Annotated in this window: 50 protein-coding genes, 3 tRNA genes and 3 pseudogenes (1 of these 56 only partly in view); 23 read left to right on the top strand and 33 right to left on the bottom strand. The window is 70.8% G+C overall.

What is annotated here, in order from left to right; all coding sequences use genetic code 11:
* The first annotated feature begins 433 nt into the window (after positions 1-433).
* Positions 434-1,219: a sulfite exporter TauE/SafE family protein gene (locus IE198_RS04855; protein WP_189883022.1), complete on the top strand. Its 786-nt coding sequence runs from the start codon at positions 434-436 to the stop codon at positions 1,217-1,219.
* A 54-nt stretch (positions 1,220-1,273) separates the two neighbouring features.
* Here the strand turns inward: IE198_RS04855 and IE198_RS04850 are convergent, their stop codons facing one another.
* From IE198_RS04850 to IE198_RS04840, 3 genes are all read right to left on the bottom strand, one after another.
* The gene (locus IE198_RS04850; RefSeq protein ID WP_189883020.1) at positions 1,274-1,753 is read right to left on the bottom strand and encodes a hypothetical protein; all 480 of its coding nucleotides are present in this window, start codon (positions 1,751-1,753) and stop codon (positions 1,274-1,276) included.
* 2 nt (positions 1,754-1,755) lie between these two features.
* Complete coding sequence (locus tag IE198_RS04845; protein ID WP_189883018.1) at positions 1,756-2,253, bottom strand: MarR family winged helix-turn-helix transcriptional regulator; 498 nt, start codon at positions 2,251-2,253, stop codon at positions 1,756-1,758.
* Between the two features lie 226 nt (positions 2,254-2,479).
* Complete coding sequence (locus tag IE198_RS04840; RefSeq protein ID WP_189883016.1) at positions 2,480-2,767, bottom strand: hypothetical protein; 288 nt, start codon at positions 2,765-2,767, stop codon at positions 2,480-2,482.
* 279 nt (positions 2,768-3,046) lie between these two features.
* On the opposite strand from IE198_RS04840, the gene IE198_RS04835 reads away from it, so the two are divergent.
* The 3 genes from IE198_RS04835 to IE198_RS04825 all read left to right on the top strand — a co-directional run bounded on the left by IE198_RS04835 (position 3,047) and on the right by IE198_RS04825 (position 4,642).
* Positions 3,047-3,649 (top strand): NADPH-dependent FMN reductase, encoded by a 603-nt coding sequence (locus IE198_RS04835; RefSeq protein ID WP_189883014.1) that lies wholly within the window; start codon positions 3,047-3,049, stop codon positions 3,647-3,649.
* 211 nt (positions 3,650-3,860) lie between these two features.
* Positions 3,861-4,163 (top strand): divalent-cation tolerance protein CutA, encoded by a 303-nt coding sequence (gene cutA / locus IE198_RS04830; protein WP_100111100.1) that lies wholly within the window; start codon positions 3,861-3,863, stop codon positions 4,161-4,163.
* Positions 4,160-4,642, top strand: a complete 483-nt coding sequence (locus IE198_RS04825) for a gamma-glutamylcyclotransferase family protein (RefSeq protein WP_189883012.1) — start codon at positions 4,160-4,162, stop codon at positions 4,640-4,642. Before cutA ends, IE198_RS04825 begins: the two co-directional genes overlap by 4 nt.
* Here the strand turns inward: IE198_RS04825 and IE198_RS04820 are convergent.
* From IE198_RS04820 to IE198_RS04810, 3 genes are all read right to left on the bottom strand, one after another.
* Positions 4,590-6,704: a molybdopterin oxidoreductase family protein gene (locus tag IE198_RS04820; protein WP_189883010.1), complete on the bottom strand. Its 2,115-nt coding sequence runs from the start codon at positions 6,702-6,704 to the stop codon at positions 4,590-4,592. The genes IE198_RS04825 and IE198_RS04820 overlap by 53 nt on opposite strands.
* A gap of 124 nt (positions 6,705-6,828) precedes the next feature.
* Complete coding sequence (locus tag IE198_RS04815; RefSeq protein ID WP_189883009.1) at positions 6,829-7,410, bottom strand: TIGR03086 family metal-binding protein; 582 nt, start codon at positions 7,408-7,410, stop codon at positions 6,829-6,831.
* Between the two features lie 61 nt (positions 7,411-7,471).
* Positions 7,472-8,086: a SanA/YdcF family protein gene (locus IE198_RS04810; protein WP_229833776.1), complete on the bottom strand. Its 615-nt coding sequence runs from the start codon at positions 8,084-8,086 to the stop codon at positions 7,472-7,474.
* Between the two features lie 110 nt (positions 8,087-8,196).
* On the opposite strand from IE198_RS04810, the gene IE198_RS04805 reads away from it, so the two are divergent.
* The 5 genes from IE198_RS04805 (at position 8,197) to dnaG (ending at position 14,599) form a co-directional block, all read left to right on the top strand.
* Positions 8,197-8,520, top strand: coding sequence for a hypothetical protein (locus IE198_RS04805; protein ID WP_229833747.1), 324 nt, complete (start codon positions 8,197-8,199; stop codon positions 8,518-8,520).
* Between the two features lie 553 nt (positions 8,521-9,073).
* On the top strand, positions 9,074-9,856 hold the full coding sequence (locus tag IE198_RS04800) for a sirohydrochlorin chelatase (RefSeq protein ID WP_189883005.1): 783 nt from the start codon (positions 9,074-9,076) through the stop codon (positions 9,854-9,856).
* 47 nt (positions 9,857-9,903) lie between these two features.
* Entirely contained in the window at positions 9,904-11,229 is a 1,326-nt protein-coding gene (locus IE198_RS04795; RefSeq protein WP_189883003.1) for a deoxyguanosinetriphosphate triphosphohydrolase, read from the top strand.
* Positions 11,230-11,364: 135 nt separating this feature from the next.
* Positions 11,365-12,654 carry an NAD(P)/FAD-dependent oxidoreductase gene (locus IE198_RS04790; protein ID WP_189883001.1) on the top strand — a complete coding sequence of 430 codons (1,290 nt, stop codon included), beginning with the start codon at positions 11,365-11,367 and terminating at the stop codon, positions 12,652-12,654.
* Positions 12,655-12,688: 34 nt separating this feature from the next.
* Complete coding sequence (gene dnaG, locus IE198_RS04785) at positions 12,689-14,599, top strand: DNA primase (protein WP_189882999.1); 1,911 nt, start codon at positions 12,689-12,691, stop codon at positions 14,597-14,599.
* A 6-nt stretch (positions 14,600-14,605) separates the two neighbouring features.
* Here the strand turns inward: dnaG and IE198_RS04780 are convergent, their stop codons facing one another.
* Both IE198_RS04780 and IE198_RS04775 read right to left on the bottom strand, forming a co-directional pair.
* The gene (locus IE198_RS04780) at positions 14,606-15,511 is read right to left on the bottom strand and encodes a nucleotidyl transferase AbiEii/AbiGii toxin family protein (RefSeq protein WP_189883655.1); all 906 of its coding nucleotides are present in this window, start codon (positions 15,509-15,511) and stop codon (positions 14,606-14,608) included.
* Between the two features lie 62 nt (positions 15,512-15,573).
* Positions 15,574-16,188, bottom strand: coding sequence for a hypothetical protein (locus tag IE198_RS04775; RefSeq protein ID WP_189882997.1), 615 nt, complete (start codon positions 16,186-16,188; stop codon positions 15,574-15,576).
* A 136-nt stretch (positions 16,189-16,324) separates the two neighbouring features.
* Here IE198_RS04775 and IE198_RS04770 point away from each other — a divergent pair.
* Positions 16,325-17,466: pseudogene (locus IE198_RS04770) on the top strand (RNA polymerase sigma factor); the annotation flags it as partial.
* Positions 17,467-17,559: 93 nt separating this feature from the next.
* Here the strand turns inward: IE198_RS04770 and IE198_RS04765 are convergent.
* The 4 genes from IE198_RS04765 to IE198_RS04750 all read right to left on the bottom strand — a co-directional run bounded on the left by IE198_RS04765 (position 17,560) and on the right by IE198_RS04750 (position 23,141).
* Positions 17,560-19,482: an ABC transporter ATP-binding protein gene (locus IE198_RS04765; protein WP_189882993.1), complete on the bottom strand. Its 1,923-nt coding sequence runs from the start codon at positions 19,480-19,482 to the stop codon at positions 17,560-17,562.
* A complete protein-coding gene (locus tag IE198_RS04760) occupies positions 19,479-21,212 on the bottom strand; it encodes an ABC transporter ATP-binding protein (RefSeq protein ID WP_189883653.1) in 1,734 nt (577 codons plus the stop codon). The genes IE198_RS04765 and IE198_RS04760 overlap by 4 nt, the downstream gene beginning before the upstream one ends.
* Positions 21,213-21,331: 119 nt before the next feature.
* Complete coding sequence (locus IE198_RS04755; protein ID WP_189882991.1) at positions 21,332-22,777, bottom strand: FGGY family carbohydrate kinase; 1,446 nt, start codon at positions 22,775-22,777, stop codon at positions 21,332-21,334.
* Between the two features lie 64 nt (positions 22,778-22,841).
* Positions 22,842-23,141 carry a YtxH domain-containing protein gene (locus IE198_RS04750; RefSeq protein ID WP_189882989.1) on the bottom strand — a complete coding sequence of 100 codons (300 nt, stop codon included), beginning with the start codon at positions 23,139-23,141 and terminating at the stop codon, positions 22,842-22,844.
* Positions 23,142-23,314: 173 nt separating this feature from the next.
* Between IE198_RS04750 and IE198_RS04745 the strand changes: the two genes are divergently transcribed.
* The 3 genes from IE198_RS04745 to IE198_RS04735 all read left to right on the top strand — a co-directional run bounded on the left by IE198_RS04745 (position 23,315) and on the right by IE198_RS04735 (position 23,741).
* Positions 23,315-23,387: transfer RNA gene (locus IE198_RS04745), tRNA-Asn, on the top strand.
* Positions 23,388-23,392: 5 nt separating this feature from the next.
* Positions 23,393-23,465: transfer RNA gene (locus tag IE198_RS04740), tRNA-Asn, on the top strand.
* 199 nt (positions 23,466-23,664) lie between these two features.
* Positions 23,665-23,741 (top strand) — tRNA-Ile (locus IE198_RS04735).
* 815 nt (positions 23,742-24,556) lie between these two features.
* Here IE198_RS04735 and IE198_RS04730 read toward each other — a convergent pair.
* The 7 genes and pseudogenes from IE198_RS04730 to IE198_RS36545 form a co-directional block, all read right to left on the bottom strand.
* A complete protein-coding gene (locus IE198_RS04730; protein WP_229833774.1) occupies positions 24,557-25,453 on the bottom strand; it encodes a hypothetical protein in 897 nt (298 codons plus the stop codon).
* 14 nt (positions 25,454-25,467) lie between these two features.
* Positions 25,468-25,854 (bottom strand): hypothetical protein, encoded by a 387-nt coding sequence (locus tag IE198_RS04725; protein WP_189882985.1) that lies wholly within the window; start codon positions 25,852-25,854, stop codon positions 25,468-25,470.
* 26 nt (positions 25,855-25,880) lie between these two features.
* Positions 25,881-28,889, bottom strand: coding sequence for a CHAT domain-containing protein (locus IE198_RS04720; RefSeq protein ID WP_229833745.1), 3,009 nt, complete (start codon positions 28,887-28,889; stop codon positions 25,881-25,883).
* A 1,022-nt stretch (positions 28,890-29,911) separates the two neighbouring features.
* Complete coding sequence (locus IE198_RS04715; RefSeq protein ID WP_189882981.1) at positions 29,912-30,277, bottom strand: hypothetical protein; 366 nt, start codon at positions 30,275-30,277, stop codon at positions 29,912-29,914.
* Positions 30,253-30,594: a hypothetical protein gene (locus IE198_RS04710; RefSeq protein ID WP_189883651.1), complete on the bottom strand. Its 342-nt coding sequence runs from the start codon at positions 30,592-30,594 to the stop codon at positions 30,253-30,255. The genes IE198_RS04715 and IE198_RS04710 overlap by 25 nt, the downstream gene beginning before the upstream one ends.
* Before the next feature lie 26 nt (positions 30,595-30,620).
* Complete coding sequence (locus tag IE198_RS36550) at positions 30,621-30,944, bottom strand: hypothetical protein (protein WP_373299772.1); 324 nt, start codon at positions 30,942-30,944, stop codon at positions 30,621-30,623.
* A pseudogene (locus tag IE198_RS36545) lies at positions 30,944-31,033 on the bottom strand (IS3 family transposase); the annotation flags it as partial. The pseudogene IE198_RS36545 and the gene IE198_RS36550, both read right to left, overlap by 1 nt.
* A 375-nt stretch (positions 31,034-31,408) precedes the next feature.
* On the opposite strand from IE198_RS36545, the gene IE198_RS04695 reads away from it, so the two are divergent.
* Positions 31,409-31,810, top strand: coding sequence for a hypothetical protein (locus IE198_RS04695; protein ID WP_229833744.1), 402 nt, complete (start codon positions 31,409-31,411; stop codon positions 31,808-31,810).
* A 32-nt stretch (positions 31,811-31,842) separates the two neighbouring features.
* A complete protein-coding gene (locus IE198_RS04690; RefSeq protein WP_189882977.1) occupies positions 31,843-34,431 on the top strand; it encodes an ATP-binding protein in 2,589 nt (862 codons plus the stop codon).
* A gap of 146 nt (positions 34,432-34,577) precedes the next feature.
* Here the strand turns inward: IE198_RS04690 and IE198_RS36540 are convergent, their stop codons facing one another.
* Positions 34,578-38,015, bottom strand: a complete 3,438-nt coding sequence (locus IE198_RS36540; RefSeq protein WP_373299771.1) for an acyl carrier protein — start codon at positions 38,013-38,015, stop codon at positions 34,578-34,580.
* 127 nt (positions 38,016-38,142) lie between these two features.
* The gene (locus IE198_RS04680; RefSeq protein ID WP_189882974.1) at positions 38,143-38,472 is read right to left on the bottom strand and encodes a trypco2 family protein; all 330 of its coding nucleotides are present in this window, start codon (positions 38,470-38,472) and stop codon (positions 38,143-38,145) included.
* A 341-nt stretch (positions 38,473-38,813) separates the two neighbouring features.
* Here IE198_RS04680 and IE198_RS04675 point away from each other — a divergent pair, with 341 nt between their 5' ends.
* Both IE198_RS04675 and IE198_RS04670 read left to right on the top strand, forming a co-directional pair.
* On the top strand, positions 38,814-39,524 hold the full coding sequence (locus IE198_RS04675) for an MFS transporter (protein ID WP_189882972.1): 711 nt from the start codon (positions 38,814-38,816) through the stop codon (positions 39,522-39,524).
* Entirely contained in the window at positions 39,494-39,736 is a 243-nt protein-coding gene (locus IE198_RS04670; RefSeq protein ID WP_189882971.1) for a hypothetical protein, read from the top strand. The genes IE198_RS04675 and IE198_RS04670 overlap by 31 nt, the downstream gene beginning before the upstream one ends.
* A gap of 234 nt (positions 39,737-39,970) precedes the next feature.
* Here the strand turns inward: IE198_RS04670 and IE198_RS04665 are convergent, their stop codons facing one another.
* Together IE198_RS04665 and IE198_RS04660 are read right to left on the bottom strand one after the other, a co-directional pair.
* On the bottom strand, positions 39,971-40,663 hold the full coding sequence (locus tag IE198_RS04665; protein ID WP_189882969.1) for a histone deacetylase: 693 nt from the start codon (positions 40,661-40,663) through the stop codon (positions 39,971-39,973).
* Positions 40,664-41,113: 450 nt separating this feature from the next.
* A complete protein-coding gene (locus IE198_RS04660) occupies positions 41,114-41,527 on the bottom strand; it encodes a VOC family protein (protein ID WP_189882967.1) in 414 nt (137 codons plus the stop codon).
* A 443-nt stretch (positions 41,528-41,970) separates the two neighbouring features.
* Here IE198_RS04660 and IE198_RS04655 point away from each other — a divergent pair, with 443 nt between their 5' ends.
* Positions 41,971-43,905, top strand: coding sequence for an RICIN domain-containing protein (locus tag IE198_RS04655; protein ID WP_189882965.1), 1,935 nt, complete (start codon positions 41,971-41,973; stop codon positions 43,903-43,905).
* Here the strand turns inward: IE198_RS04655 and IE198_RS04650 are convergent.
* The 7 genes and pseudogenes from IE198_RS04650 to IE198_RS04620 all read right to left on the bottom strand — a co-directional run bounded on the left by IE198_RS04650 (position 43,898) and on the right by IE198_RS04620 (position 51,354).
* Complete coding sequence (locus tag IE198_RS04650) at positions 43,898-44,686, bottom strand: VOC family protein (protein ID WP_189882963.1); 789 nt, start codon at positions 44,684-44,686, stop codon at positions 43,898-43,900. The two genes, IE198_RS04655 and IE198_RS04650, sit on opposite strands and share 8 nt — an antisense overlap.
* Before the next feature lie 425 nt (positions 44,687-45,111).
* Positions 45,112-46,704 carry a carboxyl transferase domain-containing protein gene (locus IE198_RS04645; protein ID WP_189882961.1) on the bottom strand — a complete coding sequence of 531 codons (1,593 nt, stop codon included), beginning with the start codon at positions 46,702-46,704 and terminating at the stop codon, positions 45,112-45,114.
* Positions 46,697-48,142, bottom strand: a complete 1,446-nt coding sequence (locus IE198_RS04640) for an acyl-CoA synthetase (RefSeq protein WP_189882959.1) — start codon at positions 48,140-48,142, stop codon at positions 46,697-46,699. The genes IE198_RS04645 and IE198_RS04640 overlap by 8 nt, the downstream gene beginning before the upstream one ends.
* Before the next feature lie 274 nt (positions 48,143-48,416).
* Positions 48,417-48,587 (bottom strand): annotated as a pseudogene (locus tag IE198_RS04635) (MFS transporter); the annotation flags it as partial.
* Between the two features lie 207 nt (positions 48,588-48,794).
* On the bottom strand, positions 48,795-49,424 hold the full coding sequence (locus tag IE198_RS04630; RefSeq protein WP_189882956.1) for a LysE family transporter: 630 nt from the start codon (positions 49,422-49,424) through the stop codon (positions 48,795-48,797).
* Between the two features lie 219 nt (positions 49,425-49,643).
* Positions 49,644-50,687, bottom strand: a complete 1,044-nt coding sequence (locus IE198_RS04625) for a rod shape-determining protein (RefSeq protein ID WP_189882954.1) — start codon at positions 50,685-50,687, stop codon at positions 49,644-49,646.
* Between the two features lie 106 nt (positions 50,688-50,793).
* A complete protein-coding gene (locus IE198_RS04620) occupies positions 50,794-51,354 on the bottom strand; it encodes a hypothetical protein (protein ID WP_189882952.1) in 561 nt (186 codons plus the stop codon).
* Positions 51,355-51,485: 131 nt separating this feature from the next.
* On the opposite strand from IE198_RS04620, the gene IE198_RS04615 reads away from it, so the two are divergent.
* The gene (locus IE198_RS04615; protein WP_189882950.1) at positions 51,486-52,226 is read left to right on the top strand and encodes an SCO2400 family protein; all 741 of its coding nucleotides are present in this window, start codon (positions 51,486-51,488) and stop codon (positions 52,224-52,226) included.
* Positions 52,227-52,321: 95 nt separating this feature from the next.
* Here the strand turns inward: IE198_RS04615 and IE198_RS04610 are convergent, their stop codons facing one another.
* Together IE198_RS04610 and IE198_RS04605 are read right to left on the bottom strand one after the other, a co-directional pair.
* Positions 52,322-52,816, bottom strand: coding sequence for a DUF3237 domain-containing protein (locus IE198_RS04610; RefSeq protein ID WP_189882948.1), 495 nt, complete (start codon positions 52,814-52,816; stop codon positions 52,322-52,324).
* 6 nt (positions 52,817-52,822) lie between these two features.
* On the bottom strand, positions 52,823-53,296 hold the full coding sequence (locus tag IE198_RS04605; protein ID WP_189882946.1) for an ester cyclase: 474 nt from the start codon (positions 53,294-53,296) through the stop codon (positions 52,823-52,825).
* 104 nt (positions 53,297-53,400) lie between these two features.
* Here IE198_RS04605 and IE198_RS04600 point away from each other — a divergent pair, with 104 nt between their 5' ends.
* Positions 53,401-54,072 (top strand): TetR/AcrR family transcriptional regulator, encoded by a 672-nt coding sequence (locus IE198_RS04600; protein ID WP_229833743.1) that lies wholly within the window; start codon positions 53,401-53,403, stop codon positions 54,070-54,072.
* A 123-nt stretch (positions 54,073-54,195) separates the two neighbouring features.
* On the opposite strand, the gene IE198_RS04595 is transcribed toward IE198_RS04600, so the two are convergent.
* Positions 54,196-54,654, bottom strand: coding sequence for a MarR family winged helix-turn-helix transcriptional regulator (locus IE198_RS04595; protein WP_189882944.1), 459 nt, complete (start codon positions 54,652-54,654; stop codon positions 54,196-54,198).
* Between the two features lie 89 nt (positions 54,655-54,743).
* Between IE198_RS04595 and IE198_RS04590 the strand changes: the two genes are divergently transcribed.
* The 3 genes from IE198_RS04590 to IE198_RS04580 all read left to right on the top strand — a co-directional run.
* On the top strand, positions 54,744-55,775 hold the full coding sequence (locus tag IE198_RS04590; RefSeq protein WP_189882942.1) for an NADP-dependent oxidoreductase: 1,032 nt from the start codon (positions 54,744-54,746) through the stop codon (positions 55,773-55,775).
* A 63-nt stretch (positions 55,776-55,838) separates the two neighbouring features.
* On the top strand, positions 55,839-56,261 hold the full coding sequence (locus IE198_RS04585; RefSeq protein WP_189882940.1) for an organic hydroperoxide resistance protein: 423 nt from the start codon (positions 55,839-55,841) through the stop codon (positions 56,259-56,261).
* A 159-nt stretch (positions 56,262-56,420) separates the two neighbouring features.
* Positions 56,421-56,649: the 5' portion of an EI24 domain-containing protein gene (locus IE198_RS04580; RefSeq protein ID WP_189882938.1), read on the top strand. It continues 560 nt past the right edge of the window; only the first 229 of its 789 coding nucleotides appear in the window; the start codon lies at positions 56,421-56,423; the stop codon falls past the right edge of the window.

Raw genomic sequence — 56,649 nt, 5'->3', positions numbered from 1 at the left:
GAGTCCCTACGCCTCAATCGCCGACGGGGCTTGGATGGCCTCCGGCCCCTGCGCCGCAGTACGCCGGCGGGGCCGGCGTGGACCCTTTGGGGCTCTGCCCCGCACCCATGCGCCTCAATCGCCGGCCGGGCCGGAGCTGTCCCCGGGCCCCTGCGCCGCGGCCGCCGGCAGGGCACCCGCCCCGGGGGGCCGGTGTCCTGCCGCGCAGCCGCAGAGCGAGCCCGTTCGAGGGTGCCTCCACGGCCGCAAACCGGGAGATCGAGGACTCCGCGCGAAGCGCGGCACCGCGGAGCCCGGTTTCGGGAAGGGGCCGGGTGGGGTGGGGAAGCAAGGCCCCCATGCGGTAGGCGCAACCGGCCCGTAACCTCAGGCGACGCTCAAGACTTCGACGATCGTTGGACGGCACACGTATCCCCTCCATAGGCTCGCGACCGTGCCCGACATATCCCTCACCACCCTCGTCTTCCTCTGTCTCGCCGCCGCCGCGGCCGGCTGGATCGATGCCGTTGTCGGCGGCGGCGGGCTGTTGCTGCTGCCCGCGCTGCTGCTCGGGCTGCCGCAGGTACCGGCCGCCCATGTCCTCGGTACGAACAAGGCGGTCGCCATCGTCGGCACGTCGGGCGCGGCGGTCACCTATGTGCGCAAGGCCCCCGTGCAGGTGAAGACGGCCGTACGCATCGGGCTCGCCGCGCTCGCCGGCTCGATGGGCGGCGCGTTCTTCGCGGCGGGCATCAGCAGTGATGTACTGCGACCGGTGATCATGGTGGTACTGCTCGGCGTCGCCGCGTTCGTGATGCTTCGCCCGTCGTTCGGCACGGCGACCGCCGACGACAAGCGTCGTGTCACGCGGACCCGTACCGTCCTCGCCATCGTGCTCGTCGGCGGCGGCATCGGTTTCTACGACGGTCTCTTCGGGCCGGGCACCGGCACGTTCCTGGTGCTTGCGCTCACCGCTGTTCTGCATCTGGATCTGGTGACCGCGTCCGCCACCGCCAAGATCGTGAACGTGTGCACCAACGCCGGCGCGCTCGCGATGTTCGCCTACCAGGGAACGGTGCTGTGGCAGCTGGCGGCGCTGATGGCCGTATTCAATCTGGCCGGTGGCATGTTCGGGGCCCGTATGGCACTGCGGAAGGGCAGCGAGTTCGTCCGCGGCGTGCTGCTCGTCGTCGTCTTCTCCCTGGTCGCGAAGCTCGGCTTCGATCAGTGGACGGCCTGACGGCGGTCGGACCTGACGGTGGCCGGTGCAGGTCGGTGTGTGTACCTGTCGGACTCAGTACCTGTCGGCGGTCTCCGCGTACACGGCGTTCGCCCGTGCGATGACCTCGGTCAGCACCCGGCCCGCGACGGCCAGATCCTCGGCCGGGATCTCGCCGTACACCCGCGGGGCGAACTCCACGGCGACCGCCGCCAGCCGGCTCTGCTCGGTGCGGCCGGCCTCGGTCAGGGCGACACGCGGCCCCTGGTCCGGCTGCGCCCCCAGCGCCTCCAGCGGCTCGAGCAACTCGGCGGCCAGCAGTTCGGACACGGTGTCCCGGGCCGTGGCTTCGTCGATCCTCAGCGTGGATGTCATCAGCTCCACGATCCGGCCGGTGTCGGCGGTGCCGCCCTCGCCGGCGGTCGCGTTCAGCGCCATCGACTGGTGGAAGGTGGTGCCGGAACGGCGCAGCTCACGGTCGAGCAGCGCGCGTGCCGCGTAGTGGGCCCGGCCGATGATCTGGCTGTTGAGCAGAATCGGGGCGGTGGACGACATGGTTACTCCTCCGGTGGCGTGGACGTGTTCTCAAGAGCGTCAAGAGGTGCGTCGAGAGGTGTTTCGAGCAGCAGTCGCAGCTCACGCGTGAGCGCCTGCGTGCGTGGTGCGTCGAGGCCGCCGAGCGGGGCCAGCAGTCGGTCGAGGAGCGTGTGGACCTCCGCGATGGCGCGGCGGGCCGTTTTCTGTCCCTCGAGGGTGAGCGAGAGCCGCACGGCCCTGGTGTCGGTGGGGTCGGGCGTGCGCCGTACGAGCCCCGACGATTCGAGGGCGCGGGCGAGCTTCGAGACGTAGAGCGGTTCCAGGCCCGTGTGGTCGGCGAGTTGCCGCTGGCTCGGGCTGTGCCCGGACCGCCATATGCCGTGCAGCGAGGCGATCAGGGTGTACTGCGCGTGCGTCAGTCCCAGGGGAGCGAGCGCGCGATCGACCGCGACGCGCCATTTCGTCGACAGACGCCAGACCAGATAGCCGGGCGTGGAGCCTTTGGATGCCGTGCTCATGCCGATAAGGTACATGGATATTATGTCCATGGCTAGTAATTTCGGCCCTGCCGCCGACCCGCGGGGATGCGTCGAGGGGTGAGTCGAGCTCTCGTCGACGGCCGGGACGAGGAGCGCGTCGTCCGCGGGCGTGCGGCGACGCGAGGCGTCGCCCCGCCCCCGTCGGCTCGAGGCCTGACGGGAGCGGGGGATCCGGCGGTACGGGAACGGGCTGGGTACCGGTCCGTCAGCCTCTCTGCGCGCCGCTCGCCCGGCGGTGCAGGAGGAGCGTCCCGCCCACGGCGGCCGCGGTCAGTACTGCCGCACCCGCCGCGATCTGTGTGGTGTCGGGGCCCATGCTGCCGCCGACTCCGGTTCCGACGAGCCCGCGCGGCACCTTGTGGCCCAACTCGACCTCGCCGTCGGCCTCCTTGCCGTTCTCGCGGCGCACGCCGGCGTACGCCCCGTGGGTGCCGAGCATCGTGGTCGCCATCACCAACGCGGTGCCGGTCAAGAGGCGGGCGGTGGTGCGCATGGGTCCTCCGGGGGCACGCAGTGCGGTGTCTCGTTCTCCTTCGAGGTAAGAGGCCCACTGCCCACCATGCCTGCTGATGCCCAATCAGATTCGCTCGACCGGAGTGGTGTGTCACCCTGGACGGAACGGATTCTCGCAGGTCAACAGTGCTGCCGCCGCGCCGGGAGGGCCGGCGGGGTGCGGACGTGCCGAACGGGTGACGGTCCATGCGACCTGCTGTCACGCAATCCGTGGACACGACTTGACCTCAACCAAACTTGAGGTAGCACGCTCCTCCGCATGGACATCAACACGCCTGAACACACGTCCCCTCTGAAGCTCGCCGTCGTCATCGGCAGCAACCGCGACGGCCGGTTCGGCCCCACCGTCGCCGACTGGTTCCTTTCCCGGGCCGCGCTGCGTGAGGACTTCCTGGTCGAGGTCGTCGATCCGGCCGACGCCGAGCTGCCCACCGCGCTGTCCTTCAGCCCCTCGCCCGACGTGCGTGCGGCGCTCGGCAAGGTCACCCCGAAACTGGCCGGCGCCGACGCCTTCGTCGTCGTAACCCCCGAGTACAACCACTCCTTCCCCGCAGCCCTCAAGAACCTCATCGACTGGCACTTCGGCGAATGGCAGGCCAAGCCCGTCGGCTTCGTCTCCTACGGCGGTATCTCCGGTGGGCTACGGGCGGTCGAGCAACTGCGGCAGGTCTTCGCGGAGCTGCACGCCGTCACCGTCCGCGACACGGTCTCCTTCCACAACGCCGGCGCCCACTTCGACGACGAGGGCAACCATCGCGACCCCGCTGCCCCGAACGCCGCAGCCAAGACGATGCTCGACCAGCTCGCCTGGTGGGCCGAGGCGCTCAGGTCCGCCAAGTCCGTTCGCCCCTACGCGAGCTGAGGGCCCGCCGCCGTGCTGCTGAAACTGCTTCTCGCCCGCCTCCACGCGGCACGGTTCGCGGCGGCGGCCCAGGCGTAGTGCTCGGTGCGTACGGTGGCGGGGCGGGCCCACCTCCGGCCCGCCCCGCCCTGTGCGCCGTATACGAGCCGACGACCGAGAAGGAGCCCGTGCCGTGGAACAGACCCCCGCCGCGCCGCCGCTGCTCGCCGTGATGACCACGACCGACAGCGCGGAGAAGGCACAGCAGCTGGCGCAGGGCGCCGTGGAGGCCCGCCTCGCGGCCTGCGCGCAGATCTCCGCACCGGTGACGTCGGTCTACCACTGGCGACAGGCCATCGAGACCGCGGAGGAGTGGCAGGTGCTCTTCAAGACCACACCGGCCTGCTACGACGCCCTCGAGGCGCACCTGACCGCCGCCCACGACTACGACACCCCGGAGATCATCGCCATGCCGGTGGTGCGCGGCAACGCGGCCTATGTGGGCTGGGTGCGGGCGGAGACTGTGGCGCGATGAACGAGCGGCAGCGGCTTCCGTTCTTCGTCTACGGCACCCTGCGGCCGGGGTTCCACAACCACGACGTGTTCCTGCGCGGCCGCACCACCACCGAGCGCCCCGCCGTGCTGCGCGGCGCGCGGCTCTACGAGGGCCCCGGCTTTCCGTACGCCGTCGACGATCCCGGCGGCCCCTGCACGGTCACCGGCGAGGCGGCGTGGGCGGCCCCCGACCAGTACGGCGGGCTGCTCGGCGTCCTGGACCGCCTGGAGGAGTACTCCGGCCGTCCGGGCCATCCGGAGAACCTGTACGAGCGGGTGGCCCGCGAGGTCGTCCTCGCCGACGGCACGTCCGTCACGGCCTGGGTGTACATCGCCGCCGAGCACGTGGCCCACGCACTGCGGGCCGGCGGCACACCCGTCGACGGCGGCGACTGGCGCGAGGCCGTCAGGCGACCGCGCCCCGGTCCGCCGGCTCCAGCCGGACCGCGCACACCTTGAACTCCGGCATACGCGAGGTCGGGTCGAGCGCCGGATTGGTGACCGTGTTGACCCGGCCCTCGCCGGGCCAGTGGAACGGCATGAACACGGTGTCCGGCCTGATCCCGGTCGTGATCCGCGCCGGCCCGGTCGCCCGGCCCCGCCGGGACACCACGGCGAGGGGCTCACCCTCCCGGACACCGAGCCGCTCCGCCATCTGCGGATGCAGCTCGACGAACGGGCCGGGCGCCGCGGCGTTCAGTTCGTCGACACGCCGCGTCTGCGCCCCCGACTGGTACTGGGCGACCACCCGCCCGGTCGTCAGCAGTACCGGGTACTCGGCGTCGGGCTCCTCCGCGGCGGGCCGGTGGTTGACGGGCACGAACCTGGCCAGGCCGTCGGGCGTGGCGAACCGGTCGAGGAACAGGCGCGGCGTCCCGGGATGCCGGTCGCCCTCCTTCTCCGGACACGGCCAGAACACGCCGTCCTCCTCGGCGATCCGGCGGTACGTGATGCCCGAGTAGTCCGCGAGGCCGCCGGCCGACGCCCGCCGCAGCTCCTCGAACACTTCCTCCGGATCGGCCGGGAAACCCTTCTCGTGCCCCAGCAGCCCCGCCAGCGCGCCCAGCACCTCCAGGTCGCTGCGGACCCCGTCCGGGGCATCGACCGCCTTGCGGCGCAGCAGCACCCGGCCCTCCAGGTTGGTCGTCGTGCCGCTCTCCTCCGCCCACTGCGTCACCGGCAGCACCACATCGGCGAGCGCTGCCGTCTCCGAGAGCACTACGTCCGCGACGGCCAGGAAGTCCAGCGACCTCAGCCGGCCCTCGATGTGCGCCGCGCGCGGGGCGGACACCACCGGGTTCGACCCCATCAGCAGCAGCGACTTCACGTCGCCGCCCAGCGCGTCCAGCAGCTCGTAGGCGCTGCGGCCCGGTCCGGGCAGCGACTCCGGGTCGACGCCCCACACCTCCGCCACATGCGCCCGCGCCGCCGGGTCGTCCAGCTTGCGGTAGCCGGGCAGCTGGTCCGCCTTCTGGCCGTGTTCGCGGCCGCCCTGCCCGTTGCCCTGGCCCGTGAGACAGCCGTAGCCGGACAGCGGGCGGCCGGCCCGGCCCGTCGCCAGGCACAGATTGATCCAGGCGCTGACCGTGTCCGTGCCCTTGGACTGCTGCTCCGGCCCGCGGGCCGTGAGCACCATCGCGGACGGCGCGTCGCAGAACAGCCGCACCGCCTCGCGCAGCTCGGGCACGCCGACTCCGGTGATCCGCTCGACCAGCTCGGGCCAGTGGGCCATGGCGGCGGCCCTGGCGTCCGCCCAGCCGGTCGTACGGCTGGCGATGAACTCCTCGTCGGTGCGTCCCTGCGCCACCACCTCGTGCAGCAGGCCCAGCGCGAGCGCCAGATCGGTGCCGGGCCGGGGCGCCAGATGCAGGTCGGCCTGTTCCGCCGTCTTCGTCCGCCGGGGGTCGACGACGATCAGCTTGCCGCCGTTCTCCTTCAGCTCCGTCAGATAGCGCAGCGCGGGCGGCATGGTCTCCGCGAGGTTCGAACCCACCAGGATCACGCACCCCGTCCTCGGGATGTCCTCCAGAGGGAACGGCAGCCCGCGGTCCAGGCCGAACGCCTTGCCGTGTGCGGCCGCCGCCGACGACATGCAGAAGCGGCCGTTGTAGTCGATCTGCGAGGTGCCGAGCACGACCCTGGCGAATTTCCCGAGGGTGTACGCCTTCTCGTTGGTCAGCCCGCCGCCGCCGAAGACGCCCACCGCGTCCGCGCCGTGCACCTCCCTCGTACGCCGCAGCCGGTCGGCGATCGTACGCAGCGCCTCCTCCCAGGTGGCCGGTTCGAGCCGGCCTGTGGCGTGGCTTCTGATGAGCGGCTCGGTCAGGCGCACCCGGGAGGAGAGAAGGGAGGGTGACGTACGGCCCTTGCCGCACAGTGCGCCGCGGTTGACGGGGAAGTCGGGGCGCTCCACCACCTCGACGGCCGTCCCGGCGGCGTCCGGCTGCCGGACGCCGCGCAGATTCATGCCGCACTGCAGGGCGCAGTAGGGGCAGTGGGTCGGGATGGTCTCGTCGCGCATGACGCCCAGCGTGGAACATTCGTGTTACACGGGCCGACGTGGCGCATTACAGACGAGGTACGCCTGGCTCCGCGGCCGGCTCACGGCGGCGTGAGGAGCCGGGGCCGCGTACGGCGCGTCCGGCTCAGGCGCGGCGGCCCAGCATCGCCAGCAGCCGGGTCTGCGGGTCGTCGCCCGGCGGCGGCTCGATCGGTGCGGCGAACAGCCCGGACTTCGACAGTTCCGACGCGTAGGGCGCGACCTCGTCCAGGGTGAAGGCCACCAGCGCGTCCGGCAGCCGCTCCTCCGCGCCGATCGCCCGCGACAGGTCCCAGGCGTGCACCACCGCGTCACTGATCATCTGCGAGCAGTACGCGGTCACCGGGGTCTCCCCGTACGAGAGCTGGACCGTCCCTTCCAGGGCCCCCTCGTCGGAGAACGCCTTGCGGGCGGCGCGTGCGGCCGAGTCCCAGGCGTGGCGCGGACGCTCGCCGAGGACGTCACCGTCGTACGCGTCGCCGATGTCGTCGATCGTCGCCCCGTCGGTCACCAGGTCCGGCACCCACAGCTGCTCGGCCGTGAGGTGGTTGACGAGATCGCGCACCGACCACTCGGTGCAGGGCGTCGGGTCGTCCCACTGGTCGTCGCGTACGGCGTGCACCCGGTCGGTGAACAGGGCGAGCGCCTCGGTGTGCCGGGTCAGCAGTGTTGCCACGTCTTTCTTCATGCGTCCACTGTTCCCTGCCGACGGCCTCGACGCGAGCGTGCCGGGCCGCGTGCCGCGCCGGTCAGCGGCGGGGGTCCGCCAGTGCCTCGCGCACACCCCGTTCCTGCGCCCCGAGGAACCGGGGATCCGGCCGGAACGCGGCGTCCAGCGACGCCTTGCCCGCCGCGAACATCTCGCGCACGCCGCCGTAGTACCAGGTCGCGTCACGGGGCTCCGCGACACCGACGCCGTAAGAATCGACCCCGGCCGACCGGCACAGGGCGACGGCCCGGCGGATGTGGAAGCCCTGGCTCACCAGCAGCGCGCGCTCCACCCCGAAGATCTTCTTGGCCCGTACGCACGAGTCCCATGTGTCGAACCCGGCGTAGTCGCTGACGATCCGGTCGTCCGGGACACCGCGCTCGGTCAGGTACGTCCGCATGGCGTCCGGCTCGTCGTACTCCACCCGGCTGTTGTCGCCGGTCACCAGTACGACCCGGGCCTTGCCGGTCCGGTACAGCTCGGCGGCGGCATCAAGCCGGTGCGCCAGATACGGGGAGGGCCTGCCCTGCCACAGCCCGGCGCCGAAGACGACCGCGACGTCCCGCGCCGGGGCGTTCGCGACCGTACGGACCCGGCTGTCCGCAACGGCGTGCATCCAGGTGGCGGGCACGAGCCCGAGCACGCAGCCGAGCATGACAGCCTGTACGGCGAGCCGTCGCCTCCTCGTTGCTTTCACGCCCGGTCAGACGCTCGGCGTGCCAAAAGGGTTCGCCTCGGCGCCGTGCCGTTCGGCACGATCACCTCGTGATCGACGAGAGGGCGCGGACGGCCGCCCGTAACAACGCCGAATGGTGCGAGGCCATGTGCCGCGCGCACGGGCTGCCCGGCACCTTCGGCAGCCGCGCCTGGACCAACCCGCGCCGCACACCGCCGCTGTATCCGGACGCGGGGACGCTGAGCGAGGACGCGACGGCGGACGACGTCCTGGCAGCGATCGACAGGGCCGGAGGCGGCGGCTGCTCGGTCAAGGACAGCTTCGGGTCGCTGGACCTCTCGGGGGCGGGGTTCGACGTCCTCTTCGAGGCGCACCCGCCGCAGGCGGCGTCAGGGTACGTGGAAGTGGGCTGAGGGGGCGGGGGACAGGCGCCGCGCAGCGGCCCCGTACCGGATCCGGGGCACGACCCGGAACGCCGCCCGGACGGCGGTACGGGTCCGGGACGGAGCCCCGAAGCGCCGCGCGGAGCGCGGTGGACGGGCCCGGAAGCCCCACGCCGCCAGGCGGTAGGGCGAGCAGCCCGATTTCGGGAAGGCGGGAAAGGGCGGGGACAGGCGCCGCGCAGCGGCCCCGTGCCCGCGGCGGCGCCGGTACGGGGCCGCTACGGCGGCCCCGTACCGGCCGCCGTAGCGCAGCGCGCCCGAGCGCCCCGCTCCGCGCAGGACGCTCCCGATCGTGAGTCAGGCGCAAACACCCGTCACCCTCACGCAACAACCACGCAACCTGCGCCCGCCACCATCGATCCATGACGGAGCCGGAACACCTTCGTGAGTCCCCGCCCCCGACCCTCGACAGCGCAGTCGACACCGTCGCGCAGTTCGGCACCACCGCCGACCTGATCACGCGTATCACCGCTCAGCTCGGCACCCAGCTGAGTCACGTCCGACTGAACGGAACCCGCCCCGCATGCTCCCCTCCGCGACTGCCTCCGCCACCGCCCGGCCCGCCCTCGTCGCCGTCGCCCACGGCAGCCGTGACCCGCGTGCCGTGCGTACCGTCACCGCTCTCCTCGACCGGGTCCGCGAGCTCCGGCCCGGCCTTGATGTACGTCTCGGGCACATCGAGCTGAACGAGCCGCTGCTCGGCGACACGCTTGCCGCGCTGCCCGACGGCACGCCCGCCGTCCTTGTGCCGCTGCTGCTCAGCCGTGGCTACCACGTCAAGCACGACCTCCCGCAGGCCGCGGCGGCGATGCCGGGCGGCGCCGACGTCCGTATCGCACGCCCGCTCGGTCCGCATCCCCTCCTCGGCGAGGCGCTCGCCGACCGCCTCGCCGAGGCGGGGTGGCGGCCCGGGGACGGCACGAGCGGCAGTGCCGGTGTCGTTCTGGCCTCGGCCGGCTCCCGCGACCCCGACTCCGCCGCGGACACCCGGCGTATGGCGCGGATGCTCGCCGAGCGTCTCGGCGTGCCGGTAGTCGCCGCGTACGCCTCGGCTCTCGCGCCCACCGTCCCTGCCGCCGTCAAGGCGTTGGAGGCGCGCGGCCGCCACCGGGTCGCGGTCGCCTCGTACTTCGCCGCGCCCGGTCTGTTCGCGACGCGCAGTGCCGCCGCCGCGCCCTGGATCGCGGCGGAGCCGCTCGGGACCCACCCGGCGCTGGCCCGGCTGCTGCTGCACCGCTACGACGAGGCACAGGCCCTCCCGTGCGCCGCGCAGGCGGCCCGGCGGCTGGAACTCTCCGCCGCATAATCGCCCGACGGGTCCGGACCGTCGGCCGCTCCGGTTACCTTCGGTGCATGGACGGCACCACCAGCACCTCCGGCAACGGCAATGGCACCGGCACCGGTTCCGACGGCTACGACGACTCGGCCGCCGAGCGCTGGGCCGCCGAGCCCGACAAGCGCCCCGGCCGCACCGCCTTCCAGCGCGACCGCGCCAGGGTGCTGCACTCCTCGGCGCTGCGCCGTCTCGCGGGCAAGACCCAGGTCGTCACTCCCGGCACCCGTAGCCACGCCTGGGACGCGAGCCCCCGGACCCGGCTGACGCACTCGCTGGAGTGCGCACAGGTGGGGCGGGAGCTGGGCGCGGCGCTCGGCTGCGACCCCGATCTCGTCGAGGCTGCGTGTCTCGCGCACGACATGGGGCACCCGCCCTTCGGCCACAACGGCGAGCAGGCGCTGAACGAGTTCGCGCAGGACTGCGGCGGTTTCGAGGGCAACGCCCAATCCCTGCGCCTGCTCACCCGTATCGAGCCGAAGCGTTTCGTGCACGCCCCAAAGACGGGTGAGCCGGTCAGCGTCGGTCTGAACCTGACCCGGGCCACACTCGACGCCGCCACCAAATACCCCTGGCCGCGCGGCGATCACCCCACCGACCCCGGTTCGGGCAAGTTCGGGGTGTACGAGGACGACCTGCCGGTCTTCGAGTGGGCGCGTCTCGGGGCCCCCGCGTACCGGAAGTGCCTCGAGGCCCAGGTGATGGACTGGGCCGACGACGTCGCGTACTCGGTGCACGACTTCGAGGACGGCCTGCACGCCGGGCACATCGACCCCAACTGCCTGCTTTCCGAGACGGAGCGTACGGCCATCTGGTCCGTGGCCGTCGGCCGGTACGTGCCGTACGACACGGACCCGCAGGAGCTGTCCGACGCGCTCGACCGGCTCGTCGCCCAGGTGTGGTGGCCGCACCACTACGACGGCTCCGCGGTCGCCCAGGCCAGGCTGAAGGACGCCTCCAGCCAGCTCATCGGCCGGTTCGCGCTCGCCGCGGAGGGCGCCACCCGTCAGGCCTACGGTGCCGGCGGGCTCACGCGTTACGCCGCGGAGCTCGTCGTCCCGCGCTCGACGCGCAACGAGTGCGCGGTGCTCAAGGCCGTCGCCGACCGCTATGTGATGCAGCGCGCCGAGCAGGAGGCGCTCCGCGCCGACCAGCGCGTCGTGCTCGCCGAACTGGCGCAGGCGCTCACGGCCCGTGCGCCCGAGGCGCTGGAGCCGCAGTTCCGCGCGATGTTCGAGTCCGCGGCGGACGACCGGGCCCGTAAGCGGGTGATCGTCGACCAGATCGCGAACCTCACGGACGCATCGGCCCGTACCCTGCACGTCCGTCTCGCGACGCGCCGCTGAATGCTGCGCACGCAGCCCACGTGGGCGTTTCGTCCGAAATGACGCGCCGGAGGGTCACTCCCCCTTCCGCCATAACGTTCGGTGCGGGACGCTCGCTGAAGGCTGCGCTGCGTAGAAGCAACGAGGAGGCATCACGTGGTCGACGCACATCGGACATTCGTCATCGTCGGTGGTGGGCTGGCGGGGGCCAAGGCCGCCGAGACCCTCCGTGCCGAAGGGTTCACCGGACGAGTGATCCTCATCGGCGACGAACGCGACCACCCCTACGAACGTCCGCCACTGTCCAAGGCCTTTCTGACCGGCAAGGACGAACGCGACAGCGTCTTCGTCCATGAACCCGGCTGGTACGCCCAGGCCGACATCGAACTGCACCTCGGCCAGACCGTCGTGTCCATCGACCGCGAGACCCGCTCGGTGCGCCTCGGTGACGGCACCGTCGTCCACTACGACAAACTGCTGCTCGCCACCGGCGCCGAGCCCCGCCGGCTGGACATCCCCGGCACCGGTCTGGCCGGTGTCCACCATCTGCGCCGCCTCGCCCACGCCGACCGGCTGCGCCACGTGCTCGCCGCCCTCGGCCGTGACAACGGCCATCTGGTCATCGCCGGCGCCGGCTGGATCGGTCTCGAGGTCGCGGCCGCGGCCCGCGGCTACGGCGCGGAGGTGACCGTCGTGGAGGCCGAGCCCACCCCCCTCCACCAGGCCATCGGCCCCGAACTCGGCCAGTTCTTCGCCGAGCTGCACCGCGAGCACGGCGTCCGCTTCCACTTCGGTGCCCGCCTCACCGAGATCATCGGCCAGGACGGCATGGTGCTGGCGGCCCGCACGGACGACGGCGAGGAGCAGCCCGCCCACCAGGTCCTGGCCGCGATCGGCGCGGCCCCGCGCACCGCCCTCGCCGACGCGGCGGGCCTCGACCTCGCCGGCCGGGAGCACGGCGGCGGCATCGCCGTGGACGAGAGCCTGCGCACCTGTGACCCCGACATCTACGCCGCAGGTGACGTCGCCGCCGCCCGGCACCCGCTGCTGGGTGTCCCGCTGCGCGTCGAGCACTGGGCGAACGCCCTGAACGGCGGCCCGGCCGCCGCCCGCGCCATGCTCGGCCAGGACGTCAGCTACGACCGCGTCCCCTACTTCTTCTCCGACCAGTACGACCTGGGCATGGAGTACTCGGGCTGGGCCCCGCCCGGCTCGTACGACCAGGTCGTGCTCCGCGGCGACGTGGGCAAGCGGGAATTCATCGCTTTCTGGCTGAAGGGCCGGCGGGTGCTGGCCGGGATGAACGTGAACGTGTGGGACGTCACCGCACCGATCCAGCAGCTCGTCCGGTCGCGGGCGGAGGTGGACCCGCAGGTCCTCGGCGATCCGACCCTCCCCCTCACCGACCTCACCGACCCCACAGGTCCTGGCGAGCTCGCAGGCTGACAGGAGTGTCGCAGCGCCACCGTAGAATTCACGCGTGGCAGGCAGGATCAACGATGACGACGTGAAGGCGGTCCGGGACGCGGTCCCGATCGACGCCGTCGTTTCCGAATACCTCCAGCTGCGCAACGCCGGTGGCGGAAACCTCAAGGGCCTGTGCCCGTTCCATGACGAGAAGTCCCCTTCCTTCCAGGTCAGCCCCAGCAAGGGGCTCTTCCACTGCTTCGGCTGCCAGGAGGGCGGCGACACGATCGCCTTCGTGATGAAGATCGACCACCTCTCGTTCTCGGAGACGGTCGAGCGCCTCGCCGGCCAGGCGGGCATCACCCTGCGGTACGAGGAGGGCGGGTACAACCCCACCCACCAGCGCGGCGAGCGGATCAGGCTGGTCGAAGCCCACAAGATCGCCGCCCAGTTCTATGTGGAGCAGCTGGACGGCCCCGAGGCGGAGATCGGCCGGAAGTTCCTCGCGGAGCGCGGCTTCGACCAGGCCGCCGCCCAGCACTTCGGCGTGGGCTACAGCCCGGCCGGCTGGGACCACCTCACCCGCTTCCTGCGCGGCAAGGGCTTCAGCGACAAGGAGCTGACCCTCTCCGGTCTCTCGCAGGAGGGCAGGCGCGGCCCCATCGACCGCTTCCGCGGCCGGCTGATGTGGCCCATCCGGGACATCACCGGCGAGGTCGTCGGCTTCGGAGCCCGCAAGCTCCGCGACGACGACAACGGCCCGAAGTACCTGAACACGCCGGAGACGGCGATCTACAAGAAGTCCCAGGTGCTGTACGGGATCGACCTCGCCAAGAAGGAGATCGCCCGTACCAGCACGGCCGTTGTCGTCGAGGGCTACACCGACGTCATGGCCTGCCATCTCGCGGGCGTCACGACCGCGATCGCCACCTGCGGCACCGCGTTCGGCGGCGACCACATCAAGATCCTCCGCCGGCTGCTGATGGACAACGCCACCGCCGAGGTGATCTTCACCTTCGACGGTGACGCGGCCGGCCAGAAGGCGGCGCTGCGCGCCTTCGAGGACGATCAGAAGTTCGCCGCCGAGACGTCGATCGCGATCACGCCGGGCGGCATGGACCCCTGCGAGCTGCGCCTCGCCGAAGGGGACGACTCGGTGCGGGGGCTCGTCGAGTCGCGCACCCCGCTCTTCGAGTTCGCGCTCCGGCATGTGGTCACCCGGCACAATCTGGAGACCCCGGCAGGCCGCGCCGCCGCCCTCGACGAGGCCGCCCCGATCGTCGCCGGCATCAAGAACATCGCCATCCAGCACGAGTCGGCCGTACAGCTCGCCGGGATCCTCGGCATCCTCGACACCCAGTTCGTCGTCAAACGGGTCGCCCAGCTCGCCCGTTGGGCCCGCGACCGCGGCGCCGACCGCGGCGGCCGCAACGGCGGTCCGTCCAGGACACAGCACCGGGCGCCTGCCGCGCCTGCCCCGACCGCACCGTCGGGCCCGGCCCTCAATCTGCGCAGTCCCGCCCACCGCACCGAGCGCGAACTGCTCAAGCTGGCCCTCCAGCATCCCGGGCTGGTCTCCCCGGCCTTCGACGCATACGGCGTCGACGAGTTCACGGCCCCCGCGTACGCCGCGGTGCGCCGGACCATCGAGGAGGCGGGCGGCGCCGAGCAGGGCACGCACGACGCATCCGGCTACCTGGCCCGCGTCCGCGACGCCGCCCCCGACGACACGGTGCGCGCGCTGGTCACCGAGCTCGCCGTGGAAGCGGTGCACGCCCGCACGGTCGACGAGATGTACGCGGGCGTCCAGCTCGTCCAGGTCCGGCTGCGCGCCGTCGACCGCCGCATCCGTGAGGTCCAGGGCACGATGGCCCGCCTCGGCGGCAACGCGGACCCGGAGCGGTACGCGGCGGTCGCGAACGAACTGTGGGTGCTCCAGCAGTACGCGCAGTCCCTGCGCAACCAGGGCGCAGCGGCGCTGTAGCCCCGGTCAGCGGGTGAACGTCGGCTCGAGCGCGGCCAGCAGCCGCCGGGCGTACACCTGCTCGTCGTCGGCGAACTGCGGGTAGTCCGCGGCGAAGTGGTCCCACTCCACGTATCCGACGGCCTGCTCGAGGTCCGCGAAGTCGACCTCCTGCTGATGCGGGTACGGCCACTCGCCGGACAGCCGGAACACCTCGTGGAGCAACTCGTACCGCAGCGGGTGGCGCTCCGCGAGCAGGGCGGCGTCGTAGAGGTCCTTGCCCTGCGCGTAGCAGTCGGTCAACAGCCACTGGATCTTCCAGGCCAGTGACAGCTCCGGGCTCGCCGCCTGCACTTGGGTGCCTGCGACTGCGACGCGGACCGGCTCCCTCGGCAGCCGCTCGTTGAACACGAAGTCGAGCTGGACCTGCCCGCCGGGCAGTCCAGGTGCCCGCCACGGCAGCACCATCCGCCGCCCGGGCACCCGGTCGTACGTCCAGATGTACTCGGACTCTGCGCCGCTCGCGTCGATCGTCGGACCGCCGCGCTCGTCGGCGGCGCGCTCCGCGGCCGACGCGATCTCGGCCAGCATCGTGCCGGTGCGCTCTTCCTCGATGTTCCAGTCGCCAGGTACGACCACGAAGTCGAGATCCTTGGGCTCGCGTGCCTCCTGCCCGAACCAGACCGCCATCAGCATGCTGCCGCGCAGCACCAGGCAATCGGCCCAGCCCGATCGTGCGACGCCGGTGAGCACCGTCTCCAGCGAGGTGCGCCGGGCCGCCTGCCAGGCGCAAGCATCGGGCGTGTCGGCGTCCAACGGTCTGAACGCCCTGGTGAAGTGCTTCAGCGCGGGGTCGAAGACCTGGCGCCGCGCACCCTTGTGCTCGATGCCGACATCCAGGGTGCGGGGCAGTTCAGTGGTGCGACGCCGCATGTCCACCACGGGCTCGGCCAGGTCCTCCGGCCCACCCGGAATCGGTCGACTGCCTGTCTCCGTCACCGTGCCGCCCCCTCCTCGATCCATCCGTCGTCCACCGACAGATCACTGTCGTACAGCACGAACTCCCGCTCATCCGAGAGGACTTCGTGGCCCGCGTCCTTCAACTCGGCGACAAGAGCGTCGCACGCCCGTCCCGCCTCCTGTACCGGCACCCCCCGGCACCGCTGCGTCACGAACCGCTCCTGGCGGCCCCTGGCCGTCACCCGGCGGGCGTTCCACGACAGATGGGCCCCGTGCCGCACGGCGAGCGAGGTCAGCGCCTCGCGGTCGAAGTCCTCGTCCAGCAGCAGCTTGAGATGGTGCTCGAAGTAACCGTCCCCGTCCGGCCGGACCTCCGGCGCCCACGGGACCGATTCGATCTTCACCCGCACCGGATCGAACCCGTCCGCCCGCAGCCGTGCCACCAGCGCCTCCGCGGCGGCCCGCTGCGCGGCGAAGCCGTCCCGGCCTTTCCAGGTCAGCATCGGCTGCCGGACCATCCGCCCCCGGGCCAGCACGATGTGAGTCACCTTCAGCCCCGCGGCACCCGCCCAGGCGTCGAGCCGGTCGCCGCCGGTCTCGCCGGCGCAGCGCACTGTCACATGGGTCTCGTACTCGCAGCTCTCACGCACCGGCAGAGTCTTCCAGACGCATGTACGACAGGCATCCGAGTAACCGGCCGGTCACACACGGGTCTCAAAAAGTCGTCGCAAGCCCCTCGTGGCAGTGATGTGTCGTACCCCACACTGGGTGGGCGGTGCGTAGGGCCCCCCGACCGGCAGCGATCACCTGGAGGTCGCCCCGTGCAGACCCAGACCCTGACCGAGACCCATACCGACGCCGTCGCCGCCGTCCTCGCGACCGCAGTCGAGCAGGTGCCCGTGCAGGGCCTGCCGGCGGGGCATCCCGACGCCCTGCCGGGGAGTGCGGTCGAAGAAGTGGTGGAGACGGAGCCTCCCGAGCCGCCGCGGCCGGCCGTGCGGAACAGCGAGGGCAGCGGCCCGTCCTCCGACCTCTTCCGCCAGTATCTGCGGGAGATCGGCCGCATCCCGCTGCTCTCCGCGGCGGAGGAGGTGGAGCTTGCCCGCCGGGTCGAGGCGGGCCTCTTCGCGGAGGAGAAGCTCGCCGGCACCACCGATCCCGACTCACAGCTGGCCGTCGACCTCGACCGGCTGGTGGTCATGGGACGGACGGCCAAGCGGCGCCTGATCGAGGCGAACCTCCGGCTCGTCGTGTCGGTCGCGAAGCGGTACGTCGGACGCGGGCTGACCATGCTCGACCTGGTCCAGGAAGGCAACCTCGGTCTGATCAGAGCGGTCGAGAAGTTCGACTACGCCCGGGGCTACAAGTTCTCGACCTACGCGACCTGGTGGATCCGACAGGCCATGTCCCGCGCCCTCGCGGACCAGGCCCGCACCATCCGGGTACCCGTGCACGTCGTCGAACTGATCAACCGGGTGGTGCGGGTCCAGCGCCGAATGCTCCAGGAACGCGGTTACGAACCGACCCCGGAAGAGGTCGCGACCCACCTCGAACTGACCTCCGAGCGCGTCAGCGAGGTACTGCGGCTGGCCCAGGAGCCGGTGTCCCTGCACGCCCCGGTGGGGGAGGAGGACGACGTAGCCTTCGGCGACCTCATCGAGGACGGCGACGCCGCGTCGCCCGTCGAGTCCGCGGCCTTCCTGTTGCTGCGGGAGCACCTGGACGCTGTACTGTCCACGCTCGGCGAGCGCGAACGCAAGGTGGTCCAGCTGCGCTACGGCCTCGACGACGGCCGGCCGCGAACGCTCGAGGAGATCGGCCGGCTGTTCGGCGTGACCCGGGAACGCATCCGCCAGATCGAGTCGAAGACGCTGAACAAGCTCCGCGACCACGCGTTCGCGGACCAACTCCGCGGCTACCTCGACTGACCGGACGTCGCGCCCGCCCCCGCCCGGCGAGGCTGTTCCGCACGCCGCCAGGCGCAGGAGGAAGGCGGGTGGGGCCCCACAGGACCCCACCTGTCACTCCACCTCCACCACCGCGTCAGCGAACTGCGCCGAGTACAGCCGCGCATATGCGCCCCCTGCCGCCAACAGCCGCTCATGCGTGCCCTGTTCGACGATGGAGCCGTTCTCCATCACGAGGATCACGTCCGCGTCCCGGATCGTGGAGAGCCGGTGCGCGATCACGAAGCTCGTGCGGCCGTGGGCGAGCCGCGCCATCGCCTTCTGGATCAGTACCTCGGTACGGGTGTCGACCGAGCTCGTCGCCTCGTCCAGCACCAGGATCACCGGGTCGGACAGGAACGCCCGCGCGATCGTGATCAGCTGCTTCTCGCCCGCGCTGACGCCCGCACCCTCGTCGTCGATGACGGTGTCGTACCCGTCGGGCAGCGTGCGGATGAAGCGGTCCGCGTGCGCGGCCCTCGCCGCGTCCTCGATCTCCTCGCGCGTGACCTCGCGCGACGCGCCGTACGCGATGTTGTCCGCGATCGTGCCGCCGAACAACCAGGTGTCCTGCAGCACCATGCCTATGCCGGCGCGCAGGTCCTCCCGGGACATCTTCGCGATGTCGACACCGTCGAGGGCGATCCGGCCGCCGGTCACCTCGTAGAACCGCATCAGCAGGTTGACCAGCGTGGTCTTGCCCGCGCCGGTCGGGCCGACGATGGCGACCGTGTGGCCGGGTTCCACGGTCAGCGACAGGTCCTCGATGAGCGGCTTGTCCGGCTCGTAGCGGAAGGAGACCTGCTCCAGCGACACCCGCCCCCGCGGCCGCTCGAGCCGCTCCGCGGACGGCGCCTCCGCCTCCTGCTCCTCCGCGTCGAGGAGTTCGAAGATCCGCTCCGCGGAGGCGACACCCGACTGCACCAGGTTCGCCATCGAGGCGACCTGGGTCAGCGGCATCGAGAACTGCCGCGAGTACTGGACGAACGCCTGCACGTCACCGATCGACAGCGAACCGGACGCGACCCGAAGACCTCCGACGACCGCCACCAGCACGTAGTTGAGGTTGGAGATGAAGAACATCAGAGGCTGCATCATGCCGCTGTTGAACTGGGCCTTGAACCCGGCCTCGTACAGCACCTCGTTCTGCTCGGCGAACGCCTTCGCCGACTCCTCCTGCCGGCCGAAGACCTTCACCAGCGAGTGCCCGGTGTACATCTCCTCGATGTGTGCGTTGAGCGTGCCCGTCGACTTCCACTGCGCCACGAACTGCGGCTGCGACCGCTTGCCGACCTTCGCCGCCACGAACACCGACACCGGCACCGTCACCAGCGCCACCAGCGCCAGCAGCGGCGAGATCCAGAACATCATCACCAGCACGCCGACGATGGTCAGCAGCGAGTTGATCATCTGACCCATGGTCTGCTGCAGGGTCTGCGAGATGTTGTCGATGTCGTTGGTGGCCCGGCTGAGCACCTCACCGCGCTTCGCCTTGTCGAAGTACGACAGCGGCAGTCGCGACAGCTTGGCCTGCACGTCCTCGCGCATCCGGTACACGGTCCGGTTGATCACCTTGATCGAGAGGCGGGTCGCCACCAGCATCGTCAGCCCGGCCGCCACGTACACGGCCAGTGCCAGCAGCAGGACGTCGCCCACGGCGGTGAAGTCGATTCCGTCGCCCGGGACGAAGTCCACCCCGGAGAGCATGTCGGCCATGCCCTCGTCGCCGCTCCGCCGCAGACCCTCCACGGCCTGCTCCTTGGAGGTTCCGTCCGGCATCTCCCGGCCGACGACCCCGGCGAAGACCAGGTCGGTGGCCCGGCCGAGGATCTTCGGGCCGACCACCGCGAAGGCGACGCTCAGCACACCGGCGGCGAGCATCACCCACAGGGTCGCCCGCTCCGGCGCGAGCTGCCGGAGCAGCCGCTTGCCCGAGCCCCTGAAGTCCATCGACCTCTCGACGGGGCCCATCATCATGCGTCCACCCGGCCCGCTCATGCGGCCTCAGCCTCCGTCAGCTGCGAGAGCACGATCTCTCGGTACGTCTCATTGCTCTGCATCAGTTCCTGATGGCTGCCCGCCCCCACGACCCTGCCCTCGTCCAGGACCACGATCCGGTCCGCGTCACGGATGGTCGACACCCGCTGGGCGACGATGACCACGGTCGCCTCCGCGGTCTCGCGGGCCAGCGCCCCGCGCAGCGCCGCGTCCGTGGCGTAGTCCAGCGCGGAGAACGAATCGTCGAACAGATAGATCTCCGGCCGCTGCACCAGCGTCCTCGCGATGGCGAGCCGCTGGCGTTGCCCTCCGGAGACGTTGGTGCCGCCCTGGGCGATGGGCGCGTTCAGCCCGGCCTCGAGTCCCCGTACGAAGTCGGCCGCCTGCGCCACCTCGAGCGCCTGCCACAGCTCTTCGTCCCCGGCGTCGGGCTTCCCGTAGCGCAGATTGGTCGCCACGGTCCCCGAGAAGAGGTACGGCTTCTGCGGCACCAGGCCCACGATCCTCGCCATCGTCGCCGGGTCCAGCTCACGTACATCGACCCCGTCGACGAGCACCTCGCCGCCCGTCACGTCGAACAGCCGGGGCACCAGACCGAGCAGCGTCGACTTGCCGCTGCCCGTCGAGCCGATGATGGCGGTCGTCTCACCCGGGCGCGCCACCAGGTCGATGCCGCGCAGCACCGACTCCTCCGCCCCCGGATAACGGAAGTCGACGCCCCGCACCTCGAGCTGCCCGCGGCTGCGCAGCTCCGTCACCGGGGCGAGCGGCGGCACCACGCTCGAGTCGGTGTCCAGCACCTCCTGGATGCGCTCGGCGCACACTTCGGCGCGCGGCACCATCATGAACATGAAGGTGGCCATCATCACGGCCATCACGATCTGCATCAGATACGCGAGGAACGCGGTGAGGGCACCGATCTGAATGGCGCCGCTGTCGATGCGGTGCGCGCCGAACCACACGACGGCGACGGAGGAGACGTTCACCACCGTCATCACGGTCGGGAACATCAGCGCCATCAGCCGGCCCGTGGACAGCGACACATCGGTCAGCTCTTCGTTCGCCTCTCGGAAGCGCCCCTTCTCGTACTCGTCCCGCACGAAGGCACGGATCACGCGGTTGCCGGTGATCTGCTCGCGCAGCACGCGGTTCACCGTGTCGAGCCGCTCCTGCATGGTGCGGAACAGCGGCCGCATCTTCTTCACGATCAGCGAGACGCAGATGCCGAGCACCGGCACGACCGCCAGCAGCACCGCCGACAGCGGCACGTCCTGACCGAGCGCCATGACGATGCCCCCGACGCACATGATCGGCGCCGACACCATCAGCGTGAACGCCATCAGCACCAGCATCTGGACCTGCTGGACGTCGTTGGTGGTGCGGGTGATGAGCGACGGCGCCCCGAAATGGCCGACCTCACGGGCGGAGAAGCTCTGCACGCGGCCGAAGACGTCCGCCCGGACGTCGCGGCCGAGCGCGGACGCCGTCCGAGCACCGTAGAACACGGCTCCGATGTTGCAGAGCACCTGGACGAGACTGACGCCGATCATCAGGGCGCCGAGCGCGAGGATGTGCCCCGTGTCGCCCGTGACGACACCGTTGTCGATGATGTCGGCGTTCAGGGTGGGGAGATAGAGGGTGGCGCTGGTCTGCAGCAGTTGCAGCGCCACCAGGAGGCCAATGGGTTTCTTGTACGGACTGAGATAGGTCCGCAGCAGTCGTATCAGCACGCGCTGTCTCTCGGGCTCGGCAAGATCGGGGGTCACCCCATCTTCCGACACCCGGTCTGCAAAAGCCGAAGGGTTTTCCCCAAACACGGGTCAAGAACAGCTTGTACGACTTCCGGTCCTCACGGGGCGGTGGCGAACGCCCCCGGATGGACCTGGTCCCGCGTCGCGCCGTACTGCTGACGCACCGCCTGACCGACCGCCAGCTCGGCGCCCGGCTCGAGCACCTGCGCCGCCGCACCCTGCCAGGCAGGCGGTGCCTGCGGGGTCAGCGTGCCCTGCGCGGTACCCAGCGCCCACGCCGCCTGCCTGGCCGCGCCGAGCGCCGTGTAGTCCGCCGGCTGCGGCACGACGACCTGCGCCCCGAAGATCGTTGGCGCGATCGCCTGTACGGCGGGGAGCTCGGCGGCCGCGCCGAGCAGGAACACCCTGCGCACCTCCACGCCGCGCCCGCGCAGCACGTCCATGGCGTCCGCGAGCGAGCAGAGCATGCCTTCGAACGATGCCCGCGCCAGATGCTCCGGCTTCATCGACTCACGCCGCAGTCCGGTCAACGTTCCCGCGGTGTGCGGCAGCTCCGGGGTCCGCTCGCCCTCCAGGTACGGCAGCAGCACCAGCCCGGACGAGCCGGGCGTCGACTTCATCGCCAGCGCGGAGAGCTCATGGAGGTCGGCGACGCCCAGCAGCTCGGCGCTGCCGCGCAGCGCGCGCACGGCGTTGAGCGTGTGCACGACCGGCAGATGCATCCCGGTCGCGTCGGCGAACGATGTGATCATCCCGCTGGGGTCGGGCAGCGCCTCGTGGTGCACGGCCATCACGGAACCGGACGCCCCCAGGGACACCACAGCGTCCCCGACGGACACCCCGAGGCCGAAGGCGGCCGCCATGGTCTCGCCGGTGCCCGCCGAGATCAGCAGTCCTTCGGGTGTGGTGCCGGCGGCCTCCGCCGGGCCGAGCACGTCGGGCAGCACGCACTGCTGCCCCAGCGCCAGCTCCACGAGATCCGGGCGGTACGCCCCGGTGCCCGCCGACCAGTAGCCGGTACCGGAGGCGCCGCCGCGGTCCGTGGTCTTGCGGGAGGGCCGGCCCAGCAGTTGCCACACCAGCCAGTCGTGCGGCTGCATGACGGCGGCGACCCGGCGAGCCGCCTCCGGTTCCGCGCGGGCGAGCCAGCGGAGCTTCGCCACCGGCTGCCCGGACTGCGGTACGGAACCGACCGCCTCCGCCCAGGCCTGCCGACCGCCGAGCGCGTCGATGAGGTCGGCGGCGGCGACCTGAGCGCGTCTGTCGTTGCCGAGCAGCGCGGGGCGTACCAGACAGTCCTGCGCGTCCAGCGTGATCAGGCCGTGCTGCTGCGCGGACACGCCGATGGCCTGCACGCCCTCCAGCAGACCGCCCGTGGCCGCATCGCCGAGGGAGAGCAGCCACGCCTGTGGATCGATCTCGGTGGCCTTGGGCTCGACGGGGTGCGGCGCATACCCCTGGCGCAGTAGCGCTCCCGTGTCCGCGTCGCAGACGACGATGCGCGTGAACCCAGACGAACTGTCCAACCCGGCGACTATCCCCATGACCGGAATTCTGCCGTACGCGGGGCGCTGGTGACGTCGTGCGTGCACAGGGGGACCGGCCGCCTCAGGTGTTGCTGGTTCCCCAGTCGTCCTCCACCCCCGAGCCCCGCTCCCTGAGCGCCCGCACCCGGCCCGCCACGGACTCGGGCACCCGGTCGCCGACCTTGTCGCTGACCGCGTGATAGGCCTTGCTCGCCGCCTCGCGGCCGCTCGTGGCGGCGGATTCGGCGACGTTGCGGACCGCCGGGTTCTGCGAGATCTGTCGCGCGGACTTCTTGAGCTGTTCGTAGCGCTCGCGCCCGGCCCGTGTCCCGAGCACGAAGCCGATGGCCAGTCCGGCGACGAACGTGAGCTTGTACCGCATGGGTGACACCCTTCCGTTGCGTCGGTGCTGCCCGCCTACCCGTCGGGAGCTGTGATCACCCGGCGCCATACCGATTGGCGGAGCACCCCCCTGCTTGCGCTAATGTATGTGTCGCAGCGAGCACACGCCCCCTGGGATGCCCCGGGTAGGTACGTTCGGTGCACACGCAGCAATCCCCTGTAGCTCAATTGGCAGAGCAGCCGGCTGTTAACCGGCAGGTTACTGGTTCGAGTCCAGTCGGGGGAGCGCGATCCCCTGTAGCTCAATTGGCAGAGCATTCGGCTGTTAACCGGAGGGTTGCTGGTTCGAGTCCAGCCGGGGGAGCAGATGGAGGAGGGCCTCACGGGGCCCTCTTCTTTGTGTGCGCTTCGTACGACTTTCATGTGTTCTGACTACATCCGGAACCATGCGCGTGGCAGCGCAGTCCTCATGGTCGAGCGTCGCCGGCCATGCGAAGCAAGAGATCGTATGACCGGCTATGCTGCGGCAGACGGCGCGCACAAATGTGCGCGACGCGCCGTTAGGGGCGGTAGCTCAGCCGGTTAGAGCAGCGGACTCATAATCCGTCGGCCGTGGGTTCGAGTCCCACCCGCCCCACCACGGGTTTGTGGTGAAGGAACATTCTGACCAGCATGTTTGCTGGTCCGCCGGAGTGCAGCAGGGTCTTGGCGGCCCGTCCCGATCATGCAATCACGCATGTTGGGACAATGTTGGGACGCTGGTCATGCGGCGGGACAAAGTCCTTCTTCCGGCTCATCGCCCTCGGCGTCCCCACCGGTCCCGGGCGCCTCATGATGCACGTCCGGTCGCGCCGGCTTCTCTCGCCGGGGACCGGCCTTCTTCGAACGGGACACGACCGCGCTCGTGGACTCCGCCTCAGCCGTCAGGAGCTGCGGGAGGACGCTCGTGTACGTGTCCGAGGTGATCTGGCGGGATCTGTGCCCCAGGCGCTCCTGGACGACCTTGATGTCCGCTTGCCGAGCAGCGCCAGCGTCGCCGACAGGTGCCGGGTGTCGTGCAGGCGGATCGGCGGAAGCCCGGACAGTTCGACGAGCCGGTTGAACCGCCGACTGATCCAGTCGGGGTTGGAGTGGTTCGCCGTTCTCGTGGGTCCAGACCCGGTTGCTCTCAACCCATGCTTTCTCACCGGACCACTGCTGCCGCTCCTGTTCCTGGGTCTCTCGCCACGCGGCCCACAGCCCGCGTGTCTGAGCGTCGAGCGTGACGGTGCGCACGCTGTCCTGCTTCGGGGCCTCGTCGTACATCCGGTAGGCGATCTCGACGATCTGCGCGGAGATGCGGAACCACGAGCCGGTCAGGCTGTTCCTTTGGCCATGCCGGTACCCGCCGTCCGCGCAGCGCAGGCAGATCGACAGCTTCGATTCATCGGTCCAGCTGTCGGCTTTGCCGGTGGTTCAGGCCGCCTTGCGGGCGATGCGGTTGATGGCACGTCCGATCCGAGGATCAGGCAGGGCGTCGATCGGACCGAGGCCGAGTTCGTCCACCAGTCTCCTGAGGTGGACGTCCACCGCTGCCTCCGCCAACTCGGCGTGCAACTCCGCGGCCCGCCGACCGCGCCGCCACGACACGGCCATGGCCACGGCGGCACCCACGGCCGCGGGCCACCAGAAGCAGCCGAGCACGGCGTAACAGGCCGCCCACATGAACAGGGTCAGCGCAGCGTCGAAGCGGGCCCGCGAGGCGCGCAGTTCCGTCCTGACGTCGTCCGGCAGCACCAGCCACAACTGGGACCAGCAGCAGGCCAGGTCGATGCCGTACTGGTGGCGCACGCGGGCGTCCAGGGCTGCGAACTGGTCGCCGATGTGAGTGGGGCGGCTGGGCTCGGCCTTGGCGATGCGGTCCCGGCGCGCGGTGTGCTCGTCGATCTCCTGCCACAGAGCCGGCGAGCGGCCCCGCGCCGGGGCCTCGGAGCGGCACGTTCGGATGGCAGCGTCGATGCGCCTCCAGCGTGAGGTGCGGTGCGTGGTGAGTCGCCGGGCCAGGAGGCGAGCAGGTCCCGGCCAGTCCCCGGCCCAGATCCGTTCGGCACCCGTGGCGCACGCCCGGACAAGGGTTCCGACGGCGACGGCGGCGAGGACGGCCAACGCGACGGCGGTGAGCTGACCGACAGTGGACCACCCCGACATCGCTGTCGCCCAGTGCCTCACCTGCCGACGCAGGGCACGCCAGTCGAGGGCGGAGTCATGGCCCAGGGCCACGGTGGAGACGGCGGCCCCGACGAAGAACAGGCCGGGCGCGGCCACAGTGGACAGCCATTTCTCGGCCAGCTTCGCGCCGAGCCCGTCGAGCATCGGGGTCACGGGCTTCAGGCCTCCACGATGCGCAGGGGCCGGTCGCGCAGCCAGCAGCGCCCTTCCGACGGGAGCGGGCCGCCGGGCTCACGTACCCGATTCAGGCTGCACCACCCGTCCGGGCAGCGGTAGATCTCGCCAGCCGACCGTGGGCTCGGCAGGGGGATCATTTCCGGGGGGATCATGTCCCAGGGTTCGCGCCCACGCACGGCTGCGGCCTCGTCGTCCAGCTCGTGTTCGGCAAGGCCCAGCCGCGCGACGACCTGCCGTACCGGCGTCTCGGCGAGTACCGCCTGCATCGCGGCGTGGAGTTCCGCGCCTCGGCCCTCTCCCTCGAATTCGTCCCTGAGCCAGGCGAGCGCCGCGCAAAGGCGTCGCCGTCCGTCACGCTCGTCGCTCATGGTGTTCCCCTCCCCTTCCCCAGCCTTCACGGCCCGCTGTGGATGATTGAGCCCCAGAACAGCGGATCACCGTAGCGCGTATGCTGCCGCAGTGTCCCGATCGCGTGATGCAGGGCGTACGCAGCTCCCGGGCTGTCGGGCGCCGCGAGGGCGCGGTAGACGCCGTGGGCCAGCTGCGGGGCCATGGCGTCCTCCACGGTCCACAGACTGCCGATGACCTGCCGGTAGCCGCACAGCTGGAAGGCGGACGCGACGGAGATGACCTCGTCGACCAGCTCCTGACCGGGGGCGGCGCTGTGGCAGGCGGACAGGTAGGCGAACTCCGCCTCGGTCAGCCGCTCCGCCGCCAGCTCGCTCAGCGTGAGATCCCCCGCGTGCAGCAGCAGCCGACTGCGTGACGGGTCCCGCCGGTCGTGCACACCGTGGCAGGCCAGGTGGGCGTGGGTGTGGGAGCGCAGCGCCGCGAGCACTGCCTGGGGTGTGGCCTGCCCGTCCCTGAGCTCGTTCCGGCGAGCGGACAACTGCTGCGTCGCGGTGAGTTCGTCGTCCAGTGCGGTAAGGCGCGGATACGCGTCACCGGCGTCGACCGCGACCGCGATCAGCGAAGTGTCGCCGGGGGCGGGAGCGGGTCTGTGCCTGGCGTACAGCAACGATCCCAGTGTCGGTATGTAAGAGGAGACGACGCGGTCGTGGGTGTAGACGTCCGCCTCGTCGAGCAGCGCGGCGTGCAGGGGCAGCAAGGCGAGCACACCTGTCGGGCACCACCACAGCCGCGGCTGGGGCTTGTTCTGCCGCGGGCGGTCGATGCCCAGGCGGGTGAGCACGGGGCGGACGATGCACCGGCCCAGCCAGCGAAGCGTGTCCTTCAGCACGAGGTTCTGCCGGCGCCGCTCGCTGCCCAGCACGCCCCCCGCGAGCATGGCCGCGGCCGTCCGGAACGCGTCGGCCCGGCGACCGATCTCCTCCTCCGTCACGCCGTCCAACGGCAGTACGTCGATCTCGCCGCGGTCGCGCCCCGGAGGCTGGTGCAGGAGCAGGACGTGGCATGCCGGACCGTAGACGTTGATCACCGCGATGGGCCCGTGCGCCGCGGCCCGGCTCAGCTGGTCCCAGTCCGGTGGTCTGTGGAACTGCTCGAACCCAGGGAGCGCGCGAATCCTGTCGACCAGTTCGTCGAACGCGGCCGCCGACTCCTCGCGCTTCTCGGGGCTGCGCTCGGCAGCGACCAGCTCCGCGCAGACCTGCTCGAACCGGTCGGCCAGCGCGGGGGACGAAGCGGCCAGCTCCTCGTGCCGCCCGCGCAGTCGCAGGGCCTGCGCCAACAGGACCCCTCGGCCCTGCTCCAGCCGGATCAGCGCCTCACGGGGCCGGCCGGCGGCGATCTCCACAGCCGCGGCGACGTTCGCCAGCGCCGGCAGCTCGCTCAGGCGCACCTCCTGGGACTTCCGGGTGAGCGCCCGTGCGGTCAGCTTGGGCAGCAGCTCGGTCAGGGCGCACCTGAAGGCGGTGCACGCTTCGTCCACGGCACCCAGCCTCATGCTGGTCGCGCCCCACAGGGCAGCGCAGTGCAGCCGGGTCCGGATGTCCTGCGTGGGGCTCAGGGCAGTGATGCGGTGGTGTTCGACGGCCTCGACGACGTCCGAGATGTCGCCCCGGTCCCGCCCTCGTGTCATCAGCAGGTGCCCCAGATGCATGCGGGCGAGCTGCTGGCTGGGGCCCAACTCCCCTGGATCACCGGCCACCTGTCGCAGGATGGCCTCGGCCGCCTCGATGTCCGCGTCCCCCTGCGTGTGCCTGCCGCGCAGCCACAGCGCGAGAGCGAGTTTGATCATCATGACTGGCCTGTCGTGCTGCCACGGCGGTGTGGCGGCCACCGCGTACGTCAGGTGGTCGACGGCCTCGTCGAGGTCGGCCCGGTCCTGGTGGGTGTCGAACCGGGCGGTGAGGACGGCGGCGAGGTTCGTGAGGCGTTGTGTGTGGCGGGGAGAAGCCGCCAACTCGGGCTCGTGCGAACGGCGTACGGCCTCGGTGGCGGCGTCCAGGTCGCCGAGCTGTCCCAGAGCGGTGTACCGATCGAGGTGGGCAAGGCCCAGGAAGGAGTAGGCCGAGGCTCGCTCGTCCTTGTTGAGCCGACCGTCGGCGAGAAGAGCCCCCAGCTCGGTGATCGACGTGTCCAAGTCGGCCAGCTCGCCCCGTATCTCGAAGCGCATCCGCAGGAGTTGGGCAAGCTCCAAGCGACGGTGGCTGCGCTCGGGCTCGTCGGTTCCGGGCGCCTCGATGGTGGCCCGCAATCGCTTGAGGGACGTGTCGAGCCGGTCCAGGTCACCGCCCCGCATGTAGTGCGACATCTCCGCGGCGACCCCGCCTTCCGGTGGCACCACCGGGGGCGCCTTCGCTTGCGTCCGCAGCAGCTGGGCCAGCATCTCCTCCCGCGCCGGGTCGCCGGGGGGCAGTGCCGCGGCCGCCTCGCGCATTAGGTACAGGCCTGCGGGCCACGCCTCCTCCGGGTGGATGCCGAAATCGGCCAAGTTCACCATGGCGGTGCCGAGATTGAAGGTGATGGGCGGTTCGGACTTCGTCCCGCGTGCCCCTTCCCGTGCCTTGCCGATGAGTGCGGCCGCCAGGGTGACACCCTCTTTGAAGCGGGCCGGCACACTTGGCATGAACAGCGCGTTGCCCACGGCGTGCACGATCTCGTGTGCCGCCACCACCTGCGGCGGATGCGCTGCGAATGACTCGCGCAACGGCTGCGGCACCGCGCCGGGCCGCACCGCGTGCACGAGAGCGAAGAGGAAGACAGTGGTGTGGTGGTCCCAGGCCGCGTGCTCCTCGGGCAGATGCTGACACCGGGCGAGGTGGTAGCCGGCGACCAGGTACACCACCTCCAAGAGCTCCTTGTCGGCGGCGATCTGCTCAGGCGTCAAGCGATCCTCAATGCCGAAGAAGCGGTGCGCGACGTTGTAGTGCGTCCTTCCCGCCAGGACGGCTTCCGGTGCGTCGAACGCCCACGCTCGTTCCTCATCAGGTGAGGCCATCGCCCGCTGGATGCTGGCACGCAGCTCCGGGCTCAATTCCTGCACTTTCCCCCCGAATCCCCCCAGCCGCGTCGGCGGCGAGGACCACCGTAGCGGTCGCCCGGTCTGCCAGGGGGTGGATCGCGAGAACGACAGTGCATCTGGGGCCGGGGGAGCGGGGGAGGAGGAAGCGGGCTCACGGGCGCACGGCCATGGTGGACGCGACGCTATGCCGCCCCCGTCTTTGATCTCGGCGAGCTCGCTGTAGAAAGTGAAGGAGATCTTGACGCGAAGGAGATCTTGGCGTTGGCGAAAGGTCAGGGGCCAGGTCGGCGTCCAGGTCGCGACAGGTGAGGCCTTGCCAGTCCGGCGGAGGCTGATGTTGGCGAGGCCCGGCTTCGCGCATGAGCCGCGCGAAACGGCTCTGGCCGCAGTTTCGTGGTGATCGCGATCATGGCCGGAGTCCAGAACACCCTAGGGTCAGTGCCTGATCCTAGGGTGGCCGTTCTCCAATGCGTTCCGTGCCGCCTCCATGAAGGCGTAGCGATATGCGCGCTTGGCGGGATTCTGTTCGGACGAAACGGTGTTACGCATGTGGATGTGTAGCACCGAGGTGCAGTCATGGGCGGCCTCGGCTGTCTCACGGAGAAGCAGCTGGACGGGTACCAGGCGGGCAACCTCAAGGGGACCTATCTGACCACCCAGGCCGTGGTGCGCAGGATGCGGGAGCAGGGCCGCGGCGGAAGCATCGTCAACATCGGTACGGCGCTGGACAAACGCGATCGCCGGCTTCCCCGCGTCGGCTCCGGTCATCACCAAGGGCGGTGTGCACACGCTCCCCACGAGCCTGGCCCCCCGAGCTCGCGGCGGACAGGGTCCGCGTCAAGCGCGTCGAGCGAGAAGTCAGATCGCTGCGCCTCCGGGTAGCGGTCGTTGAAGTCTCGAAACCCGGACCAGTTCCAGGCCGTTCGCGGTGCAGTGCTCCCGTACCCACGTCACGGTCGCGTTGACGGCATCGTCCTGGCCCCGGCCGGCCAGGGTGATCAGGCCGAGAAGATCGGAGTCCGGTTGGTCTGCCCTGCCACAGCCCAGGCTTCACCTGGCTGCCGTGCGCCGTGCGCCGTGGGCGAAGAAGACGGCGATGTCGCCCTGAGGGCGCGGACGCTGTCGGCCTTCGGGGCTTCGCCGTACAGTTTGCAGGCCACCTCGACGATCTGTTCCGGAGATCCGCAGCCACAGGGCGTCGTGCTGACCCCTCTCCAGGGCAGCGCGGCCCTCTCGCCGCGACGGGGGCCGAGGAAGATGAAGCCGCGCCACAGCTCGTAGAGCCAGTCGTCCTTGACGAAGTCGAGGAATTGACCAGTCGGTTCCGGTGTCCAGACCTTCAGGAAATGCGGGCGGCCAGCCACTTGGTGAGGTCGCCTGCGATGTGGTCGGTGCTGGTCGCGACGACGACGTCGTGTTCGTGGCGGGTGGTGTCGCGGCGGACGATCTCGTATCCGCCGTTTTTCAGGACGGCGACAGAAGCGAACCAGGAGGGGTCGTCCTGGTCGGGTTGGATGACGACAAAGGTGTTGTCCGTGTCGTTGAGGTCGTCGATCAGCATGAACAGGGCGTCCTCTGACGGGTCGTCGACGTGGTCGCCGTTCTCGCTGTCAGCGCAGTAGTACCTGGCGGCCACTGAACTCTCCCCATGCGTGTGCTGCCGAATTCGGTGGCCCAGCATGGCACGGCCGGACGAGGGGCGGTGGCTCACACCCACTGGTGTATCGCGGCGATCTGGACGGTGGCCTGGACGGCGAGCTTGTCATACCGGGTCGCGACGGCCCGGTGCTGCGTGAGGCGGCTGATCCCGCACTCGACCGCGTGTCGGGCCTTGTAGTCCTGCTGGTCGAGAGCCGGCGGACGGCCACCGGCACGGCCGCGCCGCGTGCGGTTGCGGACCTGGCCGGCCGGCGGTGCCGGGGCGACGAAGTCGCGGTCCACCAGGTCCGGCGCCCGCATCGCCCGCTCGCCGGGGACGGTGGTGCGGATCTTGTTGCCCCGCACGGCCCCGGACAGGCCCTCGGACCTCATCAGCCGCTGGACCGTGCACGGGCCACCTGGTGGTCCTGGTGTTTCAGCTCGGCCCAGACCTTGCGGACCCCGTAGACGCCGTGGTTGTCCGCGTGGACCTTCCCAGATCAACTCTGTCAGCTGTGCGTCACGGACCGAACGGGGCGACGCCGGGCGGCTGTTGAACGCGTAGTAGGTGGAAGGGGCGATGCTGACACCTCGCTGGGCGAGGACGGTGCGATCGGCTCGACTCCGCCGAAGGGGTCCCGGCGCTCGTCGATGAACGCTACGAGCGCAAATGCGGCCGGTCGAGCTCGGCCATGAAGAAAGCTGATCGCGCGACACATGTACGGCCGGGTCGGGGCGTTCGTTCGGCAGACCCCAATACCTCGAAAGCGGTAACCCAGTGAGCATCGCTGTGTACTGTGCGTATGGAGGTAAGGAACCGGCCTGGGGATTGTGGGGGCGCGATGGACCCGGTTGTGGTGGCGGCTGGAACGGCGCTGGTCGGGGCGATGGCCACGGACGCCTGGCAACACGCCCGTGCGGGCGTCGTTGCGCTGTGGCGGCGTGGTGGCCTTGATCAGTCAGAGATGGTGCAGGCCGACCTGGCGCAGGCCCGGACCGAGGTGCTGGCGGCCCGCGAGGCAGGCGACGACACGACCGAGGAGGCCCTTGCCGGGGTGTGGCGGATGCGCATGCAGCAACTGGTGCGTGACAACCCGGAGCTGGCGCCTGAGCTGCGGCGACTGTTGGACGAGACGCTCACGCCGCATCTGACACCCGAGGAACGGGAAGGGGTCACCTCCATCGAGTTGAGGGCCACTGCGCGTGACCACGGCCGGGTCTACCAGGCAGGACGCGATCAGCACATCACCGAACGGTGAACGGCGGGAGGCGCGGACAGGACCAGCCGGACGTGAGCCTGCGGGCGGGCGCCGAAGATGGCAGCCGGATCTACCAGGCGGTCGGCGACCAGTACATCTACGAAGGCCTGCCGGCAGCGCCCGCCTCAGTCACCAATACACTCCCGCGGGATACGTTTGCATTCGAGGGCCGTGACGGGGAGTTGCAGAAGCTCGTCGACGCTGTGCGTCATGCGTCGGCGTCCAGAGGGCCGCTCCCGGTTTATGCGATCGATGGAATGCCAGGGGTTGGAAAGACCGCCTTCGCGGTCCGAGCAGCACATCTGCTGGCTGATGCCTTCCCTGACGGGACGCTGTTCGTGAACCTGCACGCCCATAGTGCAGGACAACTTCCGGTCGAGCCGGTCGACGTGCTCGGTTCGCTATTGAGCATCGCCGGGGTGGCTGCGCAGTACATCCCTGCCGGGTTGGACGCTCGTGCCGCAATGTGGCGCGACAGGCTCGCCGGCAAGCGGGTACTGCTCATTCTGGATAATGCGACCGGCCACCATCAGGTCGAGCCGTTGCTCCCCGGCACCGACAACTGCCTGAACCTCGTGACCAGCCGACGGCGGCTCAGCGCCCTGGACGGGGCGGTCTCGATCTCGCTCGGCCCTCTCGCGCCCGACGAAGCCATCAACTTGCTGAGCACGCTGTCGGGCCGGGACGTCTCGTGCGAGGAGGCCGACGCCGACGCCCTCGTTCGTCTCTGCGGCTGCCTTCCTTTGGCCGTCTCCATGCTGGCCGGCAGGCTTCGTCACCATCCTTCGTGGCTGCTCGGAGACCTCATCGAGGACATGGCGGATGCGCAGACCAGGCTCGATGAACTGCGAGCGGAAGACAGCGCAGTGGCCGCAACATTCGAACTGTCCTACCAGGACCTCCCGGCCGATCGGAAGCTCTTCTTCCGACGGTTGGGCTTGCATCCGGGGGAGGAGCTCGACGACTGGGCCGCAGCGGCGCTGGTCGGCGTCCCTCGTAGCCAAGCCCGCCGTCATCTGGCCGCCCTGTACGACGACCATTTGATCGACGAACTGCGCCGTGGGCGCTATCACATGCACGATCTGATTCGTGACTACACCCGCGCTCTCGCCGAGGCGGACGGGGAAGCCGGCAACGAAGAGGCAATGGGGCGTCTGTTCGATTACTATCGTCAAACCGCCTCTCTCGCTGACCGGCAGCTGGGCCATACCCTCCGGGCGGGAATCCCGTCAATCTCCGGAGCACCAAGCTGTCCCGATCTGGCGAGCCGCACCGAAGCGTTGAAGTGGATGGAGAGCGAACGCGCCAACCTTCTGGCCTGTGCTCAGCGCACCATCCAGCATGGTCAGCATCCGCGGGTCGTGCGATTCGCCGAGGCGATGGCCAGGTATCTCCAGCAGGCAGGCCCCTGGGACCGGGCCATCGAGATCCACCGCGCCGCGACGGCGGCAGCGCAGCGCAGCGCCGACCCGCCCGAACAGGCACGTGCCCTCATCCGACTGGCGACCGTGCAGTACCTGAGTGGTGATTATCCGCAGGCACGTGAAGCGGTGAACTGTGCGCTCGGGCTCTATCGTGATGTCAGTGATCTCTCTGGGCAGGCGTCCGCTCTCTGCCACCTGGGCATCATCCATAAGCTGACCAACGAACATGAAGTTTCCACACAGGCCCTGGAGCGATCACTTTCGCTGTATCGCCATCTTGGCGACCAGGAGGGGCAGGCCGACGCCCTCACCCAACTCGGAATCGTGCGGTACTGGCAGTCCGACTATTCTGGCGCATCGCAGTTGCTGGAGCAGGCGTTGAAGCTCTACCGCGATGTGGAGAATCTGCTTGGGCAGGCCAATGCTCTGCACCATCTGGGCCTCGTCCGTTGGCTTCTCGATGACTACCCGGTGGCGGCCGAGGTGCTCGAGAAGGCGATGGCTCTTCACCGTGATCTCGGCAATCGCATAGGCATGGCGGAATCCCAGAACTGGCTGGGCGCCGTGTGGTGCACCACCGGCAGGTATGAGGCCGCCGCCGAGGCACAATCAGAGGCCCTGACCGTCTTCCGCGAGATGGGCAGTCGGTTCGACGAGTCGGAGGCGCTTTACCACTTGGGCGTCACACACTTGTCCGCCGAGGAATATGACGCGGCGGTGAGGTACCTGGAAGAAGCCCTGGTCGTGTGCCGATGCGTGGACAGCCCACTCGGCGAGGCGGATGTGCTCTGGGCCCTCGGCGCCGCGCACGTCCGTACCGGCGACCTCACTCTGGCCGCCGAACTCCTTGACCAGTCGCTGACCCTCTATCGCGAGATGGAGAACAGCCTCGGGGAAGCCGCCACCCTCAACGAGATCGGGAAGTTGTTGTTCGCTTCGGGCCGGCACACCCAGGCCCTTGAACATCACGAGTTGGCACTTTCCCTGGCGCGCTCCCTCAATAGTCCGTTCGAAGAAGCCCTCGCGCTCGCCGGGATCGGTCGCCACGCCCACTACGAAGGCGAGACCGTGGTCGCGATCGATCATTTTCGGAATGCTCATTCGATTCTCGAGCGTATCGGCGCGGCCGAAGCCGAGAAGATCCAGCGTGAACTCGCCGACCTCCTGCCCGGCATGCTTGACGAACGCGGCAAATGATCCGATTAGGCTCTACTGGGGGTTCACGCCACGTACCGCACCCCCTGCACTACGCCATTCCCGTGATCAAGTGCAAGGGCCACGCGGTGCCATCGCGTGACCACCGCGGAAGCGGCCGGCGGTGGAGGCTCGCCCCAAGCGCCTCGTCACAGCAGTTGGCTCATCACGGCGTGGACCAGCCCTCGGACCGTGACCACCCCTTTGACGGGCTCTTCCGGGATCTCGATCTCGAACTCGTCCTCCATGGCCATGAAGAGCTCGACCATGTCCAACTCGTCTGCTCCCAGATCGTCGACGAGCGAGGCGTCTGGAGTGATTACGTCCTCGTCGATCCCGAGTTGCTCAGAGATGATGGCGATCACCTGCATCACGGCCGTTCGGACCGAGCCGTGGGCGGGCCTGGCTACGAGCGTGTCGAGTTCGGCGCGCAGTTCCCTCGACATCGCGAGGGATGCCTCGTGTGCCCCGGGGGACGCCGCAGCGAGGTTCCGACGGATCCCGATGGCTTCCTCGACCGCGGCCAGCGCCCCTTGGTGGTGACCAAGCGCGACCAGAGCCGTGGCGAGGCTGTGCAGGTTCCTGGCGAGGTCCGGCAGGTGGACATCGGGGAGGCGGGCCGCGAGGTCGCGGTAGAGGGCCACGGCCTGGACGACCGCGACCAGGGCTTCGTCCGTCCGGTCCAGTACACCCAGCCGCATGAACAGCAGCTCCAGCGCGGTCGCGAGTTCTGCCAGGTAGGCGTCGGGGTGGACCTCTGCAAGCCCCCTGTACATCGCGACGGCCTGTTCGGCCGTGTCCAGTGCGTCCTGGTGCCGGCCTACGGCGCGCAGTCTGGTGGAGAGGTTGCTCACCACCCGTGCCAGGCCCGGGAGGTAGGCGCCGGGCTGGCTCCCGGCAAGCGAGCGGTAGGTGGCGACGGCCTCCTCGGAGGCCGCCAGCGCCTCCTGGTGCCGCCCGAGAGCGCCCAGCTCGATCGACACGTTTCCGAGGACCATGGCGAGGTCCGGAAGGTACGCGTCGGGGCGGCTCTCAGCGAGGTCATGGCAGGTGGTCAGGACGCTTTCGAGGGTGGACAGAGCCTCCTGCCGCCGCCCCATCGCGGCTAATCGGACCGCGTGGTTGCTCGTGATCTTGGCGAGGTCGGGGCGGTAGGTGTCGGGATCGATCTCGGCCAACAGACGATGGGCGCCCAGCGCCTTTTCGGCCGTCTCCAACGCTTCCTCGTGTCGTCCCAGCTCAGCCAGCCGGCTGGACAGGTTGTTCAGCGCCATCGCGTAGTCGGGGAAGTGCTCCGCGAACGATGCTTGGGCGAGCCGTTGCCGAATTCTCACAGCGATCTCGATGATGGTCAGCGCATCCTCCCGCCGCCCCAGATCGCCCAGTCGGTTCGACAGGTTGTTCAGGGCCTTGGCGAAATCGTGCAGATGGGACGCCGGATCGGCCCGAGCGAGCAGCCGGAAGGCATCGACAGCCTCTTCCACCGCGGCCAGCGCCTCCTCCTGCCGTCCCAGATCGCTCAGCCGGTTGGAAAGCTCGTTCAGCGCTCTTGCGAGCCGCGGGAGCCGCCCCGGCGCGTTCTGCGGGAGGTCGCGGCAGCGGTCCGCGAGCCGCCCGGCGGCCTCGGCGGCCCAGCCGGCGAGGCGTCGGCTGGACGGCGGGAGGAGGCCGACAAGGCGCTGAAGGTCGTCCGTTCCGAAGTCGCCGGCGATCCGCTCCAGGGCCGCGAGCAGGGGGCCGGGAGTCTCGGTCTGGGTGGCGACCTCGACGAGCTGCGGCGCCAGGCGGCCGCCGTGCCGGACGCACAGCTCGCTCAGCTGCTCGTCCAGGCGGCCCTGGACGTCGGGGTGGGCCGCGGCGCGGCTGTAGACGGTCAGCAGTTGGGTGGCCTGCAGATCGTCCACAGCCGACGCCAGACACTCGGCCAAGAGTGGATCGGCCTCGAGGCGCAGCCCGATGAATCGCTCGGCCAGACGGTCAGGGTAGAGGCTGCCCCACAGGCGGCCCGGGACAGAGGACGGGAAGAGCGCCGCCAACCAGAAGCTGACGGCATCCCGCCGGTCGCGCGGCTGATCCGCCAGCGTCGGAACGCGCCGCAGGGTCCCGTCGGCCTGTTCACGGTCGGCGGCACCAACGAGCAGGGCGGCGGTGACCGAGTCATGCAGGGTGACCTCGGTCAGCCCTCGCGTCACGCCTCCGGCCTCGGCCGTCCGAGCCCAGTAGCGACTCTCGTGGCCGAGCAGTCGTTTCTCCACGCTCTGGCGCGGTGCCGCCGCGGTGACGACGGCCGGCACTTCTGCCTGGTCGAGCAGGTCGGCGAGCGCGGTCATCTGCAGGGTCAGCGCATTGCCCATGCCCTCCCGGGTGAGCCGCGGAGTGGGGAGTGCCTCAGCCAGGACCGGCCAGTCGCGATGCTCGTAGCCCTCGACCTGCGGAAGTGCAGCGGCAAACGCCCGCACTGCGCCTCTGTAGGCATCGAAGCGGTCCGACGGATCGGGATCAAGCGGAGGAACGGCGACTACCGGGGTGCCCTCCAGGAAGTCCTCCGTGATGCTGCTGAGGGTCTGCGCCCGGCTCCACCAGTCACCGGCCGTCCGGGCCAGTAACAGGATCTTGAACGGGGTGCCGCCGCCGTGCTCGGCGGCGGCCTCCACCAGCCCGGCGAGCTGCCCCGTGCGTGCCTCGGCATAGTCGACGACGACCAGCATGGGCTTGGCAGCGTGCCGCAGGGCCCGCACTTCGGAGGCGGTGCCCTCGGCGTGCGGCCACAGCACGGCCCAGCCCTCGGCCGCGAGAGTGCCGGCAAGATGGCGGGCGAGCCGGGTCTTGCCCTGACCGCCGGGCCCGTGCAGGAGCCAGGTGCCGAACCCGCCCAGGCCGCACCAAGCCTCCAGCCGGTCCATCAGCTCCGCGCGGCCGCGGAAGGGCACCGTCTGCCGGTCCGCCGTGAGCAGGGCCGCGGGCGACCGCAGACCGCGGGCGGGTGCGGCCTCCACGGCGGCCAGATCCTGGAACTCCACCGCCTCAAGCGGCTGCGGGCCTGCCCCGTGGGCGGCCAGGACGGCACGGAACGACGCGTCGTGGTGCAGTACGTAGGCAGGAACGACCTTCAGCGCGGCATGCCCGGAGTGCGCCGACTCCGCGAGGACCACACCGGTCAGCAGTCGGTCGCAGAACATCGCGGCGCCCGACAAGCCACCCCACGGCGAGGAGATGCCAGACGGCCAGCTCGGCGGGTGTGCCGTCAGGTCCATGACGTACTGGTTGTTGACGAAGCCGCTGCCCGGGTTCACGTGGCCGCATTGCTGACTGGCCTCAACCGCCGTCCTGGGCCGCTGGACCAAGTCGGGCACGCCCCACGTCTCACATTCCTGGCCTGGTCGGGAGGTCACCAGACGGCCCCAGCGAACCCCCGCCCCGGGCGGCAGCCGCCAGCCGTCGTCGGTGACCAGGACCAGTGCGGCGTCGTCGAGACTGCCCGGCGTCCCGCGCCACACCGTCTCGCCGACGAACTCCCGGTCGCCGCCCGGGTGGAAAACACGTACCCGCCCGTCCTCCCCGGCCGCGACATGTGCCGAGGTGAGCACCAGCCGCGGCCCCACCGAGTACCCTGACCCCGGCCCGCCTGGCCCGTTGACCGCCACAAGTCTCGCCTCGTCCACCGTCTGCCCCCCTACTCCGGTGCCGACCGACCGCCCGTCACCGATGCATCCCTCAGTGCGCAATACGCCGGCTTGTGTCACCCGGTCCGGCAGAACGGTTCGGCGAACCACTCACGAGCAGGTCCTCGCCATTGACGCTCCTCGGCGTCAGAGTGAACGCGACCCTGTGCGTCCGGCCCCGTGAGACCCCCGCTTCGGTCTCCGCCGAGACCGCCCACAGCCTGAAGCCCCCTTTCGCCTTTCCGTCGGCACGCATCTCGACCTGGAACTCCATCTCGACCGGCCCCACCGCGAATGCGATCTCCTGGTCCGTGCCCTGCGCTGCGGCTGCCAGCAGCTCATCGCGCACTGCCGCCACCGCATCCACCAGCGGAATGTCCACCGAACCCCGCCCCCTTTTGTTCCTGATGCCGCATCAGTTTGTTTTGTCTGTCAGCGTAGACGGCTGGACTTACGCCGCACAGCCCGATCCGCGAACCGCCGCCCCGGTAAACCGTCGCCCCGGCATCATGTACAGCGCCCCTCAACGGCAGCACCCTGCGGTTGAGCCGGCGCCCGCGGCCTTCCGATCGCCGTGCGGGGCCCGCACGTGTGACGGGCAGCGGTGACCGCACCCCTGCCGGGCGTCGGCGTTGGGCCGGGCGCCACCGCTGTCCCGCACCGCACGCATCGCGTCCCTTGGGTGTCCTTCCCGTCCACGCTGTGCGTCGGGGACGTTCCTCGGTGAGCCTCATGGAGGGGATGTTCGCCGTACTCGCCGGCGTCATCGCGGTCGCCTTTGTGCTGGTGGCCCGGTGGATCCCCAACGACACGGGGCGCCGGGACGAACCCCAGGACGTGCTGGGGACCGTCCTGCTCTCGCTCGGCCTGGTGGCCTTGCTCCTCGCGATCACCCAGGGCCCACATGCGGGGTGGCTGTCCGCCCCCGTGCTCGGCCTCTTCATTACGGCTGGCGTGTTCCTGACCGCCCTGGCGGTGGCCGAGAAGCGCACACCGCACCCGCTGCTCGAACCGCGTGTCTTCCTCGACAGGCCGATGCTGCTGACCCACTGTGCCGCGGCGCTCTTCTACGCCGCGGCCCTGATCTTCTTCCTCCTCGTGCCGACGCTGGCCCAATTGCCGACGCACGGGCCGGAGGGCACCGCACGGGGATTCGGCTTCACCATGACCGCCGCGGGCCTGCTCATGCTCCCCTCGGCGCTGCTTCAGGTTCTGGTGGCACCGCTCGTACCGGCGCTCGAGCGGACCTTCGGCCACCGCGCTCCCTTGCTCGCAGGACTGTCACTGGTGCTTGCCGGAAGCCTGGCGCTGGCACGGTGGCACGCCACGCCGGTGCAGGTGCTCGCCGATTCCCTGCTGCTGGGAACGGGCGCCGTCTCAGCTTCGCGGAACTGCCGTCGCTCGTGGTCCGCTTCGCTCCGGGGCATGCGATAGCCACCGCCAACGGCCTCAACACCGCCGTCCGTACGGTCGGCGGTGTCATCGGGACCCAGGTCGCCACAGCGATCCTCAGCGCCCACGCGGTTGCCGGCTCGCCGCTGCCGGGCGGGCGCGCCTTCACTGTCGTGTTCGTGCTCGGCTCCCTGTTCGCGGCGGCTGGTGTCGTGGTGGTCCTCCTACTGCCTCGAGCCGCCGCCCCCCGGTGAGGCACTGGTCGAACCGGCTGGGTCCCGCCTCTCGTTACGGGACCCGTGCCCGGTCGGCAGGCTCAGTGGACGGCGGGCAGCCGCGCGTCGAGGAGTTGCCCGGCCGGCTGGGTCATGTGGTCATCGGGGGCGTCGGTCCCCGGGGCAGGGGAAACGTCTCTCCATCGGTCGGGGCACGAGCTGCGCCGCCGGCGAATCACTCGATCGGTCCCGTGCGACGGACGGGCGGCGCGATCAGCTGCCCCGTGCGGGGCCCGGTCCGAGCTCCGCGATCAAGGCGGCGAGCTCGTCGAGGGTCCAGGCATCCGCCGCCCCGGGGCAGCGCGAGAGATAGCGCGCCACGGCGGAGGCGTCTCGTACCGCGTCCGTGAGCAGCCCGCGGGCCAGATGCAGCAGGTACCGGCTGGTCGGCTTGGTCCAGGGCACTTCCGTCAGACGCCACGGCGCGGTGAACGTGAGCACCGGGACGGTGTCGACGTGTCCGAGGAGCACCAGGGTCTGGTAGCGGCCGGGGCCGAGGACCGCTCTGCCGTCGGCGAGCACTTCGGCGAAGTCGAGGTCCGTCCCCGGGGGTGCGTACATCTCCTGGGTGGCGATGTCGGAGAACTGCCCGGCGGTGATGAGGTGGGCGCGGCCCCACACGCGCCCGGCGGCGGCGGAGTCATAGAAGGCCCGGCCGCCGCGCCAGACGGGTGACTCCGTCGCGAAGTACATACGGCCCGGGAACTCGATCGCTTCCGAGCGCAGCGGCGGGCGCTGGTCCCGGCATCCCGGAAAGGTTCGTGCGGCGTCGGGCGGCCTGCCGCCGCGGAGGTAGTACCGCAGTAGGGCGGCGTCCATGTTCGAGCCGTACGACGCGTACCAGATCCGGTCCCGGGGGTGGAGCTGCCCGGGCCGGGCGGGAGTGAGGCGGTGGACGGTGGCCAAGAACGGCTCCGCGGGGTGCGTAGGGGTGGTGCCCCGGGGGCATCGGCGTACACCCGTGAGTACCACCGCCGGAGGGACGGGGGGGTTCGCCCGGGCCCGCAGCGGCGCCGGATGGTGGTACCGGGTCCGGGGGCCCGGTCAGCGGGCGGCGTTCCCGGCCGGCGCGGGGGCGGATGGCGGCCCGTTTCCGGCCGGCCGCCGTCGTGCCACACCGCCCAGCGGCCGAGTGCGACCCCGCAGGCGTGATCAAGGTGACGCGCCCGGAGAGGTCGAGTTCGAGGTGACGTTTCTTTCAAAGATCGAAACAGGCCGATCGGCCGTGGGGACAGCCGGATCCGAAATCGTGAGGCGTATTCATCGAGTGTGCACGGGGTGTCGGGTGACCGATTCCTGAAGGCACCTGCCCGTGCCTGGCGCGCGGGGCGGCCCAGGCACGGGAGGTCGGGTGGCTCAGGGCCGGCTCTCGTTGATGTTGACCATCCAGGAGATGCCGAACCGGTCGACGCACATGCCGAACGTGTCGCCCCACATCTGCTTCTCCAGCGGGACGTTCACCGTGCCGCCGGCGGAGAGCTTCTCCCAGTAGCCGCGGAGCTCGTCGGCGTCCTCGCCGCTGAGGCTGACCGCGAAGTTGTTGCCGGGCTTGTGCTCCATGCCGGGCGGGGTGTCGGCTCCCATCAGGGTGAACCCGCGGTCGTTCTCGAGCATCCCGTGCATGATCTTGTCGGCTTGGCCGGGCGCCTGCCCGCCGAAATCGCCGAAGGTGTTCAGTCGCAGGTCGCCGCCGAGGACGCTCTTGTAGAACTCCATGGCCTCCCGTGCGTTGCCGTCGAAGCTGATGTAGGGGTTGAGGCGAGATGGCACGATCTGATCCTTTTGTTCGATGGGCCGGTTCTCGCAGGGTAAATGCCCGGGTCCTGCTCATCGGCGCCACACGCGCGGCTGCGGACGGACGTCTGCGGCGACTTCGTCAAGCAGGGCCGTCGTAATGCTTCTGCATTGTTGTACTTACTCGAGTTCCAGAAAGCGGTGTCCCCGCTCGGAAGGTGTCTTGACCGGCGCGTCGTGATTGCTCGGAGTTCCAGAACTCTTGTTCCTGGCAGGCCAGTTGTGTAAGGGTGAGCTGCCTCACAACCGAACAGCGCTGCCCGGATCAACCGTTCGAATTTCACTGTGGCGGCCAACTCCAAAAGACTCCGAACCGCCCGTTCGAAGGTATGTACCAACTGGCGCACTCCCTTCGATCGCACGCAGCAACCCCCCACCGCATTGCCATGGATGGAAAGACGTCGATGCAAGATCCCCGCATGCCAGGAATCGCCCCCTCCTCGCAGTCCGGCCGCGCCCCCGGCGTCAGTGACGAGGAGTTCGCAGCCGCCCTTCAGGCCGGTGGCGGGGCCCAGGAGATCCAGCCGGTGGCCACGCTGCTCGCCCGGCACTGGCAGTCCGTGTTCGACTACGCCGCGATGTGTGCGGCGTCGAACAGAACTGCCTCCATGCTGACCACCGCCGCTTTCGCACAACTGTTGGAGAATCTGGCGCGAGGTGGGGCTGTCGGCGCGCTGCGGCCGCATCTTCTGGTGACCGTCCGTCATATCGCCAAGGCCTGGGCGGGTGACCAACGGGTCTCGGCGGTGGTGACCGGGCTCAGTAATCCGGAAGGCCCGAAGGAGAATAGGCAGTTGGTCTCCCGTGCTTTCCATGCAATGCCGATGACCGCCCAGGTTCTGCTCTGGCATGCGGAGGCCGAGGGCGAGGGCATATCCATACCGTCTGGTTTGTTGGGTATTGATCCACGTGCCGCCTCCGACCAACTCGAGCACGCGCGCGAACAGTTCCGGCAGACCTGTGTACGGGTCCACCGGGAACACGCCCCGACCGCCGAGTGCAGGCACTACAACCGTCTCCTCGACATCTCGCTGCGCCGAGGTGGTGCGCTGATCCCCGACATCCAGGTGCATCTCTCGGAGTGCGCGTACTGCCGCTTCGCCGCCGACCAGCTCCGGCAGTCCCACGGACGCCTCGGTGTGCTGCTCGCGGAGGCGCTGCTCGGCGGGTCGGCCCAGCAGTACCTCGAATCACGCCCCGGGCGGCGGCGCAAGGCCCGCGCCGAGGGAGGGGCCGCGACGCGGCCCGGGACGGGGACCCCGCGCGGCGGTGGCCGGCACTCACGCGGTACGGGCCCGGGGACCCTGCGCGGTCTCGCCCTGCGGGGCAGGCGGATGGCGGCGGTCGGGGTCGCGCCCGGAGCGCTGGCCGTGGGGGCCGCCGCGGCCGTGACCGGCCTGCTCGTCATCACCCTCGCGTCGGCCTTGTGGCCGGGCGACGAGGACCATGCGGGCCCGGCCGTCCCCAGCGGCGCCGTCACCGGAACCGCCCCGCCCGCCTCGGGGACCGGCACGCCCGCCCCGTCGGCATCCGAGCCCGATCCGTCGGCCACCTCGGCCGACTTCCCGGCCGGGCCGCTGAGCACCCGGCTCCGCAACGTCGAGGCCGCCCTCTGCCTCGACATCGCCGACCGCGAGCCGACCGCAGGCTCCGAGGCGGTCATGTCGACCTGCTCCTCGGCGCCCACCCAGCAGTGGGTGTACGAGACCGACGGCCGGCTCCGCAGCTCGGCCGCGCCCGCGCTGTGCCTGAACTCCCACGGACTCGACGGCATCGTCGCCCTGGACGGCTGCACCAGCCGCACCGCCCCCGACGCCGGGGACGTCCGATACGACCTGACCATCCAGGGCCAGGTGATCCCGCGCTGGAACGACCGGCTGGCCGTGGTGCCCGTGTCGGCCGAGCCGGGCACGGCCGTGGTGGTCAAGGTCCGCGACGAGTCACCCGCCCAGGTCTGGCGGACCGATGCCGCGCGCACGGGACCGCAGCAGCAGTCGGGCACGCACGCGACCACGCCGTACGCGGAGGAGGTCAACGTCCCGCCCGCCCGGGTCGACCACTGCGTACCCGAGACCTGCCCGGAGCCGGGGGACGTACCGGGTGTCCATGATGTGCCCGGCGGGTCTCCTTCCGGTGTCGCGCCGGGCGCAACGGGGGACGGGAGGCCGGGCGAGGCGCCGGGGGGTGCTGCCGACGGCAGTGTGCGCCGGGCCGACGACACGCCACCCGGCCCGGAGACCCAGCACAGCCGTCCGCCCTTGGTGACCGCTGTCGTGAGCGGGACTCCCACCGGCGCAGCCGCGGGGCCCGATCCCCGGGCGACCCCGGTCGGACAGGCCGGCCGGGTCAGGTGAACTCGGGCAGTTCTCCGACGGCCGTGGCGAGGTCGATGAGGGAGAAGGCCGCACCCTGCGGGTCGGTGACCGACGCCCACCGCCCGTAGGGGCTGTCCGCCGGCCCCCGTCGCACTGTGCCGCCCAGCCGGGTGACGGTGGCGATCGCCGCGTCGCAGTCCTCGACCCCGAAGTAGACGTTGATGTACGGATGGGTGTCGGGCGGGAAGTCCTCGGTCATCCGCAACCGGCCCGCGACCGGCTCGCCGCCGAGCTGCCAGAGGCTGAAATCGACGGACTCGTGACGCATCTGCTTCGCCTCGTAGCCGAAGACGGCCGGAAAGAAGTGGTCCGCGTGTTCCACGTCCCTGGTGGTGACCTCCGCCCAGCAGTACGCACCGGGCGCGTTCGTCTTGCCGAACCCGGTGTGGCTGCCCGGCTGCCACACGCTGAAGAAGACCCCGCTGGGGTCCTCCGCCGTGACCATGGTGCCGAAGGGGCCGACCGGCATCGGGTCCATCAGCAGCGCGCCGCCGTTGTCCCGGATCCGCTCGGCGGTGGCCGCGACGTCGGGGGAGGCGAGGTACAGGTTCCAGGCCGGCGGCCCGCCGGTCCCGGGCATCCGCGGCACGACGGCCGCCACGGCACTGTCGCCGGAGAAAGCCTGCGTGTATCCGCCGAACTCCGGCGAGCCCTCGTCGAAGGTCCAGCCGAGCAACTCGCCGTAGAAGCGCTTCGCGGCGTCCATGTCGGGGAACATCGCATCGACCCAGCAGGGCGTGCCTTCGGTGTGCGCTGCCATCGTCTCCCAACCTCCCTGCCCGTCGGTCTCTCCTGCGCACGCTAGGCGCCCGAGCCACCCGCCGCCCGTCAGGCGCGGCGGAGGGGGCGCGTCGCGGGCGAACGCGCGGGCCCCGGCAGGTGGCCGCCATGACACGTACCCGCCGAGTACGTCGAGGTCGCGGCGGACACCGGCCGGATCGGCGGGGATGCTGGAGGTCTCGTTCGACGAGGCACGACGTGGCAGGCCGTGGAACTCGACGGCGTGCGGGGCCGGTCCCCGGCCGGGGAAGCGGTCCGCGTCCCGCGGTACATCTCGGCCTTTGCGAAGGACGACAAGGCCGGCTCGCCGAAGCAGCGAAACCACCCGTGCGGCGGGTGTGAAGCAGCCCGCGGGCAAAGAGGAGGCCCGGTACGGAGCGATCGGCCGGACCGGGCCTCCCGCCGCTACTCGGGTCCCACGATGCCCCGTACGACGCCCAGCTCCACCAGGTCCTGCGGCCGCAGCCGCAACTGGTCCGCCGTGTGCGGCACCTGGTCGGCGGCGCGCTTGAGTATCGCGGCGGCGAGTTCGGGCGCGATGACGGAGAAGTAGCTGTCCGGTGTGGCCCAGGTGTTGCCGGGCGCGGCGAGCGCCAGCGCGCCTCCCGAGCCGCCCTCGCCCATGAGCAGGCTGGTCAGCGGCGTCCGTGCGGCGGCCACGGCCCCGAACAGCTCCGCGATCGCCGAGCCTGCGCCGCTGCGCTCGGCGTCCGCGCCGTTGGCGGCGCCGGGCGTGTCGATGAGCGTCAGCACGGGCAGCCCCAGCCGGTCGGCGAGCCGGATGACGCGGGCCGCCGTGCGGTACCCGGCGGGCGTCGTCGCCGTCCCGCACTGCGCGGCGTACGCCACGGGCCGCCCGTCCCGTAGACCGACGCCGCACAACATCCCGGGGTCGTCGCCGCCGCACCGGTCGCCGCGGAGCGGCTCACGGCGCGTGAAGTAGTCGTCCAGGTAGGCATCCGCCCGCGGCCGCCCCGCCGCCCGCGCCTGCCGCACCGCGTCCCACCCACTGCGCGGCAGCTCCCCACCCCCGCCGAGAGCCCGCGGCGGCGCGACGGCCTGCGGCCTGCTGCTGCCCGTCCCGCCTGCCCCGTCCGCAGGGCCCTGGGCGGTCGCACCGGCCGACGGGCCGCCGCTGAGGCTTCCCGTCACCCCGGCGGCCGCCCCGGCCCGGCCACGCACATCGGTCGGGGCGGCGGCGATGGTGCCCGACGGCTCTGCCCCGGTCGGCGGCTCGGCCGGCGGCGTGCCGGTGGTGCCGTCGTCCGGCCCGGTGGCCGCGGCTGTGCCGGGGGTGCCTGCTCGCCCGGCCAGGTCGGAAGGCCCGTCCGTGCCCAGCGCGGTCACCCAGAAAGTCAGTGTGTCGCGCAGCGACTCGGGCCGGACGATCGCGTCGATCTGGCCGGCGGCGAGTTGGCCCTCTGCCGTGTACGCCGCGGGGTCCGCGTCGGACGGGCGAACGCGGGAGCCGGCGAAGCCGACCTGGGCGCCGGGGAGGGCCAGGACGACGTCCGCGCCGGCGCCGAGGGTGGCCCAGCCGCCGCCGGTCGTCGGGTCGCGCAGCACGGCGATGTGTGCGACCCCCGCCTCGCGCAGCAGCGCGGAGGCGCGCGCCACCCGTTGCAGCTGGGACAGCGCGACCATGCCTTCCTGCATCCGGCTGCCGCCCGTCGCGATCAACGAGACGAGCGGCAGCCGGTGTTCACGCGCCAGCGTGTACGCGGCCTCCAGCCGGTCCCCGGCCCGTTCGCTGAGGGAGCCGCCCAGGAAGCCGAACTCGAAGGAGATCAGCACGCATCGGGTACCGCCGAGGGTGGCCGTGCCGTGGACGACGGACTCCGCCGAGCCCGTCCGGCGGGACGCGCGGGCCCGCTGCGCGCCGTAGCCCGCCCAGCCGAGCGGCCCGTCGTCCGTGGCGGGCAGGTCGGCGAGCTCCTGTTCGGTGAAGGCGTCGCAGACCAGCGCGATCGCTTCGCGGGCGGACATGCGCTCAGCCATGGAGGGACCGCTTCATGATCTTGCCCATGTCGTTGCGCGGCAGGACGTCCAGGAACCGGACCGCCCGCGGCCGTTTGTGCGGGGCGAGCTGGGCGGCTACATGGTCCGCCAACTCCTCCGCGGACGGCGGGGTCCGCGGATCGGCCGCCACGATCCAGGCGACCACGCGCTCGCCCAGGTCCGCGTCGGGCTCGCCCGTCACCGCCGCCTCGCGAACGGCCGGGTGGTCGAGGAGTACGTTCTCGATCTCACCGGCTCCGATCTTGTAGCCGCCGCTCTTGATCAGGTCGGTGGCCTTCCTCCCGACGATGCGCACGTACCCGTCCGGTTCCCGCACGGCCATGTCGCCGGTGCGGAACCAGCCGCCGTCGAAGGCGGCGGCCGTCGCGTCGGGGCGGTTCAGGTACTCCGTGAAGAGGTTGTCGCCCCGTACCTGGATCTCGCCGATCGTCTCGCCGTCCAGGGCGGCGATCTCCGTGCCGTCCTCCTCGACGAGCCGCAGCGAGACTCCCGGCAGCGGCACGCCGACGGTGCCCGGACGGGCCTCGCCGTCGAAGCGGACGCTGGTGTTCATCAGGGTCTCGGTCATCCCGTACCGCTCCACGACCCGGCGCCCGGTCGCCGCGGCGATGCGCTCGTGGTCGGGCAGCGGCAGTGCGGCCGACCCGGACACCAGCAGCCGCGCGCCGGCCAGTGCCTTCGTCAACTCGGCGTCCTGGGCGAGCTCTTCGGCGAGGCGGTGGTACATCGTCGGCACACCGAAGAGCATCGTGCCGCCGGAGTTCAGCTCCCGCGCCACGCCCTGCGGGGTGAAGCGGCCGAGGTGGCGTACCTCGCCGCCACGGCGCAGCGGGCCGAGGATGCCGAGGATCAGCCCGTGCACATGGAACAGCGGCAGGGCGTGGACCAGGACGTCGTCGCGGCTCCACTGCCAGGCGTCCTCCAGCGCGTCCAGTGTCGTGGCGACCGCCCGGCGCGGCAGCACCGCCCCCTTGGGCGGGCCGGTGGTGCCGGAGGTGTAGACGATCAGTGCGGCGGAGCCGGCGGCGGGCTCGGGGGGCAGTGCACCGGCGGAGCCGGAGGCGGTGATGTCGATGCGCTCCAACGCGCGGAGCGCCGCAGGCAGTTCGTCGCCGGGCCCGGCGAGCACGACGGCCGGCGCGCTGTCCGCGACGATGTGCGCCAGTTCCCGCTCACCGGTCTTCGGGTTCAGCGGCACGACCGGTACGCCGGCCAGCAGGCCCGCCACCACGCCGATCGCGGTCTCCATCGTCGGCGTGGCCCACAGCGCGACCCGGCCGGCCCCGCCGATCCGCAGCGCCAGGGCGCCCGCCGCGCCGCGCAACTGCCCGTATGTCAGGGACCGTTCCCCGAACCGCAGGGCGACCCGGTCGGTGCCGGCGGCCGTGGCCGCCAGCGCTGGGAAGAGGGAACTCACTCGTCGACCTCCTGGTGGTCTCGCGTGCCGCGCTCTGCGTGGTCTCCCGCGGCCGTCATTGTCTCCTCCGTGCGGCGGAGCCGCCGCAGCGGGCGGCTCCTTCCGGGGAACGATGCGCCGGACCCGGCGGACCCGGCAAGATCGGACGCACGGAGCCGCGGCCCGGCCGGTCGTCCAGGGGGAGGACGGCCGGGCGGCGGACCCGTGCCATCGAGCCTGTGCGACGGGCGCCGGAGGGGCACCGGCCGCTGCCGACGGGACGTCGCGCATCCGCCCCTACGACGTACACGCATCCGGCCAGTGCCAGGTCGGACAGCAGCATGAAGCCGACCGGGTACAAGCGCTTGGCGCTGTGGATCGCACCCATCACCACCAGCGGTGGCACGAACCCGCCGAGCCCGCCCGTCGAACCGACGATGCCGGTGACGCTGCCGATCTGCGGCTGTTTCCGTGCCCAGAACGTCCAAGTGAGCCCCATCGTGGCCGTGCCCGCATTGCGGTACCCGGCGCCACTCGAGGGTTCGGGTTGCGCCGTCGGGGCGGGGCCGGCGACAGTTCCGCACGGCCGGTCAAGGGTGCCGCAGGTACCCGGGGGCGCGCTGTGCTGCTCCAGACGGGCCGCAGTGGCGAAGGGACGCTCACCGGCGGAGGTTCACGGAAGCGGCAGCGCGACCTTCACGGCGTACACGGCGACGAGGCCGTAACCGACGCGGAACGTCCACGCGCGTGCGGTGTGGGAGATGCGGGCCCCGGCGAAGCCGCCGGCCGCCACCAGCAGCTGCTGCCACGCGAGCGAGGAGACGAAGACGCCGGCGACGAAGACGGTTCCGGCGGCGGCGCCACTGAGGGCGGCGCCCTGGGCAGTGGTGAGGGCGGCGAAGTAGAGCGCCGTGGTGGGGTTGATGACGGTGAGGGCGACGAACCGCGTGAACACCCGCCCTGTGCTGCCGCCGGCGGACGCGGCCTCCGGGTCCGTCCTGGGCAGGGTCTTGGTGCGTGAGGAGAGCAGCCCGTGCGCCGCGATGGCCGCGAGGACGACCGCGGACGCGAGCCGCACCCATGCCTCCACTCCGCAGAGCGCGGAGGCGACCAGCGGGCCGAGGGTTGTGGCCACCGCCGCGTATGCCATGTCCACGACCGCGACGGCGGACGCCGCCGCCACCGCTCCACGGCGGCCGCGCATGCTCTCCTGGACCAGCAGCACGCCCATCGCCCCGATCGGCACCGCCACACCCAGTCCGGCGACCGCCCCGGCGGTGGCCGTCGTCCACAGCTCGCTCATGGCGCACAACTGTCGGCCCGGGCTCGTCGGCTGCGCGACCCATTTATCGTCGCCGACCGGTTCGGCAGCGGTGTCCACGAGCCGCTGGAGGGTGGTCCCCGGATCGAGGTCGGTGCCGATGCCGACGACTGCTCCGAGGAACGCCGCGATCCGGAGCGAGCCGGTCGGCTGCCGGACGGGCCGCTCCGCGGGGGAGCCCCCAGGGGCCGGCGGTCACGGTCACTCGGTCTCTGCAAGCGGGTCGAGGACCAGGGGCTGGATCCGGCCCTCGAGCATCGCACCGAGGCCCTGCACCGTGCAGATGTCGGGCCGTTCCGCGATGCTGACGGGCATGCCGGTCGCGTTGTGCAGCATCTGGTCGAGGCCCGGCAGCAGCGCGCTGCCGCCGACCATCATGATGCCGCGGTCCACGAGGTCGGCGACCAGGTCCGGCGGGCAGTCGCGGAGCACCTTGCCGATCCCGTCGAGGACCGAGGTGAGCGGGGTGTGGATCGCCTCCCGCACGGCCGCGGTGTCGACGCGGACGGACCGGGGCAGGCCGGTGGCGACGTCACGGCCGTGGATCTCCGTCGACGACGGGCCCTGCGGGGTGAGGCCGTTGCCGTGCAGGGCGAGCTGGAGCGGTCGTACGGACTGGCTGGGCAGCATGAGTTCGTGCCGGTGGCGAAGGTGCTGGATCACCGCGTGGTCGATGGCGTTGCCGCCGATGGGGATACGGGTCGCGGTGACGATCGAGCCGAGGGACAGGACCGCGATCTGCGTGGTCGCCGCCCCGCACACCATGATCATGGTCGCGCTGGGCTGCTCGACGGGAAGCCCGCAGCCGACGGCTGCCGCGATGAGGGTGTCCACGAGCTCGACCCGGCGGGCGCCCAGCCCGACCAGCGTCTCCACGGTGGCGCGCTGCGCGAGCGGGTCGCTGTCGTGCGGGGTGCTGGCCGCCGCGCGGAGCCGGGGCTTGCGGCGCAACTGGCGGCGGAGCTTCTCGCCCAGCAGATGACGGAGCATCCGCTGGGCCATGTCGATGTCGACGACGGTGCCGCCGGAGACAGGGCGGGCGACCCGGATGTACCCGGGCGTGCGGCCGGTCATCTTCTCGGCGAGCGCGCCGACCGCGATGAGTGCTCCCGTACGGGTGTTGACGGCGGCCACGCTCGGTTCGTCGACGACGAGGCCGGCGCCCTTCACGAAGACGCGGGTTCTGGCGGCGCCCAGATCGACGGCCACATGGCAACGTCGCAACTGCTCAAGGCTGACGGTCACGGCGGTTCCTCCCGAGTGCGGTACGTGTTCGCATCGTGCGATCGCCGCGGGCCGTGCGCGCGCTGGGCTGCGCCGGTCGGGCGTACGTACCTGACGGGCCGACAGATCAGTCGGTGAGCCGTTGCAGCAGGCCCCAGGTGAACTCCGCGACACGCACCTCGCCGCCGGGCAGGGTGAACGCGAGGCGCCACCGGGTCGGCGCGGAGCCCTCCATGGGGCGGGCCGGCGGGAAGGCACTCGCCACCTCGTCCACGGTGCACGACCAGGGCTCCAGATCGTCCGCCGTGCGCAGGTCGGGACCTGCCGCGCCCGGGGCGCGCACCAGCCACTCGTTCCACACAGCGCCGCCGTCGGCGGCCAGTACCTCGAAGCGCAGGTCCGGCCAGAGCGGTACGGGCCACAGAAGCGCGTCGCACTCCAGGTCGCCGATCCGCCGCCGCCGGACGAGTTCCGGCTCGCCGAGCACCGCCCGGTAGCGGGACAATGCCCCGCGCGAGCGGGGCGCGCGCACCTTCGCCTGCCAGCGCCGGTTGGCCTCGCGCATCTGCGTGATCGAGACGCCGAGCCGATGCCGCGCGTCCTCGACGAGACCCGGCTGGAAGTCGGCCATGCGGCGCAACAGCACCAGTTGGAAGTCGAGCGGGCCGAAGGGCGCGTCAGGGGTCATGACCGACATCCTGCCTGCTCGGCGGCGCGGGCGAAGCCGAGTCGGCTCGCCGTGGAAGTGAGGATTCCACACAGGATCTGCACAAGGAGACCCACCTCTGGTCCGTAGACGGCGAATAACCTGCGGGCGCCATGGATTACTGCCACCCGTGCGGACGGCATCTCAACGGCGCCCTGGCCTGTGCCGGGTGCGGCACACCCGTCGAGGAGCTCCGTCACCACAGCCCCAGTGCCGCCGAGCCGGAGCGCGTCTACGAACTGGACGTGACCCCGGAGCCGGCGGACAACCCCGGCCCGCGCCGTGCACGCCGACAGGCCGCGACACGGCGCAAGCCCGCGGGCCGCCGTGCCCGCAAGCGGCGCGGGCGCAAGGTGCTGATCGGGGCGGTCGGCCTGGTGCTGGCGGCCGGGGCACTGAGCCTGGCGGAGCTCGCCATGGAGGGTCCGGGCGACGACGGCGCGGCGACTGCGGTCCGGGAGAAGCCGGTCGCCGAATCGACTGCCCCGGAGCCGACCGCCTCCGACGAGGCCCCGGACGCCCCGGACGATGTGCAGGAGCCGGCCGTCACCAAGTCCGCCTCGCCGCGTCCGCGGAAACCCCGGGCGGGCACCGGCGACGGTCGAGGCGCGGAGGGTGAGGGGCCGGACGGAGAGGGCGGCGGTACGGAGCCGTCGGCGTCCGGGTCCGCAGGCGACGGTGACCCGTCACCGTCGTCCTCCGGCGATCCCGAAGGCCCCGGGGACCCGAGCGGCACGGGCGAGCCGCCGGCGGACCCGGGAGACCCCGAGTCGCCGGGTCAGCAGGACCCGCCGCCGCCTCCGGAGCCGGAACCGACGGAGACGTGCGAGCGCTTCCTCTTCTGGTGCGTCTAGTGCCCTGACCGGGAAAGTTCACCGGCTGGGAAGAGCACGTCCCTACCGTGGGTCGGTGATGCGCTTGTCGCTTCTCCTGCTGTCACAGAGGTCGCTCACACGACTTGTGAGATCTTGTACGCGATTCCACCCTCGATCAGATACCCCGAGCCCACGCAGACGACGTCGTTCAGCCATGCGTATCGCTTCACCCCCGTTTCGAAGAGGGGATTCGTCCGGAAGTAATAGCAGGCGGGGTCGACGTCGTGCCTCGAGGCAGGATCGGCCATGTCGGCCCGCAGTTCGGGCGGGGTGACCCAGCGGCCGCCATAGGTCATGTGCAGCAGGTCGCCGTCGTACGTCCGCAATGTCAGCCGGACGTCGAGCGTCATCACGCCGTCGGGGCGGAACAACGTCCAGTCCCCACCCCCGGGCAGCACCTCTCCGCGTAGCCTTGGCCCCTCGAACGTCCCCCCGGCGGAGCCGAAGAGGACCCGTCGGCCCAACGGGCCGGGGCCGATGTCCAGCCGCGGGTTCAAATCCACAGCTATGTCGAAGAGATGGATCGTCCTGATCTCGTCGATGTCTTTCAGCCGAGCATCTGCTGCCATGTTCCCTCACCCCCGAATTGGTTCGATCCCAGGAGCGGTGGGCGCGAACGAGGCTGCTCCGAACAGCTTTCGCCTGACCGCGTCCGTCGAGACACCTGACTGAGCACAGAGCTCCGACAGATCGAAGAAGAATCGCTCGCCGGCGATCAGGCCGTCCTTGAAGGCGAACTGAATGAACACCGGCAACTCGGCTCGCCTGCCGTTGGGGTGCACGCCGAACCGGCCACCCGTCATCGTCATCTTCGCCGTCCCCCAGCAGACCAGTACCTCGCCGTCGGCAGCGTGGCCTTCGAGAGCGACCCGGTAGTCGGGGAAGGAGGCGAAGAACCCGGTCAGCGCCCTCTCGTTCGCGGCCCGGCCCTGAGCCTTCGTCCCGAAAGCCGGAGCGTCCAGGACCATGTCCCGGTGGAAGAGCTCCATGGCCGCGGGCATGTCCTGCCGACTCTTTGCGGTGGCCAACGCCTGCGCCAGCTCAAACATTCGACGGCTGTCCAAGTCGCACACACCTCCTGATCGTCGCCTCACGAAGTAAACGTACGATCGGTCGTACGTTATATGCAAGGGGAATCCGGCAGGATGGTGCCATGAGCGAAGTGGAGCAGCGGGACGTCGTCCGTTCCGCCGACGAGGTCGACGAGGTCGACGAGGTCGAAGCGCTGACGTCGGATCGGCGCGTGCTGCGTGGTGCGCGGTCCAGGCGGACGATCGTCCGCCATGCCGTGGACGTGGCATCACTGGAAGGACTGGACGGGCTCAGCATCGGCCGGCTGGCCACCGACCTCAAGATCAGCAAGAGCGGCGTGCAGACTCTCTTCGGGACGAAGGAGAACCTGCAGGTCGCGACGGTGAAGTGCGCACGTGACGTGTTCGAGGACGCGGTCGTCCGCCCGGCACAGAGCGCGCCCCGTGGCGCGGCGCGGGTACGCGCGCTGATCGAACGGTGGATCGAGTACGCGTCGGTGCCGCTGTTCCCAGGTGGTTGCTTCTGGGCGGCGAACCTGGCCGGCTTCGACAGCCGCCCCGGGCCCGTACGTGACGTGCTGTTCCGCTGCCAACATGTCTGGCGTGACCTCATCGCCGTCGAGCTGCGCCATGCCGTCGGTACCAGGGAGATCGCTCAGCTCGACGCCGACCTCGCTGCCTTCCAGCTCGATGCGGTACTCGTCGCCGCCAACACCGCGTTGCGGCTCGGCGACGAAGAGGTGGTGGACAAGGTGCGGCTCGTGACCGAGGGGTTCCTCGTCCCTGCGAACTGATCTGCCGTCGCGGGCACCGCCTCGGCCGCGCGTCGCCGCCACGACGCGGATCGCTGGGGCACGGTCTGCCGGTGTTGGGCATCCGCCGGGGCGGGACGCCCACCTGGAAGCCCGTCGCAGCGGTCAGGATCCGGCGGCGGACGGCGGCTCGGCCGTCTCCTCGCCGAGCATTCGTCTGAGCAGGTCCCGCAGCACCGCGCGCTCGACCTCTGTCAGCTGCGCCAGCGGCTCGCGCGCGAAGTCCAGCGACTCACGCAGCCGGCGGGCCGTGCTGCGGCCCTCCTGGGTGGCCGCGGCCAGCTTCACCCTGCGGTCGCTCGGGTCGGGGCGGCGCTCGACCAGGCCGCGCGCCTCGAGGCGGTCCACAATGCCCGTGACGTTCGACGGCTCGCACTTCAGTTTCTGAGCCATGCGCCGCATGGGGATGGGCTCCATGGAGAGCAGCCCCAGCACCCGGGCCTGCGCCCCGGTGAGGGCGTGCTCGGCCGCCGCCTGCTCGTACTCGGCGTGGTAGCGGGCCACCACGGTGCCGATGAGCTCGACGACCTCGAGGGCCAGGGGGTCTGTTCGCTGGGTGGCCATGAGGATCAGGATACCCAATACTTGACAATCTCAAATATTCAGGCGCATGGTTGTTTCAGGTAATGAAGCTTTTCTAGGAGGCATGCAGTATGTCCGCACTCCCCGCGTCCGGCCGTGAATGGCACCTCGTCGCTCGTCCGCACGGCTGGCCCAAGGCCGAGGACTTCGCGCTGCGGGAGGCGCCCGTCGCCGAGCCGGCGGAAGGCCGCATCCTCGTGCGCAACCTGCACTTCTCCGTCGACCCCTACATGCGGGGCCGGATGAACGACGTGAAGTCGTACGTTCCGCCCTTCCAGCTCGACAAGCCGATGGACGGCGGCGCGGTCGGCGAGGTCGTCGCGTCGAACGCGGAGGGCTTCGCCGTCGGCGACCACGTCCTGCACGGCCTCGGCTGGCGGGAGTACGCGGACGTGCCCGCCAAGCACGCCACCAAGGTCGACGCGTCCCTCGCCCCGCTCTCCGCCTATCTCGGAGTGCTCGGCATGACCGGCCTCACCGCGTACGCCGGCCTGTTCGAGGTCGCGTCCTTCAAGGAGGGCGACGTCGTGTTCGTCTCCGGCGCCGCGGGTGCCGTCGGCAGCCAGGTGGGCCAGATGGCCCGGATCAAGGGCGCCTCGCGCGTCATCGGCTCGGCCGGTTCCGATGAGAAGGTCAAGCTCCTCGTCGAGGAGTACGGCTTCGACGCGGCGTTCAACTACAAGAGCGGCCCGGTCGGCGAGCAGCTGAAGGAGGCCGCACCCGACGGCATCGACGTCTACTTCGACAACGTGGGCGGTGATCACCTCGAGGCCGCGATCTCCTCGTTCAACGTCGGCGGCCGCGCGACCATCTGCGGAATGATCGCCCAGTACAACAACACCGAGCCGGCCCCCGGCCCGAAGAACCTCGCGCTCGTCATCGGCAAGCGGCTGCGCCTGCAGGGCATGCTCGTGAACGACCACAGCGCGCTCCAGCCGCAGTTCGTCCAGGAGGTGGCCGGCTGGCTGGCCTCCGGGGAGCTCAAGTACGGCGAAACCGTCGTCGAGGGCATCGAGAACGGCTACGAGGCGTTCGTCGGAATGCTGCGCGGCGAGAACACCGGAAAGATGATCGTTTCTCTCGGCGAGAAGGTCACCCGTTAGGCTCTTCCCCAGCCGTCGCGATCGTGGGCGCGAGTCGCGGCGTACCAGCAGGAGGAAGACCTCATGTCGATCCAGCAGTCCGAGGTGCTCTACACCGCCGTCGCCACCGCGGAGAACGGCCGTGACGGCCGCGTCGCCACGGATGACGGCATCCTCGACTTCGTGGTGACACCGCCCAAGGCGATGGGCGGCAGCGGCGCCGGTACCAACCCGGAGCAGCTGTTCGCCGCCGGTTACAGCGCCTGTTTCCAGCAGGCCCTCGTCGTCGTCTCCCGCCAGGAGAAGGCCGACATTTCCGACTCTACGGTCACCGCCGAGGTCGGTCTCGGAAAGAACGACGACGGCTTCGGCCTCATCGTCAAGCTCTCCGCGAGCATCCCGAACGTGGACGCCGCGACTGCAAGGGACCTGATCGAGAGGGCCCACCAGGTCTGCCCGTACTCCAAGGCGACCCGCGGCAACATCACGGTCGATCTCGCGGTCTGAGGCCCGGTCCGACCGAGGGCCGCACCCCGGGTGCGGCCCTCGGCGCGTCCCACGGGGAAACGGCACGACGATCACCACGGCGCCTGCCATGACGATCAGTACGCCGGGTCCACCGGTTGGGCCGCCGAACAACAAGAGGCACCCCGATAGGGTGTGCGCATGCGTGATCTCGGGGTGGGCTTCGGCTATCTGATGAAGGGCCAGCGCTGGGTGGCCGGCCACGGCCGGTGGTTCGGCTTCGGCCTGCTCCCGGGGCTGGTGACCTTGGTGCTGTACACAGGGGCGATCATCGGTCTCGTGTTCGGTGCCGACGATGTGATCGCCTGGGCGACGCCGTTCGCCGACGACTGGTCCTCACCGTGGCTGGACATCTTCCGCGGCACGCTGA

Source organism: Streptomyces xantholiticus (assembly GCF_014651015.1).
In the GTDB taxonomy this organism is placed as follows: domain Bacteria; phylum Actinomycetota; class Actinomycetes; order Streptomycetales; family Streptomycetaceae; genus Streptomyces; species Streptomyces xantholiticus.
The sequence above is the reverse complement of the archived record's forward strand: the minus strand, read 5'-3'. Positions and strand labels throughout refer to the sequence as shown.

Excerpts from the sequence above, each read along its gene's own strand:
- IE198_RS04850 (WP_189883020.1), bottom strand. The coding sequence starts at position 1,753 with ATGTCGTCCACCGCCCCGATTCTGCTCAACAGCCAGATCATCGGCCGG.
- IE198_RS04845 (WP_189883018.1), bottom strand. The coding sequence starts at position 2,253 with ATGAGCACGGCATCCAAAGGCTCCACGCCCGGCTATCTGGTCTGGCGT.
- IE198_RS04840 (WP_189883016.1), bottom strand. The coding sequence starts at position 2,767 with ATGCGCACCACCGCCCGCCTCTTGACCGGCACCGCGTTGGTGATGGCG.
- IE198_RS04835 (WP_189883014.1), top strand. The coding sequence starts at position 3,047 with ATGGACATCAACACGCCTGAACACACGTCCCCTCTGAAGCTCGCCGTC.
- cutA (WP_100111100.1), top strand. The coding sequence starts at position 3,861 with ATGACCACGACCGACAGCGCGGAGAAGGCACAGCAGCTGGCGCAGGGC.
- IE198_RS04825 (WP_189883012.1), top strand. The coding sequence starts at position 4,160 with ATGAACGAGCGGCAGCGGCTTCCGTTCTTCGTCTACGGCACCCTGCGG.
- IE198_RS04820 (WP_189883010.1), bottom strand. The coding sequence starts at position 6,704 with ATGCGCGACGAGACCATCCCGACCCACTGCCCCTACTGCGCCCTGCAG.
- IE198_RS04815 (WP_189883009.1), bottom strand. The coding sequence starts at position 7,410 with ATGAAGAAAGACGTGGCAACACTGCTGACCCGGCACACCGAGGCGCTC.
- IE198_RS04810 (WP_229833776.1), bottom strand. The coding sequence starts at position 8,086 with ATGCTCGGCTGCGTGCTCGGGCTCGTGCCCGCCACCTGGATGCACGCC.
- IE198_RS04800 (WP_189883005.1), top strand. The coding sequence starts at position 9,074 with ATGCTCCCCTCCGCGACTGCCTCCGCCACCGCCCGGCCCGCCCTCGTC.
- IE198_RS04795 (WP_189883003.1), top strand. The coding sequence starts at position 9,904 with ATGGACGGCACCACCAGCACCTCCGGCAACGGCAATGGCACCGGCACC.
- IE198_RS04780 (WP_189883655.1), bottom strand. The coding sequence starts at position 15,511 with ATGCGGCGTCGCACCACTGAACTGCCCCGCACCCTGGATGTCGGCATC.
- IE198_RS04765 (WP_189882993.1), bottom strand. The coding sequence starts at position 19,482 with ATGAGCGGGCCGGGTGGACGCATGATGATGGGCCCCGTCGAGAGGTCG.
- IE198_RS04755 (WP_189882991.1), bottom strand. The coding sequence starts at position 22,777 with ATGGGGATAGTCGCCGGGTTGGACAGTTCGTCTGGGTTCACGCGCATC.
- IE198_RS04750 (WP_189882989.1), bottom strand. The coding sequence starts at position 23,141 with ATGCGGTACAAGCTCACGTTCGTCGCCGGACTGGCCATCGGCTTCGTG.
- IE198_RS04730 (WP_229833774.1), bottom strand. The coding sequence starts at position 25,453 with ATGCTCGACGGGCTCGGCGCGAAGCTGGCCGAGAAATGGCTGTCCACT.
- IE198_RS04725 (WP_189882985.1), bottom strand. The coding sequence starts at position 25,854 with ATGAGCGACGAGCGTGACGGACGGCGACGCCTTTGCGCGGCGCTCGCC.
- IE198_RS04720 (WP_229833745.1), bottom strand. The coding sequence starts at position 28,889 with ATGGCCTCACCTGATGAGGAACGAGCGTGGGCGTTCGACGCACCGGAA.
- IE198_RS04710 (WP_189883651.1), bottom strand. The coding sequence starts at position 30,594 with ATGCTGGGCCACCGAATTCGGCAGCACACGCATGGGGAGAGTTCAGTG.
- IE198_RS36550 (WP_373299772.1), bottom strand. The coding sequence starts at position 30,944 with ATGAGGTCCGAGGGCCTGTCCGGGGCCGTGCGGGGCAACAAGATCCGC.
- IE198_RS04655 (WP_189882965.1), top strand. The coding sequence starts at position 41,971 with ATGCCAGGAATCGCCCCCTCCTCGCAGTCCGGCCGCGCCCCCGGCGTC.
- IE198_RS04650 (WP_189882963.1), bottom strand. The coding sequence starts at position 44,686 with ATGGCAGCGCACACCGAAGGCACGCCCTGCTGGGTCGATGCGATGTTC.
- IE198_RS04645 (WP_189882961.1), bottom strand. The coding sequence starts at position 46,704 with ATGGCTGAGCGCATGTCCGCCCGCGAAGCGATCGCGCTGGTCTGCGAC.
- IE198_RS04630 (WP_189882956.1), bottom strand. The coding sequence starts at position 49,424 with ATGAGCGAGCTGTGGACGACGGCCACCGCCGGGGCGGTCGCCGGACTG.
- IE198_RS04620 (WP_189882952.1), bottom strand. The coding sequence starts at position 51,354 with ATGACCCCTGACGCGCCCTTCGGCCCGCTCGACTTCCAACTGGTGCTG.
- IE198_RS04615 (WP_189882950.1), top strand. The coding sequence starts at position 51,486 with ATGGATTACTGCCACCCGTGCGGACGGCATCTCAACGGCGCCCTGGCC.
- IE198_RS04610 (WP_189882948.1), bottom strand. The coding sequence starts at position 52,816 with ATGGCAGCAGATGCTCGGCTGAAAGACATCGACGAGATCAGGACGATC.
- IE198_RS04605 (WP_189882946.1), bottom strand. The coding sequence starts at position 53,296 with ATGTTTGAGCTGGCGCAGGCGTTGGCCACCGCAAAGAGTCGGCAGGAC.
- IE198_RS04600 (WP_229833743.1), top strand. The coding sequence starts at position 53,401 with ATGAGCGAAGTGGAGCAGCGGGACGTCGTCCGTTCCGCCGACGAGGTC.
- IE198_RS04595 (WP_189882944.1), bottom strand. The coding sequence starts at position 54,654 with ATGGCCACCCAGCGAACAGACCCCCTGGCCCTCGAGGTCGTCGAGCTC.
- IE198_RS04590 (WP_189882942.1), top strand. The coding sequence starts at position 54,744 with ATGTCCGCACTCCCCGCGTCCGGCCGTGAATGGCACCTCGTCGCTCGT.
- IE198_RS04585 (WP_189882940.1), top strand. The coding sequence starts at position 55,839 with ATGTCGATCCAGCAGTCCGAGGTGCTCTACACCGCCGTCGCCACCGCG.